The 57671-nt window shown below is 70.5% G+C and carries 48 protein-coding genes, 1 tRNA gene, 3 rRNA genes and 1 pseudogene (2 of these 53 only partly in view); 33 read left to right on the top strand and 20 right to left on the bottom strand.

The window, feature by feature from the left end:
* On the top strand, positions 1-623 hold the 3' portion of the coding sequence (locus ACKUU6_RS10135; RefSeq protein WP_407988161.1) for an RtcB family protein. 571 nt of this gene lie to the left of the window's left edge; only the last 623 of its 1194 coding nucleotides appear in the window; its start codon lies off the left edge, out of view; the stop codon is at positions 621-623.
* Between the two features lie 53 nt (positions 624-676).
* Positions 677-1597, top strand: coding sequence for a glutaminase (locus ACKUU6_RS10130; RefSeq protein ID WP_407988160.1), 921 nt, complete (start codon positions 677-679; stop codon positions 1595-1597).
* A gap of 63 nt (positions 1598-1660) precedes the next feature.
* On the opposite strand, the gene ACKUU6_RS10125 is transcribed toward ACKUU6_RS10130, so the two are convergent.
* Positions 1661-1939 (bottom strand): HPr family phosphocarrier protein, encoded by a 279-nt coding sequence (locus ACKUU6_RS10125; protein ID WP_407988159.1) that lies wholly within the window; start codon positions 1937-1939, stop codon positions 1661-1663.
* 300 nt (positions 1940-2239) lie between these two features.
* Here ACKUU6_RS10125 and ACKUU6_RS10120 point away from each other — a divergent pair, with 300 nt between their 5' ends.
* The 4 genes from ACKUU6_RS10120 (at position 2240) to ACKUU6_RS10105 (ending at position 7567) form a co-directional block, all read left to right on the top strand.
* Positions 2240-5008, top strand: coding sequence for a GNAT family N-acetyltransferase (locus ACKUU6_RS10120; RefSeq protein WP_407988158.1), 2769 nt, complete (start codon positions 2240-2242; stop codon positions 5006-5008).
* A gap of 92 nt (positions 5009-5100) precedes the next feature.
* A complete protein-coding gene (locus ACKUU6_RS10115) occupies positions 5101-5691 on the top strand; it encodes a DUF5998 family protein (protein WP_184913544.1) in 591 nt (196 codons plus the stop codon).
* A gap of 9 nt (positions 5692-5700) precedes the next feature.
* Positions 5701-6870 carry an alkaline phosphatase family protein gene (locus tag ACKUU6_RS10110; RefSeq protein ID WP_407988157.1) on the top strand — a complete coding sequence of 390 codons (1170 nt, stop codon included), beginning with the start codon at positions 5701-5703 and terminating at the stop codon, positions 6868-6870.
* Positions 6871-6904: 34 nt separating this feature from the next.
* Positions 6905-7567, top strand: a complete 663-nt coding sequence (locus tag ACKUU6_RS10105; RefSeq protein ID WP_407988156.1) for a thymidine kinase — start codon at positions 6905-6907, stop codon at positions 7565-7567.
* A 141-nt stretch (positions 7568-7708) separates the two neighbouring features.
* On the opposite strand, the gene ACKUU6_RS10100 is transcribed toward ACKUU6_RS10105, so the two are convergent.
* Positions 7709-8413, bottom strand: coding sequence for a VOC family protein (locus ACKUU6_RS10100; RefSeq protein ID WP_407988154.1), 705 nt, complete (start codon positions 8411-8413; stop codon positions 7709-7711).
* 126 nt (positions 8414-8539) lie between these two features.
* On the opposite strand from ACKUU6_RS10100, the gene ACKUU6_RS10095 reads away from it, so the two are divergent.
* A complete protein-coding gene (locus ACKUU6_RS10095) occupies positions 8540-9376 on the top strand; it encodes a sulfurtransferase (RefSeq protein WP_407988153.1) in 837 nt (278 codons plus the stop codon).
* Between the two features lie 39 nt (positions 9377-9415).
* Here the strand turns inward: ACKUU6_RS10095 and sepH are convergent, their stop codons facing one another.
* Positions 9416-10501 (bottom strand): septation protein SepH, encoded by a 1086-nt coding sequence (gene sepH, locus ACKUU6_RS10090; protein WP_407988152.1) that lies wholly within the window; start codon positions 10499-10501, stop codon positions 9416-9418.
* Positions 10502-10940: 439 nt separating this feature from the next.
* Between sepH and ACKUU6_RS10085 the strand changes: the two genes are divergently transcribed.
* Positions 10941-11705: a hypothetical protein gene (locus ACKUU6_RS10085; RefSeq protein ID WP_407988151.1), complete on the top strand. Its 765-nt coding sequence runs from the start codon at positions 10941-10943 to the stop codon at positions 11703-11705.
* A 7-nt stretch (positions 11706-11712) separates the two neighbouring features.
* On the opposite strand, the gene ACKUU6_RS10080 is transcribed toward ACKUU6_RS10085, so the two are convergent.
* Positions 11713-13026 (bottom strand): D-arabinono-1,4-lactone oxidase, encoded by a 1314-nt coding sequence (locus tag ACKUU6_RS10080; protein WP_407988150.1) that lies wholly within the window; start codon positions 13024-13026, stop codon positions 11713-11715.
* A gap of 138 nt (positions 13027-13164) precedes the next feature.
* Complete coding sequence (locus ACKUU6_RS10075) at positions 13165-14379, bottom strand: MFS transporter (RefSeq protein ID WP_407988149.1); 1215 nt, start codon at positions 14377-14379, stop codon at positions 13165-13167.
* 123 nt (positions 14380-14502) lie between these two features.
* On the opposite strand from ACKUU6_RS10075, the gene ACKUU6_RS10070 reads away from it, so the two are divergent.
* Entirely contained in the window at positions 14503-15657 is a 1155-nt protein-coding gene (locus ACKUU6_RS10070; RefSeq protein ID WP_407988148.1) for a ferrochelatase, read from the top strand.
* A gap of 30 nt (positions 15658-15687) precedes the next feature.
* Entirely contained in the window at positions 15688-16464 is a 777-nt protein-coding gene (locus ACKUU6_RS10065; RefSeq protein WP_407988147.1) for an inositol monophosphatase family protein, read from the top strand.
* A 108-nt stretch (positions 16465-16572) separates the two neighbouring features.
* Here the strand turns inward: ACKUU6_RS10065 and ACKUU6_RS10060 are convergent, their stop codons facing one another.
* Entirely contained in the window at positions 16573-16758 is a 186-nt protein-coding gene (locus ACKUU6_RS10060) for a hypothetical protein (protein WP_057229287.1), read from the bottom strand.
* 402 nt (positions 16759-17160) lie between these two features.
* On the opposite strand from ACKUU6_RS10060, the gene ACKUU6_RS10055 reads away from it, so the two are divergent.
* From ACKUU6_RS10055 to ACKUU6_RS10040, 4 genes are all read left to right on the top strand, one after another.
* Complete coding sequence (locus tag ACKUU6_RS10055; protein WP_350673972.1) at positions 17161-17814, top strand: response regulator transcription factor; 654 nt, start codon at positions 17161-17163, stop codon at positions 17812-17814.
* A 49-nt stretch (positions 17815-17863) separates the two neighbouring features.
* Positions 17864-19162 (top strand): sensor histidine kinase, encoded by a 1299-nt coding sequence (locus ACKUU6_RS10050; RefSeq protein WP_407988146.1) that lies wholly within the window; start codon positions 17864-17866, stop codon positions 19160-19162.
* A gap of 266 nt (positions 19163-19428) precedes the next feature.
* The gene (locus ACKUU6_RS10045; RefSeq protein WP_407988145.1) at positions 19429-20430 is read left to right on the top strand and encodes an acyl-ACP desaturase; all 1002 of its coding nucleotides are present in this window, start codon (positions 19429-19431) and stop codon (positions 20428-20430) included.
* Positions 20431-20876: 446 nt separating this feature from the next.
* Positions 20877-21176, top strand: coding sequence for a DUF4193 domain-containing protein (locus ACKUU6_RS10040; protein ID WP_057229281.1), 300 nt, complete (start codon positions 20877-20879; stop codon positions 21174-21176).
* A gap of 249 nt (positions 21177-21425) precedes the next feature.
* On the opposite strand, the gene ACKUU6_RS10035 is transcribed toward ACKUU6_RS10040, so the two are convergent.
* Positions 21426-21875, bottom strand: coding sequence for a DUF3093 domain-containing protein (locus ACKUU6_RS10035; RefSeq protein ID WP_407988144.1), 450 nt, complete (start codon positions 21873-21875; stop codon positions 21426-21428).
* A 164-nt stretch (positions 21876-22039) separates the two neighbouring features.
* On the opposite strand from ACKUU6_RS10035, the gene ACKUU6_RS10030 reads away from it, so the two are divergent.
* The 6 genes and pseudogenes from ACKUU6_RS10030 to rrf all read left to right on the top strand — a co-directional run bounded on the left by ACKUU6_RS10030 (position 22040) and on the right by rrf (position 29502).
* Positions 22040-22612: a PaaI family thioesterase gene (locus ACKUU6_RS10030; RefSeq protein WP_407992084.1), complete on the top strand. Its 573-nt coding sequence runs from the start codon at positions 22040-22042 to the stop codon at positions 22610-22612.
* Positions 22609-23141 (top strand): annotated as a pseudogene (gene dut, locus ACKUU6_RS10025) (dUTP diphosphatase). Before ACKUU6_RS10030 ends, dut begins: the two are co-directional and overlap by 4 nt.
* 2 nt (positions 23142-23143) lie before the next feature.
* Positions 23144-23947, top strand: coding sequence for a DUF3710 domain-containing protein (locus ACKUU6_RS10020; protein WP_407988142.1), 804 nt, complete (start codon positions 23144-23146; stop codon positions 23945-23947).
* A gap of 424 nt (positions 23948-24371) precedes the next feature.
* Positions 24372-25895: ribosomal RNA gene (locus ACKUU6_RS10015) — 16S ribosomal RNA — on the top strand.
* Positions 25896-26179: 284 nt separating this feature from the next.
* A 23S ribosomal RNA gene (locus tag ACKUU6_RS10010) occupies positions 26180-29301 on the top strand.
* A gap of 84 nt (positions 29302-29385) precedes the next feature.
* Positions 29386-29502 (top strand): 5S ribosomal RNA (gene rrf, locus ACKUU6_RS10005).
* The 16S, 23S and 5S rRNA genes sit together here, the layout of an rRNA operon.
* A 60-nt stretch (positions 29503-29562) precedes the next feature.
* Here rrf and ACKUU6_RS10000 read toward each other — a convergent pair.
* Both ACKUU6_RS10000 and ACKUU6_RS09995 read right to left on the bottom strand, forming a co-directional pair.
* Entirely contained in the window at positions 29563-29970 is a 408-nt protein-coding gene (locus ACKUU6_RS10000; RefSeq protein ID WP_407992083.1) for a DUF664 domain-containing protein, read from the bottom strand.
* Between the two features lie 12 nt (positions 29971-29982).
* Entirely contained in the window at positions 29983-30438 is a 456-nt protein-coding gene (locus tag ACKUU6_RS09995; protein WP_407988141.1) for a GNAT family N-acetyltransferase, read from the bottom strand.
* Between the two features lie 92 nt (positions 30439-30530).
* Here ACKUU6_RS09995 and ACKUU6_RS09990 point away from each other — a divergent pair, with 92 nt between their 5' ends.
* The 3 genes from ACKUU6_RS09990 (at position 30531) to ACKUU6_RS09980 (ending at position 35455) form a co-directional block, all read left to right on the top strand.
* Complete coding sequence (locus ACKUU6_RS09990; protein WP_407988140.1) at positions 30531-32759, top strand: ATP-dependent RecD-like DNA helicase; 2229 nt, start codon at positions 30531-30533, stop codon at positions 32757-32759.
* Between the two features lie 224 nt (positions 32760-32983).
* Positions 32984-34273 carry a citrate synthase gene (locus ACKUU6_RS09985; protein WP_407988139.1) on the top strand — a complete coding sequence of 430 codons (1290 nt, stop codon included), beginning with the start codon at positions 32984-32986 and terminating at the stop codon, positions 34271-34273.
* A gap of 462 nt (positions 34274-34735) precedes the next feature.
* Positions 34736-35455, top strand: a complete 720-nt coding sequence (locus tag ACKUU6_RS09980; RefSeq protein WP_407988138.1) for an SDR family NAD(P)-dependent oxidoreductase — start codon at positions 34736-34738, stop codon at positions 35453-35455.
* A 54-nt stretch (positions 35456-35509) separates the two neighbouring features.
* Here the strand turns inward: ACKUU6_RS09980 and ACKUU6_RS09975 are convergent, their stop codons facing one another.
* Both ACKUU6_RS09975 and ACKUU6_RS09970 read right to left on the bottom strand, forming a co-directional pair.
* On the bottom strand, positions 35510-37768 hold the full coding sequence (locus ACKUU6_RS09975; RefSeq protein ID WP_407988137.1) for a heavy metal translocating P-type ATPase: 2259 nt from the start codon (positions 37766-37768) through the stop codon (positions 35510-35512).
* Between the two features lie 71 nt (positions 37769-37839).
* Positions 37840-38058, bottom strand: coding sequence for a heavy-metal-associated domain-containing protein (locus tag ACKUU6_RS09970; RefSeq protein ID WP_407988136.1), 219 nt, complete (start codon positions 38056-38058; stop codon positions 37840-37842).
* A gap of 307 nt (positions 38059-38365) precedes the next feature.
* Between ACKUU6_RS09970 and ACKUU6_RS09965 the strand changes: the two genes are divergently transcribed.
* Positions 38366-39562, top strand: coding sequence for a PP2C family protein-serine/threonine phosphatase (locus ACKUU6_RS09965; protein ID WP_407988135.1), 1197 nt, complete (start codon positions 38366-38368; stop codon positions 39560-39562).
* Here the strand turns inward: ACKUU6_RS09965 and dhaL are convergent.
* Together dhaL and dhaK are read right to left on the bottom strand one after the other, a co-directional pair.
* The gene (gene dhaL / locus ACKUU6_RS09960) at positions 39559-40146 is read right to left on the bottom strand and encodes a dihydroxyacetone kinase subunit DhaL (protein WP_407988133.1); all 588 of its coding nucleotides are present in this window, start codon (positions 40144-40146) and stop codon (positions 39559-39561) included. The genes ACKUU6_RS09965 and dhaL overlap by 4 nt on opposite strands.
* A 12-nt stretch (positions 40147-40158) precedes the next feature.
* Positions 40159-41154, bottom strand: a complete 996-nt coding sequence (gene dhaK, locus ACKUU6_RS09955) for a dihydroxyacetone kinase subunit DhaK (protein ID WP_407988132.1) — start codon at positions 41152-41154, stop codon at positions 40159-40161.
* A gap of 129 nt (positions 41155-41283) precedes the next feature.
* On the opposite strand from dhaK, the gene dhaM reads away from it, so the two are divergent.
* On the top strand, positions 41284-41676 hold the full coding sequence (dhaM, locus tag ACKUU6_RS09950) for a dihydroxyacetone kinase phosphoryl donor subunit DhaM (protein WP_407988131.1): 393 nt from the start codon (positions 41284-41286) through the stop codon (positions 41674-41676).
* Between the two features lie 12 nt (positions 41677-41688).
* On the opposite strand, the gene ACKUU6_RS09945 is transcribed toward dhaM, so the two are convergent.
* Entirely contained in the window at positions 41689-43371 is a 1683-nt protein-coding gene (locus tag ACKUU6_RS09945; RefSeq protein WP_407988130.1) for a bifunctional 3'-5' exonuclease/DNA polymerase, read from the bottom strand.
* Between the two features lie 255 nt (positions 43372-43626).
* Between ACKUU6_RS09945 and ACKUU6_RS09940 the strand changes: the two genes are divergently transcribed.
* Positions 43627-45657, top strand: coding sequence for a M3 family metallopeptidase (locus ACKUU6_RS09940; protein WP_407988129.1), 2031 nt, complete (start codon positions 43627-43629; stop codon positions 45655-45657).
* 3 nt (positions 45658-45660) lie between these two features.
* On the opposite strand, the gene ACKUU6_RS09935 is transcribed toward ACKUU6_RS09940, so the two are convergent.
* Positions 45661-47139 (bottom strand): cellulase family glycosylhydrolase, encoded by a 1479-nt coding sequence (locus ACKUU6_RS09935; protein ID WP_407988128.1) that lies wholly within the window; start codon positions 47137-47139, stop codon positions 45661-45663.
* A 138-nt stretch (positions 47140-47277) separates the two neighbouring features.
* The gene (locus ACKUU6_RS09930; protein WP_407988127.1) at positions 47278-47907 is read right to left on the bottom strand and encodes a TetR family transcriptional regulator; all 630 of its coding nucleotides are present in this window, start codon (positions 47905-47907) and stop codon (positions 47278-47280) included.
* 128 nt (positions 47908-48035) lie between these two features.
* Here ACKUU6_RS09930 and ACKUU6_RS09925 point away from each other — a divergent pair, with 128 nt between their 5' ends.
* A complete protein-coding gene (locus tag ACKUU6_RS09925) occupies positions 48036-49256 on the top strand; it encodes an acyl-CoA dehydrogenase family protein (protein WP_407988126.1) in 1221 nt (406 codons plus the stop codon).
* 27 nt (positions 49257-49283) lie between these two features.
* On the opposite strand, the gene ACKUU6_RS09920 is transcribed toward ACKUU6_RS09925, so the two are convergent.
* From ACKUU6_RS09920 to ACKUU6_RS09910, 3 genes are read right to left on the bottom strand one after another with little or no spacing between them, the layout of a single operon-like run.
* Complete coding sequence (locus ACKUU6_RS09920) at positions 49284-50060, bottom strand: enoyl-CoA hydratase/isomerase family protein (RefSeq protein WP_407988125.1); 777 nt, start codon at positions 50058-50060, stop codon at positions 49284-49286.
* A gap of 25 nt (positions 50061-50085) precedes the next feature.
* Entirely contained in the window at positions 50086-50505 is a 420-nt protein-coding gene (locus ACKUU6_RS09915; RefSeq protein ID WP_407988124.1) for a RidA family protein, read from the bottom strand.
* 52 nt (positions 50506-50557) lie between these two features.
* Positions 50558-51106, bottom strand: a complete 549-nt coding sequence (locus ACKUU6_RS09910) for a GNAT family N-acetyltransferase (RefSeq protein WP_407988123.1) — start codon at positions 51104-51106, stop codon at positions 50558-50560.
* Positions 51107-51216: 110 nt separating this feature from the next.
* Between ACKUU6_RS09910 and ACKUU6_RS09905 the strand changes: the two genes are divergently transcribed.
* Positions 51217-51816, top strand: a complete 600-nt coding sequence (locus ACKUU6_RS09905; RefSeq protein ID WP_407988122.1) for a TetR/AcrR family transcriptional regulator — start codon at positions 51217-51219, stop codon at positions 51814-51816.
* 63 nt (positions 51817-51879) lie between these two features.
* On the opposite strand, the gene ACKUU6_RS09900 is transcribed toward ACKUU6_RS09905, so the two are convergent.
* Positions 51880-51955, bottom strand: a tRNA-Arg gene (locus tag ACKUU6_RS09900).
* A 555-nt stretch (positions 51956-52510) separates the two neighbouring features.
* On the opposite strand from ACKUU6_RS09900, the gene ssb reads away from it, so the two are divergent.
* The 5 genes from ssb to ACKUU6_RS09875 all read left to right on the top strand — a co-directional run.
* Complete coding sequence (gene ssb, locus ACKUU6_RS09895; protein WP_407988121.1) at positions 52511-53197, top strand: single-stranded DNA-binding protein; 687 nt, start codon at positions 52511-52513, stop codon at positions 53195-53197.
* A gap of 327 nt (positions 53198-53524) precedes the next feature.
* Positions 53525-54850: a Cys-Gln thioester bond-forming surface protein gene (locus ACKUU6_RS09890; protein ID WP_407988120.1), complete on the top strand. Its 1326-nt coding sequence runs from the start codon at positions 53525-53527 to the stop codon at positions 54848-54850.
* Positions 54851-55036: 186 nt separating this feature from the next.
* Positions 55037-56701, top strand: coding sequence for an energy-dependent translational throttle protein EttA (gene ettA, locus ACKUU6_RS09885; protein WP_407988119.1), 1665 nt, complete (start codon positions 55037-55039; stop codon positions 56699-56701).
* 120 nt (positions 56702-56821) lie between these two features.
* A complete protein-coding gene (locus tag ACKUU6_RS09880; protein WP_407988118.1) occupies positions 56822-57274 on the top strand; it encodes an acyl-CoA thioesterase in 453 nt (150 codons plus the stop codon).
* Positions 57275-57346: 72 nt separating this feature from the next.
* On the top strand, positions 57347-57671 hold the 5' end (the start) of the coding sequence (locus tag ACKUU6_RS09875; protein ID WP_407988117.1) for a hypothetical protein. 362 nt of this gene lie beyond the right edge of the window; only the first 325 of its 687 coding nucleotides appear in the window; the start codon lies at positions 57347-57349; its stop codon lies off the right edge, out of view.

Here is a 57671-nt window from a genome sequence, read left to right as displayed (position 1 = left end):
CTGAGCACCACATGGGTGTCGCCCGCTCGCTTCCGCACAACCAGAACCTGGTCGACCGCGACCTCGCGGTCTTCATCTCGGACACCCCGCAGATGGCGGCCTACCGCAGCGACCTGTTCTGGGCGCAGGAGTACGCAAAGAACAACCGCGCGGTGATGATGGCGCTGTTCCAGGACATCGTCCGGCGCGAGTTCCCGAAGGCGAGGGTCGCCTACGACCAGGTGATCAGCTGCCACCACAACTACGTGTCCGAGGAGCGCTACGACGGGGTCGACCTGCTGGTCACCCGGAAGGGCGCGATCCGGGCCGGCTCGGGCGACTACGGCATCATCCCGGGCTCGATGGGCACCGGCTCGTACATCGTCCGTGGTCTCGGCAACGAGGCGGCGTTCAACTCGGCCTCGCACGGCGCCGGCCGGAAGATGAGCCGTACGGCGGCGAAGAAGAAGTTCACCGCGCAGGACCTGGCGGAGCAGACCAAGGGCGTCGAGTGCCGCAAGGACACCGGCGTCGTGGACGAGATCCCGGGCGCCTACAAGTCTATCGAGAAGGTCATGGAGCAGCAGCGTGACCTGGTCGAGGTGGTCGCCCAGCTCAAGCAGGTCGTCTGCGTGAAGGGCTGACCGCCACTCAGGGCCGGGGGTGCTGACGCATCCCCGGCCGTTCCGTGCCCAGAATGGGCGGCGTGGACTACCAGCAACTTCTGCACGACGTGATGGACACCGCCCTGCGCGCCCCCGAGCGCGGCCGCCCCGCCGACTACATCCCGGCGCTCGCCGTCGTCGATCCGACCGCGTTCGGGATGGCGATCGCTACGGTCGGCGGGGAGGTGTACGGGGCGGGGGACTGGGAGACGCCGTTCTCGGTGCAGAGCGTGTCGAAGCTGTTCACCCTCGCGCTGGCGTTGGCGGAGGGTGGGGACGACCTGTGGAAGCGGGTGGGGCGGGAGCCTTCCGGGAATCCGTTCAACTCGCTGGTGCAGTTGGAGACCGAGCACGGGATTCCGCGCAATCCGTTCATCAACGCGGGGGCGCTGGTGGTGACGGACCGGCTGCTGGAGCTGACCGGGGACGCGGTGGGGGCGGTGCGGGACTTCCTGCGGGCGGAGTCGGGGAACCCGACGATCGAGGTGGACGACGCGGTGGCCTCCTCGGAGGCGCGGCACGGGCATCGGAACGCGGCGCTGGCCCACTTCATCGCCAGCTACGGGAACCTCCGCAACCCGGTCGACAGCGTGCTGGCGCACTACTACGCGCACTGCGCGATCGCCGCCAGCTGCCGCGACCTGGCGCTGGTGGGACGGTTCCTGGCCTCGCACGGCGTCCGCGCGGACGGTTCGCGGCTGTTGACCCGCAGCGAGGCGAAGCGGGTGAACGCGGTGCTGCTCACCTGCGGGACGTACGACGCGGCAGGGGAGTTCGCGTTCCGGGTCGGACTGCCGGGCAAGAGCGGTGTGGGCGGCGGGATCCTCGCCGTCCTGCCGGGGCGCGGCGCGGTCTGCGTCTGGGGCCCGGGGCTGGACCAGGCCGGGAACTCGGTCCTGGGGGTGGCGGCACTGGATGCGCTGACCACCGCGACCGGCTGGTCGGTGTTCTGAGTCCGATCCGAGCGCGCTGAAGGGGTGCACCGGAGTTCCCGGTGCACCCCTTCAGCAGGGCGGTCAGGCGGCGGGAAGCTGGTCCAGGCCCTCCTGGACCAGCTTGGCCAGGCGGTCCAGCGCCTGGTCCGCGCCCTCGGCGTCGGAGGCCAGGATCACGGTGTCGCCGCCCTGGGCGCCGAGGGCGAGCAGGGCCAGCATGGAGGCGGCGTTGACCGGGTTGCCGCCCTCCTTGGCGATGGTGACGGGCACGCCGACGGCGGTCGCCGCGCGGACGAAGACCGAGGCGGGACGGGCGTGCAGGCCCTCGGGCCAACCGATGGTGACGCGGCGCTCAGCCATGAGACGTGCCTTTCAGGTGGTGCTGGTGGAGCCATGTTGTCTAGACCAGTGTGCCATGCGAACGTGACCAGCGAACCGGGCCTGCGTACCGGGCCTGCGAACCGGGTGGTCGCGCCGCCCCGGGCCGCTTCGGCGGCCGAGCTCCCACCCTGACCCGCCGACCGGCCCCGCGCCACGCGGCTCGCCGCCCCACCGCCGCCCCACCGCCGCCCCACCGCTGCCCGACCGCCGGGGTGACGGCCGACGCGACGACCGCGCGCGACCGGTCCGCCTGAGCGCTCGAACGTCTAACCTGACGCTGTGGAAGACCCCGCGCCGCACCGCGACGAGCACAGCTACCCCCAGCACTGGGAGGCCGACGTCCTGCTGCGTGACGGCGGCACGGCCCGGATCAGGCCGATCACCGAGGCCGACGCCGACCGGCTGGTCGAGTTCTACGAACGGGTCTCCGACCAGTCCAAGTACTTCCGCTTCTTCGCGCCCTACCCCCGGCTCTCCGACCGGGACGTCCGCCGCTTCACCCACCACGACTACGTGAACCGGGTCGGCCTGGCGGTGGTGGTCAGGGACAGGTTCATCGCGACCGTCCGGTACGACCGGATCGACCCGGACGGGCGGCCGTCGACCACCGGCACCGACGCCGAGGTGGCCTTCCTGGTGCAGGACGCGCACCAGGGCCGGGGCGTGGCCTCCGCGCTGCTGGAGCACATCGCCGCCGTCGCCCAGGAGCGCGGCATCCGCCGGTTCACCGCCGAGGTGCTGCCGGAGAACCGCAAGATGGTGAAGGTCTTCACCGACGCGGGCTACACCCAGCAGCGCTCCTACGCCGACGGCGTCGTGCACCTGGAGTTCGACCTGGAGCCCACCGACTCTTCGCTGGCCGTCATGCGGGCCCGCGAGCACCGCGCCGAGGCCCGCTCGGTGCAACGGCTGCTGACGCCCCGTTCGGTCGCGGTGATCGGGGTGTCCCGGAACCCGCAGTCGGTCGGCCGGGCGCTGCTGCGCAACCTCCGGGGCTTCGACGGCGAGCTGTACGCGGTGAACCGCAACGCCCCGCCCGGCACCGACATCGACGGCGTGCCGACCCACCGCTCGGTGCTGGAGATCCCCGGCCCGGTCGACCTGGCGGTGATCGCGGTGCCCGCCACCGCCGTGCCGGGCACCGTCGCGGACTGCGGCGCGCACGGCGTGCAGGGCCTGGTGGTGGTCACCGCCGGTTACGCCGAGACGGGCCCCGAGGGGCGGGACCGCCAGCGCGCGCTGGTCCGGCAGGCCAGGGCGGCCGGGATGCGGGTGATCGGCCCGAACGCGTTCGGCCTGCTGAACACCGACCCCGAGCACCCGCTGAACGCCTCGCTCGCCCCGGTTCTGCCCGCGCGCGGCCCGTTCGGCCTGTTCTGCCAGTCCGGCGCGATCGGCGTCGCCCTGCTGGAGGCCGCCCACCGCCGGGGTCTCGGCGTCTCCTCGTTCGCCTCGGTCGGCAACCGGGCCGACGTCTCCGGCAACGACTGGCTGCAGTACTGGGAGGAGGACCCGGCCACCGAGGTGGTGCTGCTCTACCTGGAGTCCTTCGGCAACCCGCGCAAGTTCACCCGCATCGCCCGCAGGCTGGCCGCCACCAAGCCGGTCGTGGTGATCAAGGGCGCCAGGCACACCGGCAGCCTGCCGCCCGGCCACGCCGTCCAGCCCGCCGCCAGCCGGCTCCGCGACGCCACCGTGGACGCGCTGTTCCAGCAGGCCGGCGTGGTGCGGGTGGAGACCATCACCGAGCTGTACGACGTGGGCGAGCTGCTGGCCCACCAGCCGCTGCCGTCCGGCGACCGGGTGGCCGTGGTCGGCAACTCCGACTCGCTCGGGCTGCTCACCCACGACGCGCTGCTCAGCGCCGGGCTGCACCCGCGCTCCCCGGTCGACCTGACCACCGGCGCCACCGGCGAGAACTTCCGGATCGCGCTGGACACCGCGCTCACCGACCCCGCGATCGATGCGGTGATCGCGGTGGCCATCCCGCCGATCGCGGCCCAGGGCCCGACCCCCGACCTGGGCGCGGACGAGCCCGAGTTCGCCGACGCGCTGCTCGAATCCTCCGGCCGGGCGCGGGAGTTGGGCAAGCCGCTGCTGCTCGCCCACCTGGCGCTGACCGAGCTGCCCGAGCGGCTCCGGGCCGGCGGCATCCCCGCCTACCCGGCCCCCGAACGGGCGGTGCACGCGCTGGCCCACGCGGTCAGGTACGCCGACTGGCGCCGCCGTACCGCCGCGGCGGAGCAGACCGCCCGGGTGCCCGAGCTGGGCCGGATCGCCGAGGCCGAGGCCCGCGCCCTGGTGGAGGCCGCCCTGCAGCCCCGTACCGCCGTCGCCGCCAGGACCCAGCCCGGGGGCGCCCGCATCACCCTCCCCGACGCGGAGGCCGCCGCGCTGCTCGGCCACTACGGCATCGACGTGCACCCCGCGCTGCCCGCTCCCGACGAGGAGAGCGCGCTGCGGGCCGCCGCCACGCTCGGCTACCCCGTGGTGCTCAAGGCCACCGCCGAGCACCTGCGGCACCGCCCCGACCTGGGCAGCGTCCGGCTCGACCTGACCGGCGAGCCCGGGCTGCGACGGGCCTTCCGGGAGCTGGACGCGCTGCTGGGCGGCGCGGCCAGGGCGGCCCTGGTGGTGCAGCGGCTCGCCCCGCGCGGGGTGGACACTGTGATCGGCGCCACCGTGGACCCGGCGGTCGGCGCGATCCTCTCCTTCGGCCTGGCCGGCGCCCCGGCCGAGCTGCTCGGCGACGTCGCGCACCGGCTGATCCCGGCCACCGACCAGGACGTGGCCGCGCTGATCCGGGAGGTGCGGGCCGCCCCGCTGCTGTTCGGCTGGCGCGGCGCGGAGCCGGTCGACACCGCCGCGCTGGAGGAGCTGCTGCTCCGGGTGTCCCGGCTGGTGGACGACCTGCCCGAGGTCGCCTCGGTGGACCTGGAACCGGTGGTGGTGGCCCCGAACGGCCTTGCGGTGCTGGCGGCCAGGGTGCGGATCGCGCCCCTCCCGGTACGAAGCGATCTGGGGCCGCGTGCCATGAGCACCCTGTAACCTTCCTTGGTTGCGTCCGACAGCGGACGCCCTCGGCAGAAGCTCGGCGCAGTGCCGCCCGCTTCGTCCGCGGGACATGCCAGGATGGAGCTATGGCGAAGACCGGTACCACGACCACGCAGGACCTGCGCTCGGCGATCGAGCGCAGTGGCTACTACCCGGCGCTGGTCTCCGAGGCTGTGGAGTCCGCGGTGGGCTCCGAGCCGATCGTCTCCTACCTGGTCCACCAGGAGACCACCTTCGACGCCAACGAGGTCCGCCGGCACGTCACGGTGCTGGTGCTGACCTCCTCCCGGTTCGTGGTCAGCCACACCGACGAGCAGAACGGCGACGCCGCGACCCCGGTGCCGTACGCGACCACCTCGACGGAGTGCGTCCGGCTCGACCGGATCGGTTCGGTGGTGCTCAGCCGGATGGTGGCCAACCCGGAGACGTACACCCCCGGCACGCTGCCGCGCGAGGTGGTGCTCACCATCGGGTGGGGTGCCGTGCAGCGGATCGACCTGGAGCCGGCCGGCTGCTCGGACCCGAACTGCGAGGCCGACCACGGCTACACCGGTTCGGCCACCGCCGACGACCTGTCGCTGCGGGTCAGCGAAGCGGGTGACGGTCCCGAGACGGTCGCCCAGTCCCTGGTCTTCGCCCGGGCGCTGTCCGAGGCCACCATCGCCAACCGGGGCTGACGCGCTCTCATGACCACGCATCTCGGGTACGAGGCCTTCGAGATCCTCGACCCCTCCGACGCGCCTGCCCCGCACTACGGCACCGGTTCGCTGGCCGACCTGCTGCCCGCCGTGGCGGCCGGTCTCGGCGTGCCCGGGTTCGAGAGCGGGCTGTCGCTCGCCCCGGCGGACCGGGTCTGCGTCTTCCTGGTGGACGGTCTCGGCTGGGAGCTGATCAAGCGCCACCCGGAGTACGCGCCCTTCCTCAACTCGCTGATCAACGGCGGCGGCCGCTCGATCACGGCCGGTTTCCCGTCCACCACGGCGACCTCGCTGGCCTCGGTCGGCACCGGCCTGCCGCCCGGTCTGCACGGCCTGGCCGGGTACACCGTCGCGGTGCCGGGCAGCAACCAGCTGATGAACCAGCTGCGCTGGCAGCCGCCGCTCCCGCCGAAGGTCTGGCAGCCGTACCCGACCGTCTTCCAGCGGGTGCACGAGGCCGGGGTGGCCACCGCGCAGGTCTCCTCACCGCTGTTCGCGCAGACCCCGCTCACCCAGGTGGCGCTCTCCGGCGGCACCTTCCTCGGCCGCACCACCGGCGAGGAGCGGATGGACCTGGCCGCCCAGTGGCTGGCCGATCACGACCGGGCGCTGGTCTACACGTACGTCAGCGAACTCGACGGTGCGGGCCACCGGTTCGGGGTCGACTCGGACGAGTGGCGGATGATGCTGGACAAGGTGGACCGGCTGGCCAAGCGCCTCGCCGAGCAGCTCCCGCCGCGTTCGGCGCTGTACGTCACCGCCGACCACGGCATGATCGACATCACCCCCGAGGACCGGATCGACTTCGACGAGGACTGGGAGCTGAGCGCGGGCGTCGCCCTGCTCGGCGGCGAGGGCCGGGCCAGGCACGTGTACGCGGTGCCCGGGGCGGCCTCCGACGTCTTCACGGTCTGGAGCGAGGTGCTCGGGGACCGGATGTGGGTCGCCACTCGGGACCAGGCGATAGCCGCGGGCTGGTTCGGCCCGACGGTGGACGAGCGGGTGTACCAGCGGATCGGCGACGTGGTCGCGGCCGCCCGCGACGACATCGCGGTGATCGCCTCCCGCAGCGAGCCCGGTGAGTCCTCGATGATCGGCCTGCACGGCTCGATGACCCCGGTCGAGCAGATCGTGCCGCTGCTCGAAGTCCGTGCCTGAACCGCTCCACGACCGAAAGGCCCCTGCCCCACCCATGGCTGAACTGGTGTTCTTCTCGGGCACGATGGACTGCGGCAAGTCGACGCTCGCGCTCCAACTCGACCACAACCACGCCGCCCGCGGCCGCCGGGGCATCATCTTCTCCCGGCACGACCGGGCCGGGGCCTCCACCATCTCCAGCCGCCTCGGCCTGCGGGCCGAAGCGGTGGAGGTGACCGACGGCTTCGACTTCCACGCGCACGTGGTGCAGCTGCTCTCGTCCGGCGGCCGGGTGGACTACCTGATCTGCGACGAGGCCAACTTCTACACCTCCGAGCAGGTGGACCAGCTGGCCCGGGTGGTCGACGAACTCTCCATCGACGCCTTCACGTTCGGTATCACCACCGACTTCCGCACCAAGCTCTTCCCCGGCTCGCAGCGGCTGGTCGAGCTGGCCGACCGGGTCGAGGTGCTCCAGGTCGAGGCCCTCTGCTGGTGCGGCGCCCGGGCCACCCACAACGCCCGCACGGTGGGCGGCGTCATGGTGGTCGAGGGCGCCCAGGTGGTGGTCGGGGACATCGCCAAGAACGAGGGCGAGGTCGGCTACGAGGTCCTCTGCCGCCGCCACCACCGCCGCCGGCTCACCGCCGCCACCGCCCGCGCCTCGGTCCTCTCCCCGGACGTCCTGCCCTTCGGTGACGGCAACCACCGGACCTGAGCCGTCGGCCCACGGTGCACCGGCAGGGGCTCGGGGCGCTGCTGAGGTGCGGCTCCGCCGCGCGGGCGACGCCGACCTCGCGCACGATGACGCGCCTGTCAGCTCCCCGCCCGAGCGCCCGGCAGGGTCCGTACCGCCCGGCTAGAGCGCAGCCCCGACCACCGAGAAGCGCCCGCCCTGCGGGTCGGCCAGCCGGGCCACCCGGCCCCGCTCGGTGTCGTGCGGGGCCACCAGCACCCGGCCACCCAGCCGCTCCGCCTGAGTCGCCGTCAGATCCGGGTCCGCGACGGTGAAGTGCACCCGCCAGCGCGGCGGCCCGTCCCGCAGGTCGCCCGGGCGGACGGTGCGCTCGACCCCGGGGCCGAAGACCGTGTCGTAGAAGGCGTCGGCCTCGCGGTCCGGGGTGAGCAGTTCGGCCCAGGCCGGTGCGCCCGGCACGTTCCGCACGTCCCAGCCGTGGTGCTGCTCGCCCTGCCAGAGGCCGAAGACCGCGCCCGCGATGTCCGAGGCGATCGCCAGCCGGCCGGCGTCCGCGGCCTGCAGCGGTCCGACCGCCACGGTGCCGCCGCACTCGCGGATCCGCTGCGCCACGTCGTCCGCCTGGTCCACCGCGAAGTACGTGGTCCACTCGACCGGGTGGCCGGTGCCCAGCGGCTGGTCCCCCAGACCGGCCACCTTCGCCCCGTTCAGGGTAGCCCGGACGTAGACCCCGAGCTGGCTCGGTCCGGGCCCGAACTCCCAACCGAGCAGAGCGCGGTAGAACGTCTTGGCACCCTCCAGGTCGTCCGTCATCAGGCTTACCCAGCAGGGCGTGCCCTGGGCCACTCGGGCCTTCACCGCGGTCATGCGGACCTCCTCGGGAGCGCGTCGCAGAGGAATGGTTCCACTGCCGACGGCGTGCCTACCTGACATACCCCGGCGAGCCGTGCAAAGACCAGACAAAGAGCGGAGTTGTGCGGGAACAATAGGGGTATGACCACTTCCCCCCTGATCACGGTCGCCGAGCTGGCCGCCGAACTCGCCACCGATCGGCCGCCGGTCCTGCTGGACATCCGCTGGCAGCTGGGCGGTCCGGCGGGCGCCGAGGAGTACGCGGCCGGGCACCTGCCGGGCGCTCACTTCCTGGCTCTGGACGAGGAGTTGGCCGCCCCGCCCGGCGCCGGGGGACGGCACCCGCTGCCGGACGTCGAGGTGTTCGGCGCGGCGCTGCGCCGCGCGGGCGTCCGGGGCGACCGTGCGGTGGTGGTGTACGACGCGGGTCCGGCCACCGCGGCGGCCCGGGCCTGGTGGCTGCTGTGCTGGGCCGGGCACACCGACGTCCGGGTGCTGGACGGGGGCCTGGCGGCCTGGCTGGCGGCCGGGCAGCCCCAGTCGGTGGAGCAACCGGCGGTCGAGCCGGGGGACTTCAAGCCGCAGCCTGGCGCATTGCCGACGGTGGACGCCGCCGGGGCGGCCGAACTGGCCCGTACCGGGCTGCTGTTGGACGCCCGGGCGGGCGAGCGCTACCGGGGCGAGGTCGAGCCGATCGACCCGAGGGCCGGTCACATCCCCGGTGCGGTGAGCGCGCCCACCACGGAGAACGTGGCCGCAGACGGGCGCTTCCTGCCGTCGGCCGTGCTGGCCGAGCGGTTCCGCGCGCTGGGCGTGGACGGGGCGACGGAGGTCGGGGTCTACTGCGGCTCCGGCGTCACGGCGGCGCACCAGCTGCTGGCCTTGACCGTCGCGGGGTACCCGGGGTTCACGCTCTACCCGGGCTCGTGGAGCGAGTGGTGCGCCGACCCGGCGAACCCGGTGGCGACCGGCGCGTGAACAGGTGACGGTGGGTCGGGCGGTGCCCGACCCACCGGCTCATTCCTGCTTCTTGCGGCGGCTGCCGAAGACGATCTCGTCCCAGCTGGGCACCGTGGCGCGCCGGCCGGGCCGGACCCCGTCCGCCTCGGCCTGCCGGTCGGTGGTGCCGACCAGCCGCTCCCGGTGCGGGGCGACCGCCCGCGGCATCAGGATGTCCGCGTACGCCGATCCGGCACCGACACTGGCCGCCGGGGCGACCTGCTCCTCGGTCTCCTCCGGCTCCTCGGCGATCACCGGCTCCGCCACGGGGACGGAGAGGTCGCCGCGGTAGGCGGGCACCACGTCGAGGAGGCTGGTGAGCGAGTCCCGGTTCTCGGCCGTCGCCTCCCGGACCTCCCTGACCTCGCGGGCCTCCCTGGCCTCGCGCGCCATGATCCGGTCGGGCAGGGCGGGCCGCTCGATCATCGGGCGGGCCGGCCGGTCCTGGGGGAGCCGGGCGATCCGCGGGATGAACGGGAAGACCTGCTCCTCCTCGCGCTCGACGTTCTCGCCGATCAGCGCGCGGGCCTCGTCGTCGTTCGGCTGCACCAGGCGGCGCGGTGGGTCGTACGTCCAGCTCGCGCTGCGGCTCTCGCCGTCGGCGCGGTAGGAGAGGAAGACCTCCCAGGTGCCGTCGTCCCGGCGCCAGGAGTCCCAGGCCTCGGCGTCCTTCTCGGCACCTCGCAGGGCCAGCCGCTCCGCGACCGCCTCGCCGAGCTGGGGGCCGGTGGACTCGCCGTGCCGACGGATCGCGGTCTTCCGTGCCCGCTCGGCCATGAAGGCGCGCTCGGCCAGCACCGGACCCTCGAAGCGCCGGACCCGGTCCACCGAGATGCCCGCCGCCTGCGCGACCTCCTCAGCGGAGGCACCGGCTCGTATCCGGGCCTGGATGTCACGGGGGCGGAGGTGGCTCTCGACCTCGATCTCGATCTGGCCGAGGCGCGGACGGTCCCCGCGGATGGCGGCGCGCAGCCGCTCGTCGATGGGGAGGGTGTACTCCGTGCTGTCGGCAGCCTTGAGCACCAGCCGTGTGCCGTCGTTGCTGACGGCCACGACGCGCAGTTCGGGCACGGTTACCTCCCGGGTGGTGCCTGCCGACGTCACCTGCGTCGCTGCTCCCGTACTGAGTGTGGCCTGCCCACTCGCGACTGGCCACAACCTTGCAGAGTTACTCGGCGTGTCGGGCTTTCGCCCGGCCCTGCCGTTGTGGCACGGTTGCCTGTTTGCCACGTCGTCGGTCGACGCTGCGCCCGGGATGCCCCGGCCGCCGTCTGATGGACAGTCGGCACTGATGACCGAAGGCTCAGGCTTCACGAACAGTACTCCATTCGTGGCATCCAGAGGGGCGGCTCGCCGCTCAAGTCTCCCGCGATTCACGGGAATCTCAAGGGTGGGCACTCCAATGGCCGACCGTCGATCAGTGCGCGGTGATCATCTTCACATATATCGACCGCCGAGAACCAGATTTTCGACCGTTGTGTCCTTCTTTGTGCAACATAGAGGGACTTTTCCTGATCCGAGCCGTACCGACCGAGGGATGTTGATGCCCCAGCAGCGCGCACCGCAGGACCTCGCCGAACGGTCCGAGAGCGAGCGGAAGCAGATCGACCTGAGTGTGGCTCAGGTGGCGGCGAGCGCCCTGGCGACCATCGTCGGCGCGCTGCTCGCCTCCGAGCTCGGCGTCTACGGCACCATCATCGGCGCGGCGGTGGTCAGCATCGGCGCCACCACCGGCAGCGCCGTCCTCCAGCACCTGTTCCGGCGCGGGGGCGAGCACCTGCGTCTGGCCGTCGACCGCACGGACCGGCAGCCGCTTCCGGCGGAGAGCGTCGGACTCTCCTCCGAATGGAACGCGCCCCGGACCGTCCGGGCCAGGCGGCGGTGGACCTGGAAGTCCCGGCTGGCCGTCTCGGGACTGGTCTTCGCGCTGGCGATGGCGCCGATCCTGGCCTTCGAGCTGATGACGGGTCAGCCGGTGGCCGCCACCGTGAAGGGGGACACCGGGGCCGGGACCTCGCTCGGCGGTTCGGTGGAGCAGAAGCCGGCCGTGCCACCGCCCTCCGCGCCCAGCCCCTCAGACCCGTCGAGCCCGTCCCCGTCGCCCGGCAGGCCGAGCCCGACGCCGTCCACCACACCCTCCGGCACTCCCTCGGGTACGCCGTCCGGATCTCCGTCCCCGACGCCCTCCGGTACGCCTTCGGGTTCACCCTCCGCCACGCCGTCGGGCACGCCGTCCAGCACGCCGACCGCTTCGGCCGCCACCCCCTCGGGCGCCGCCGCGACCCCCGGCGGTACGCCCTCGCCCTGACGGCGGGTCAGTCGCCCAGCACCCGGCGCAGGTAGTCGTTGGCGAACAGCCGGTCCGGGTCCACCTTGTCGCGCAGCGCGGTGAAGTCCTCGAAGCGCGGGTACACCGAGGCCAGGTACTCCGCGTCCCTGGTGTGCAGCTTCCCCCAGTGCGGGCGGCCCTGGTGAGCGGTCATCAGCTTCTCCACCTCGGTGAAGTAGCCCTGCTCGGCGGTGCCCCGGTAGAGGTGCACGGCGATGTAGACGCTGTCCCGGCCGTTGGCGGTGGAGAGCCACAGGTCGTCGGCGGGAGCCACCCTGACCTCCACCGGGAAGCTGATCCGCCAGTCCGAGCGCTCGACCAGCGCCTTGAGCTCGCGGAGCACCGTGGTGGCCGCCGCGCGCGGGACGGCGTACTCCATCTCGATGAACCGCACCTTGCGCGGGCTGGTGAACACCTTGTACGCGGTGTCGGTGTACGTCCGCTCCGACCAGGCCCGGCTGGCCAGCTGGGCGATCGTCGGAATGGCGGCGGGGAACCGTCGGCCGACCTGGCAGGCGCCCTCCCAGACCGTGTTGGAGAGGAAGTCGTCGTCCAGCCAGGACTTGAACCTGGGCAGCGGCGCGGCCGGGCCCTGGCTCCGGTTGTTCCGCTTCACCGAGCAGCGGTCGGTGTGCGGGAACCAGTAGAACTCGAAGTGCTCGTTCACCGCCGTGAGGTCGTCGAAGGCGGACAGCACCTCCTCGAAGCCCATCGGCCGCTCGTGCGCCGTCAGCAGGAACGCGGGCTCCACGCCGAAGGTCAGTGCGGTGACCACGCCGAGCGCGCCGAGCCCGAGCCGAGCGCCCTGGAACAACTCGGCGTTCTCGGTCGGTGAGCACTGCCGGACGCTGCCGTCCGCGAGCACGATCTCGACCGCCCGGATCTGCGCGGCCAGCGAACCGGACTCCCGGCCGGTGCCGTGCGTACCGGTGCTGGTGGCCCCGGCGACGGTCTGCACCTCGATGTCGCCCATGTTGGTCAGCGACAGCCCGGCGCTCTCCAGCAACCGGTTCAGCTTCCACAGCGGCAGTCCTGACTCGACCGTCACCGTGCCGGCCGCGCGGTCCAGCTCTCGCACGGCGGTCAGCCCGTCGGGCCGGAGCAGCACGCCGTCACCGGCCGACGCGATGGAGGTGAACGAGTGTCCTGAGCCGACCGCCTTGACCGTCCGGCCCTGCTCGGCCGCCTGCCTGAGCACCTCGCCGACCTGCTCGACCGAGGCGGGCGCAACCGCCCGGCTGGGCCGGGCGCTCTGGTTCCCGGCCCAGTTCCGCCAGCCGTCCGATGTGCCCTGAGCCATGGCGCCGCCTCCTGCTCCGGGGCCAACGGCACCCGTACGTACCGGTGAGTAGGGGGAGCGTAGCCACTCGACCCCCGTAGGTCTACGGGGTGCTCAGTCGTTCACGGTCAGGGGCTTCCGGCGGTGCGGCGTCGCGTCTCAGGCAGCCGTGGCCAACCCGCCGCGCAGGCGCGACAGCCCGGCGAACGACACCGCCATACCGAACGTCGCGGCGGTGAGCGGCACCCAGTACCCCACCGCGGCCCCCTCGGCGTCGACCACCACCCCCGCCAGCGAGGAACCGAGCGCCACCCCGAGCGCCAGCCCGGTGGTGGTCCAGGTCATGCCCTCGGTGAGCTTGGCGGCCGGGATCAGCCGCTCGACCAGCGCCATCGCGGTGATCAGCATCGGCGAGATGGCGAACCCGGCCACGAACAGTGCGGCGCTGATCGCGAACAGCGCGCCCACGCCGTGCACCAGCTGTCCCACCAGCAGCAGCGGCACCATGCTGGCCGCCATCACCGCCGCCCCGGCCGGGAAGCGGGTGGCCATCGAACCCTTCAGCTTGAGCGTCCCGAAGATCACCCCGGCCAGGCAGGAGCCCAGCGCGTACACCGCGAGGATCAGCCCGGTCACGCTCTCGTGCCCCTGCTCCTTGGCGAACGCCAGCGTGACCACCTCGACCGAGCTGAACACCGCGCCGGTCGCCACGAAGGTCACCACCAGCACCTGCAGCCCACCCGAGAGGATCGCCGAGCCGCCGGCGTGGTGCTCGGCCGCGTGGACCGGCGGCTCGGTCCGCCGCTGGGCGGTGAACAGCAGGACGCCCACGGTCAGGAAGACGCCCGCCATCATGACCCCGGCCTCCGGGAAGACGCTGGTGGCCAGGGTGATGGAGAGAATCGGGCCGATGATGAAGCAGATCTCGTCCACCACCGCCTCGAATGAGTACGCGGTGTGCAGCTTGGGCGACCCGTTGTAGAGATACGCCCAGCGGGCCCGGACCATCGAGCCGGTGCTCGGCATCACGCCCATGCCGAACGCGCAGACGAACAGCGTCCAGGTCGGCGCGCCGGACCGGGCGCAGAGCAGCAGCCCGACCGCCGCCAGCACGGTGATCGCGGTCGCGGGCAGTGTCACCCGGCGCTGCCCGTGCCGGTCCACCAGCCAGGAGACCGCCGGACCGAGCACCGCCGCCGCACCCGCCATGGTGCCCGACACCCCGGCGGCCAGACCGTACGAGCCGCGCAGCTCGGACAGCATGGTCAGGATGCCGATGCCGGTCATCGAGATCGGCATCCGGGCGATGAAGCCGGAGAGGGAGAAGGCCAGGCTGCCGGGGGCGGCGAAGATCTGGCGGTAGCTGGACAGCAAGGGGGCTCCGCAGGTTACGCGTAAGGAACATGGGTGGCAGACACAGCTTACGTATTCGGGCAACGGAATTTCCGGTCCGGACTTCACCCGGAGTGCGGTGCTGTTGGTGGCAGGATCGGAACCATGCCCGACTCGCACTCCCTCACCCACCCTGCCGCCACTGCGGACCCGGCGCCCTTCGACGCCCTCCTGCTGCTCTCCTTCGGCGGGCCCGAGGCCCCCGAGGACGTGGTGCCGTTCCTGGAGAACGTCACCCGGGGCCGGGGCATCCCGAAGGAACGGCTGGCCGAGGTCGGCAAGCACTACTTCCTGTTCTGCGGGGTCAGCCCGATCAACGAGCAGAACCGCGAACTGCTCGCCGCGCTCCGCAAGGACTTCGCCGGGCACGGCCTCGACCTGCCGGTCTACTGGGGTAACCGGAACTGGGCGCCGTACCTGACCGACACCCTGCGCGAGATGGCCACCGACGGCCACCGCCGGATCCTGGTGCTGGCCACCAGCGCCTACGCCGGGTACTCGGGCTGCCGCCAGTACCGGGAGAACCTGGCCGACGCGCTGGCCACGCTGGCCGAGGAGGGGCTGCCGGCCCTGGAGGTCGCCAAGCTCCGGCACTTCTACAACCACCCCGGCTTCGTCGGCCCGATGGTCGACGCCACCCTGGCCGCACTCGCCGAGCTTCCCGCCGGGGTGCGCGACGGCGCGCAGCTCGCCTTCACCACCCACTCGATCCCGGACGCCATGGCCGAGACCTCGGGCGCCCCCGACGACCCGGCCCGTGGCACCCCTGGCGGCGCGTACGTCGCCCAGCACCTGGAGGTGGCCCGGCTGGTCGCGGCGGCGGTGGCCGAGGCCACCGGGGTGACCGACCGCCCCTGGGAGCTGGTCTTCCAGAGCCGCAGCGGCGCCCCGCACATCCCCTGGCTCGAACCGGACATCTGCGAGCACCTGGAGTCGCTGAAGGAGTCCGGGGCGCAGGCCGCGGTGATGGTGCCGATCGGCTTCGTCTCCGACCACATGGAGGTCAAGTACGACCTCGACACCGAGGCGACCGCCAAGGCGGCCGAGCTCGGCCTGCCGGTCAGCCGGGCCGCCACCGTCGGCGCGGATCCCCGGTTCACCGCGGCGGTCCGGGAGCTGGTGCTGGAGAGGGCGGCCACCGAACGCGGAGCGACCGTGGAGCGCTGCGCGCTGGGGGCCCTCGGTCCGAGCCACGACGTGTGCGCGGTGGCCTGCTGCCCCAACCCGCGCGCCCCGCGCCCCGCCGCCGCCCAGCTCTGACGCCCCGTCACCCCTCCGGAAGGAAACCCCGTGCCCGACCCCGCGCTGCTCGACGAACTACTCGACGTCGCCCTGGAGGCCGCCGGACGGGCCGGCACCCTGCTCCGCGACGGCCGCCCCGCCGACCTCGGCGTGGCCGCCACCAAGAGCAGCCCGGTCGACGTGGTCACCGAGATGGACCTCGCGTCCGAGAAGCTGATCCTGGAACTGATCAACACCCGCCGCCCCGAGGACGGCTACCTCGGCGAGGAGGGCGCCGACCAGGCGGGCACCAGCGGCGTCCGCTGGGTGGTCGATCCGCTCGACGGCACCGTCAACTACCTGTACGGACTGCCCTCCTGGGGCGTCAGCGTGGCCGCCGAACTGGACGGACGGGCGGTGGTCGGCGTGGTTGCCGTCCCCGCCCGGGACGAACTGTTCCAGGCGGTGATCGGCCGGGGCGCCCACCTGAACGGGGCACCGATCCGCTGCCGTCCGGCCCCGCCCTGGGGCCAGGCCCTGGTGGGCACCGGCTTCAACTACGTCCAGTCCGTCCGGGTCCGCCAGGCCGAGGTGCTGCTCGCCCTGATGCCCGAGGTCCGCGACATCCGCCGGGGCGGCGCCGCCGCGGTCGACCTCTGCGACGTGGCCGCGGGCCGCCTCGACGCCTTCTACGAACGCGGCCTGCACCCCTGGGACCGCGCCGCCGGCGCCCTGATCGCCGCCGAGGCGGGCGCTCCCACCAGTGGCCCCGAGGGCCTCACCTGCACCGCCCCGCCCGGCACCCACGAGCGCCTGCTGGAGCGCCTCACGGCTCTCGGCGCCTGAGCCACTTCCACGGGCGACGTCCAGCCCTCGGCGCGTACCGCCGGGAGAACGTGCAGAAGCCCTGGCACGGGGGAGTGCCAGGGCTTGGTGGTGCGACTGCAAGTTCGTTCAGGCGGCGGCGCGGTGCATCTCGCGGACCGGGTCGATGCCGTGTTCGGCGGCGAGCCTCCGCAGGTCGTCCAGTTCGGACTGTTCGACCTCGGCGAGGAACTCGTCACCGGACTCGAGAGCGCGGTGCAGATCTGCTTCGGCGTTCCTTATGCGCTGAATGATGCCGGCGGTGAAGGCGTCCATTCTGGCCCCCTTGCTTGGTCGGTCGGGCACGGTCCGGCGTTCCCCGGTCCAGGCTTCGGTGCCAACGGAAATGCCCCAGCCGGTGGTGCTGCCCGACTGGTGCGGTGACGGCGTGAACCGTCCGGTGGACTTCGAGACCCGGGCCGGTGCGGATGAACGCACGGCGGGTGGTGACTGCGATCGGCGCTGCGGCACGATCGCCGGTGTGAACCTGTCCTCCCCACCCCCGGCGGCGGGAAACCTCACTCACCGAGAAAGTTGCCCGTGTCACAGTCCGTTCGCGGAACCGATTCCGGTCGGCCACACCGCTTACCGGTGCTTTACCGGTCCACCAGGCAGGATGTAGTTACCGTCGGACTGGGGTGCCCGACCTCGGCCACTGCTGGAGAAGGGACAACCACCTTGCGGGTTCTCGTTGTGGAGGACGAGCAACTGCTCGCCGAAGCCGTCGCCACCGGCCTGCGCCGCGAGGCGATGGCCGTCGACGTGGTCTACGACGGCGAGGCCGCGCTGCAGCGGATCTCGGTCAACGACTACGACGTGGTGGTGCTGGACCGCGACCTCCCGCTGGTCCACGGCGACGACGTCTGCCGCAGCATCGTGGAGCAGGGCCTCGCCACCCGCGTCATCATGCTGACCGCCTCCGGCGACATCAGCGACCGGGTCGAGGGCCTGGAGATCGGCGCCGATGACTACCTGCCGAAGCCCTTCGCGTTCAGCGAGCTGGTGGCCCGGGTCCGGGCGCTCGGCCGCCGCGCGACCGTCCCGCTGCCGCCGGTGCTGGAGCGGGCCGGGATCTCGCTGGACCCGGGCCGCCGCGAGGTGCTCCGGGACGAGAAGCCGGTCCAGCTGGCGCCCAAGGAGTTCGCGGTGCTGGAGGTCCTGATGCGGGCCGGCGGCGCGGTGGTCTCGGCCGAGCAGCTGCTGGAGAAGGCCTGGGACGAGCACACCGACCCGTTCACCAACGTGGTCCGGGTCACCGTGATGACCCTGCGCCGCAAGCTCGGCGACCCCGCCGTGATCGTCACCGTGCCGGGCTCCGGCTACCGGATCTGAGCCCCCGGCGCCCCCACCCGCGCCCCGTACCGCACCCGAGAGGACAGCCATGAACACCCCGCCCCCCACCGGCGGGGCCCCCGGCGCGCCCGCCGGCGCCCCGGTGCCGCCGCGCCCGCACCAGCCCCCGACCGTCGCGACCGGTCAGCCGACGCCCCAGGTGGTGCACGGCGAGGGCCTGTTCAGCTGGCTACCGTTGCGCCCGACCATCCGGATCAGGCTCACCCTGCTGTACGGCGGGATGTTCCTGATGGCCGGGGTGGTGCTGCTGATGCTGATGTACTTCTTCGTCCGGGAGGCGTTCTACGACGCCGCGCTGCCGCCGCTGCGGCTCGGCGACGGCGTGCAGATCCGCACCGAGGACGGCACGGTGATCACCGCCGGCAACTTCGAGCAGTGGCTGCGGCACTTCCAGAGCGTCCAGGCCGAGGCCGCGCTGACCACCCTGCTGCGCAAGTCGCTCACCGTGCTGGTCTGCCTCGCGGTGATCGCCTTCATCCTCGGGTACGCGCTGGCCGGCCGGGTGCTGCGGCCGCTGAACCGGATCACCCGCACCGCGCGTGAGGTGGCCGGTTCCGACCTGCACCGCCGGATCGACATGGACGGTCCCGACGACGAGCTCAAGGAACTGGCCGACACCTTCGACGAGATGCTGGAGCGGCTGCACCGGGCCTTCGACTCGCAGCGCCGGTTCGTCGCCAACGCCTCGCACGAGCTGCGCACCCCGCTGGCGATCAACCGGACGCTGCTGGAGGTCCAGCTCTCCGACCCGGACGCCTCGGCCGACCTGCAGCAGCTCGGCAAGACCCTGCTGGCCACCAACGAGCGCAGCGAGCAGCTGGTCGAGGGCCTGCTGCTGCTCGCCCGCAGCGATAACGAGCTCACCGACCGCCGTCCCATCGAGCTCTCCGAGGTGGCGGTCCGGGCACTGGAGCAGATCCGGCCGGAGGCGGCCACCCGGGAGGTCGAGCTGCGGTCGGTGCTGGAGCCGGTCCAGGTGAGCGGCAACGGCGTCCTGCTGGAGCGGATCGCGCTCAACCTGCTGCAGAACGCCACCCGGTACAACACCCCCGGCGGCTGGGTGGAGATCACCACCTCGCCGGCACCCGGGGGTGCGGGGGAGCTGGTGGTGAGCAACACCGGTCCGGTGGTGCCCGGGTACGAGCTGGAGCACATCTTCGAGCCGTTCCGCCGGGTGAAGGGCGCCGACCGGACCCGCAGCGACAAGGGGGTGGGCCTGGGGCTCTCGATCGTCCGCTCGGTGGTCCGGGCGCACGGCGGCGCCATCGAGGCCACCCCGCGCCCCGGAGGCGGCCTGACCATCCGGGTCCGGATCCCGGGGGCCTGATCCCCCTACCGCCCCTACCTGGCGTGGCACCCACCCCAGTGTCCTGTCCCACCGGATCCCGTTCCGTGTGCGGAGTAACCAGCCGGTTCCCGATCGCCGTCCCCGCCAGGCCAGTTGTCATGACATAAGCCCTGGCGGGGGCGGCTTGTCATTTCCGGTCGGGACAACTTACGGTGTCGTAACCTACGGAGCCGTAAGGTTGGTAGTAGCCACCCGGCCAGACGCGACCCCCGTCGTCCCTGCCCCGCCCTCTCAGGAGCACCGTCGTGACCATCGCACCCGAGCAGCGCACCGCCGCCGCCCCTTCCGCCGCCTCGCTCAGCACTGCGGGCTGGACCGACGCGCGACTGATCATGGCGCTCGAGGAGGTCGTGGAGGTCGAGCTGAACCGGCACCTCAAGGTCGCCAAGGAGTGGATGCCGCACGAGTACGTGCCCTGGAGCCTGGGGCGCGACTTCGACGGTGTGCTCGGTGGCGAGGCGTGGTCGCTGGAGCAGTCCAAGGTGACCCCGCTCGGCCGGATCGCGCTGGTGGTCAACCTGCTGACCGAGGACAACCTCCCCAGCTACCACCACGAGATCGCCACCATGTTCGGCCGTGAGGGCGCGTGGGGCACCTGGGTCCACCGCTGGACGGCCGAGGAGGGCCGGCATGGCATAGCGATTCGCGACTACCTGCTGGCCACCCGGGCCGTCGACCCGGTGGAGCTGGAGCGGGCCCGGATGACGCACATGGCCGAGGGCTTCGAGTCGGACAACGCGCACAGCATGCTGCACTCGGTCGCGTACGTGGCCTTCCAGGAGCTGGCCACCCGGATCTCGCACCGCAACACGGGCCACTTCTCGGGCGACCCGATCTGCGACCAGCTGCTGGCGAAGATCGCCAACGACGAGAACCTGCACATGGTCTTCTACCGGAACCTGCTCAAGGCCGCCCTGGAGATCGCCCCGGACCAGGCCATGCGGGCCGTCGCCGACGTGGTGATCGACTTCCGGATGCCCGGCCACGGCATGCCCGGCTTCGAGCGCTCCGCGGCCCAGCTCGCCATCGGCGGGGTCTACAACCTCCGGATCCACCACGACGACGTGCTGCAGCCGGTGCTGCGCCACCTCAAGGTGATGGAGATCGGCGGCCTCGGGCCGGCCGGTCTGCAGGCCCAGCAGGAGCTCGGCGTCTTCCTCGACGCCCTCGACGCCCAGGCCACCAAGTTCGACGAGCGGCAGGCCGCGCTGCTCGCCAGGCGGGCCGCGAACGCCGCCAAGAAGTAGCGTCGACTGGGTGGATTTCCGGGATTTGCCCGAAAAGTTCATACTGTGATGAAGATCACAGGAAGTCGCCCGACACGTTCGGATGATCTCTCTCAGTGATCACCGGTTCGGGCTACTCCGTTGCCGAGGGTGATCGCACATCGGCCGGAGCGACTTGTCGACACATCATCAATTCGCCCGTTTTGAAGGTGAGTTGGTGGACGATCGAGTCGGCTCCGGCTACCGGGCGTAGTGGTCCGAACGGTCGGTCGGCCGGGTGACGGACGCTTTCCGTGAGGCCGTTCGGACGGCCCCGGAGGGCCCTGAAGAGGCCGTTCGAGGATGTCGATTGAGTAACAGGGCTTGAAGTAAGGCAAAATCTCCGCCTCGGGTCGGGCACAAGACCGGCCCCCCATGCGTTACGTGCGCTGGAGATACCGCACACACCCAAAGGGGGAGAGCGAACAATGGCAACGGACTACGACACCCCGCGCAAGACCGACGACGATGTCAACGAGGACAGCATCGAGGAGCTCAAGGCTCGTCGGAACGAGAAGAGCACGAGCTCCGTCGACGTCGACGAGTTCGACGCTGCCGAAGGCCTGGAGCTTCCCGGCGCTGACCTGTCCAACGAGGAACTCTCCGTCCGGGTGCTGCCGCGCCAGGCCGACGAGTTCACCTGCATGAGCTGCTTCCTGGTGCACCACCGGAGCCAGCTCTTCGGCGAGAAGAACGGGCAGCCCATCTGCCAGGACTGCGGCGCCTGAGCGCCGGGCGGGAAGGCCCGGCCCGACGACCCGTCGGTCCGACACACCGCCCCGCCCGGCCTTGGGCAGCAAGGCCGGAGGCAGCAACTGCGGTCACCCCGGCGGCCGCTCCAGCACCACCGCGCGACCGGTCCCACCGGCCGTGTCGTAGTACGGAACACAGGGACGGTCCCGCGTGCATGTGCGCGGAGCCGTCCCTCCGTCGTTCCCCAACGTGCGCGGAGCCGTCCCCTGGCGGGACCGGCCCGGTCAGCTGACCCGGCCCCGGCGGGCCTCGGCCAGCGCGTCGGCCAGCCGCTGCGGCGAGCGGGTCGAGAGGTAGACGTACGGGGTCGGGTCGGCCGGATCGGTGATCTCCACCCGGAGCGCCGTCGGCACGTAGCTGCGCAGCAGCATGAAGGCGCGCGGATCCGCCTTCACGGACCGCCAGGCCACCGTCTCGGCGGGGTTCAGCACCTGGGCGGCGCCGAGCACGTCGGCGGGGATCCGGGCCTGCCCAGCCACCAGGGAGCCCTGCACCACGCGGATCCGGGCCGAGCCGTAGCTGCTGAGCGCGGCGGCCCCCGCGACGATGCCGACCACCAGGCCGACCAGCGCGCCGACCGCGCTGAACCGCAGCATGATCAGCGCCAGCGAGAAGCCGAGCGCAACGGGAAGCAGCCACCAGCTGCGGGGGACGGTGAGGCGTTCGTCGTACATGCCCCCATTGTGTGTGCCGCCGGGGCGCACCGGACCCCCGCCTCCCCGGCGGACGGCCGGTGCGGCCCGGGCTACCCGCGGGTAAGGTCGCCGCTGTGAACGGACCCGCCGCCTCCCCGCCTGCGCCGCAGGGCTCCGAAGAGCCCGCCGCCCGCACCACCGTCCTGTCGTCGACCACGCCCCCGGCCGACGCGGAGCTGCCGCCCAGGGCGCCCGAGGCCCCCGCGCCCGGCACCCTGCTGGGCTCGCACTACGACCACTGCTTCGGCTGCGGCCCGCAGCACCCGCAGGGCCTCCAGTTGACCGCCGTGGCGGGCGAGGGGTTGAACGTCACCGCGGAGTTCACCGTCCGCCCCGGCCACCAGGGCGGCCCCGGACTGGCCCACGGCGGCGTGCTGATGACCGCCATGGACGAGACCCTCGGCACGCTCAACTGGCTGCTGCACATGGCCGCCGTGACCGGTCGGCTGGAGAGCGACTTCGTCCGTCCGGTCCCGGTCGACTCCACACTGCACATCCACGCCTGGGTCACCGGCGTGAAGGGCCGCAAGATCTACAGCGCGGCGGAGGGCCGGATCGGCGGACCCGACGGGCCGGTCGCGATCCGGGCACAGGCACTCTTCATCCAGGTGAAACTGGAACACTTCACCACGCACGGGCGTCCCGAGGACATCAAGAGAGCCCTGGACGACCCGGACCTGTTCAAGCGTGCCCGAGCCTTCGAGGTGAACCCGTGAGTACCACCGCCCGCCCGCCGGTCGACGTCCTGATCACCCGTTTCGATCCGGACCTCCCACTGCCGGCGTACGAGCACCCCGGCGACGCCGGAGCCGACCTGCGCACCACGGTCGACGCCGAGCTCGCCCCCGGCGAACGCGCCGTGCTGCCGACCGGGGTGGGAATCGCCCTGCCGGACGGCTACGCCGCCTTCGTGCACCCGCGTTCGGGCCTGGCGGCCCGATGCGGAGTTGCACTGGTGAACGCCCCGGGGACGGTCGATGCCGGGTACCGTGGTGAGATCAAGGTGATTCTGGTAAACCTCGACCCGCGCGAGGGAGTCAGCTTCCGCCGTGGGGACCGAATCGCCCAGCTGGTGATCCAGCAGGTCGAGAAGGCGAGTTTCCACGAGGTGGCCGAACTTCCCGGCTCGGCACGTGCCGAGGGCGGGTTCGGGTCGACCGGAGGTCACGAGAGGGTTACCATGCCCGCGCCAGCGCAGTAGCCGAGCAGGTATTCGCATCGGTCTTGGACCGGGAAGGACAGTGACCGTGTTCCGTCGCCGCCAGAAGAGCGAGGACGCTGTCGAGCAGCTCGCCGACGACGCCATCAGCGCCGACGAGACGGCCGATGACGTCGAAGGCTCCGCCGACTCCGAGAACGAGAACGCCGCCGACACCGACCCCGCGGACCGGGTCGGTCTTCCGCCGGCCCCGCGTCCGGACGGTCCGTGGGACATCTCCGAGCTGGAGAACCCCGAGGAGGGCCGAGTCGACCTCGGCGGCCTCCTGATCCCCGGTGTCGAAGGCATGGAACTGCGGGTCGAGGTGGCCGGCGACGCGATCGTGGCCGCCACCCTGGTCCTCGGCAACAGCGCCATCCAGCTCCAGGCCTTCGCCGCCCCCAAGTCCGAGGGCATCTGGGGCGAGGTCCGCGAGGAGATCGCCACAGGCATCACCCAGCAGGGCGGCCAGGTCGAGGAGGAGGAAGGCCCGCTGGGCTGGCACCTCCGGGCGCAGGTACCCGTACAGTTGCCGGACGGCACCCAGGGTGTGCAGCTGGTGCGCTTCGTCGGCTGTGACGGACCGCGCTGGTTCCTCCGCGGCGTGATCTCCGGCCAGGCCGCGGTCCAGCCCGAGATGGCCGGGATCCTCGAGCAGGTCTTCCTGCAGACCGTGGTGGTCCGCGGCGAGACCCCGATGGCCCCGCGCGACCCGATCGTGCTCAAGCTCCCCGAGGACGCGCAGATGGTCGCCGACGGCGGCGCGAGCGTCGTGGACGCCGGCGGCTCCCGCTTCGGGGAGGCCTCGCTGGACCCGTTCGCCCGGGGCCCGGAGATCACCGAGGTGCGCTGATCCGCTGCGGATCGCCCGCCGATCGCCTCCGTCCGGTACGCCGGGCGGAGGCGATTTGCTTGTGGGGCGGCGATGCCCGTACAGTTCCGGAGTCGCACCGCGAGGGGCGAAGAAAAGCGAGTCGGGTGAATGAAACTCCGGAAAACGGAGCGGAAAACGTCTGATAAGCTCGGAACACGAAAGAACGAACGAAGCGCCCGGAGGGTCCGCCTGATAAGCGGCTCGAAGGAAGTGTCCGTTCCTTGAGAACTCAACAGCGTGCCAAAAGTCAACGCCAGATATGTTGACATCCCCGGCCTCACTTTGTGGGGTTGGAGATTCCTTTATGAAGTAAAACACTAGCGAGGACGCAGTGCGCGGGGCCGCCTATTCCGGTGGTTGCCGTGCCGCTCAACGCGAGTGGTTGCAGGATTACCTGCAGACATTCACGGAGAGTTTGATCCTGGCTCAGGACGAACGCTGGCGGCGTGCTTAACACATGCAAGTCGAACGATGAAGCTCTTCGGAGTGGATTAGTGGCGAACGGGTGAGTAACACGTGGGAAATCTGCCCTGCACTCTGGGACAAGCCTTGGAAACGAGGTCTAATACCGGATATGACCTTCCTCTGCATGGGGGTTGGTGGAAAGCTCCGGCGGTGCAGGATGATCCCGCGGCCTATCAGCTTGTTGGTGGGGTAATGGCCTACCAAGGCGACGACGGGTAGCCGGCCTGAGAGGGCGACCGGCCACACTGGGACTGAGACACGGCCCAGACTCCTACGGGAGGCAGCAGTGGGGAATATTGCACAATGGGCGAAAGCCTGATGCAGCGACGCCGCGTGAGGGATGACGGCCTTCGGGTTGTAAACCTCTTTCAGCAGGGAAGAAGCGCAAGTGACGGTACCTGCAGAAGAAGCACCGGCTAACTACGTGCCAGCAGCCGCGGTAATACGTAGGGTGCGAGCGTTGTCCGGAATTATTGGGCGTAAAGAGCTCGTAGGCGGCTTGTCGCGTCGGTTGTGAAAGCCCGGGGCTTAACCCCGGGTCTGCATTCGATACGGGCAGGCTTGAGTGTGGTAGGGGAGATCGGAATTCCTGGTGTAGCGGTGAAATGCGCAGATATCAGGAGGAACACCGGTGGCGAAGGCGGATCTCTGGGCCATTACTGACGCTGAGGAGCGAAAGCGTGGGGAGCGAACAGGATTAGATACCCTGGTAGTCCACGCCGTAAACGTTGGGAACTAGGTGTTGGCGACATTCCACGTCGTCGGTGCCGCAGCTAACGCATTAAGTTCCCCGCCTGGGGAGTACGGCCGCAAGGCTAAAACTCAAAGGAATTGACGGGGGCCCGCACAAGCAGCGGAGCATGTGGCTTAATTCGACGCAACGCGAAGAACCTTACCAAGGCTTGACATATACCGGAAACGGCTAGAGATAGTCGCCCCCTTGTGGTCGGTATACAGGTGGTGCATGGTTGTCGTCAGCTCGTGTCGTGAGATGTTGGGTTAAGTCCCGCAACGAGCGCAACCCTTGTTCTGTGTTGCCAGCATGCCTTTCGGGGTGATGGGGACTCACAGGAGACTGCCGGGGTCAACTCGGAGGAAGGTGGGGACGACGTCAAATCATCATGCCCCTTATGTCTTGGGCTGCACACGTGCTACAATGGTCGGTACAAAGGGCTGCGATGCCGCGAGGCGGAGCGAATCCCAAAAAGCCGGCCTCAGTTCGGATTGGGGTCTGCAACTCGACCCCATGAAGTTGGAGTTGCTAGTAATCGCAGATCAGCATGCTGCGGTGAATACGTTCCCGGGCCTTGTACACACCGCCCGTCACGTCACGAAAGTCGGTAACACCCGAAGCCGGTGGCCTAACCCGTAAGGGGAGGAGCCGTCGAAGGTGGGACCAGCGATTGGGACGAAGTCGTAACAAGGTAGCCGTACCGGAAGGTGCGGCTGGATCACCTCCTTTCTAAGGAGCACATAGCCAGACCGGGACGAATGCTCTCGGTTGGTTGCTCATGGGTGGAACGTTGACTATTCGGCACACACGGTCTGTTGGCCTCACAAGTACTGCTTCGGCGTGGAAAGTGGGTCGGTGAGGGCGGGTGTGTCGGGCACGTTGTTGGGTCCTGAGGGAACGGCCGTGAGGCTGTTGCTTCAGTGCCGGTCCTACTTGAGGACATCCTGTCAGGGGTGCCGAGGGTGGGTGTCTGGTCGTTGTTTGAGAACTGCACAGTGGACGCGAGCATCTGTGGCCAAGTTTTTAAGGGCGCACGGTGGATGCCTTGGCACTAGGAACCGATGAAGGACGTGGGAGGCCACGATAGTCCCCGGGGAGCCGTCAACCAGGCTTTGATCCGGGGGTTTCCGAATGGGGAAACCCGGCAGTCGTCATGGGCTGTCACCCGCACCTGAACACATAGGGTGTGTGGAGGGAACGAGGGGAAGTGAAACATCTCAGTACCCTCAGGAAGAGAAAACAACCGTGATTCCGGGAGTAGTGGCGAGCGAAACCGGATGAGGCTAAACCGTTTTGGTGTGAGACCCGGCAGGGGTTGCCAGAGCGGGGTCGTGGGAAAGTTCTTGATTGGTCTGCCGGCCGGTCGGTGAGTCAGAAACCGTATGGATAGTCGAAGGACATGCGAAAGGTCCGGCGTAGAGGGTAAGACCCCCGTAGACGAAATCTGTGCGGCTCACTTGAGCTTCTCCCAAGTAGCACGGAGCCCGAGAAATTCCGTGTGAATCTGGCGGGACCACCCGCTAAGCCTAAATATTCCCTAGTGACCGATAGCGGATAGTACCGTGAGGGAATGGTGAAAAGTACCGCGGGAGCGGAGTGAAATAGTACCTGAAACCGTGTGCCTACAAGCCGTGGGAGCGTCGGACATGCAGCTTGCTGTGTGTCTCGTGACTGCGTGCCTTTTGAAGAATGAGCCTGCGAGTTTGCGGTGTGTAGCGAGGTTAACCCGTGTGGGGTAGCCGTAGCGAAAGCGAGTCCGAATAGGGCGGTACAGTTGCATGCCCAAGACCCGAAGCGGAGTGATCTAGCCATGGGCAGGTTGAAGCGGAGGTAAGACTTCGTGGAGGACCGAACCCACCAGGGTTGAAAACCTGGGGGATGACCTGTGGTTAGGGGTGAAAGGCCAATCAAACTCCGTGATAGCTGGTTCTCCCCGAAATGCATTTAGGTGCAGCGTCACGTGTTTCTTGCCGGAGGTAGAGCACTGGATAGGCGATGGGCCTCACCGGGTTACTGACCTTAGCCAAACTCCGAATGCCGGTAAGTGAGAGCGTGGCAGTGAGACTGTGGGGGATAAGCTCCATGGTCGAGAGGGAAACAGCCCAGAACACCGACTAAGGTCCCTAAGCGTGTGCTAAGTGGGAAAGGATGTGGAGTCGCAGAGACAACCAGGAGGTTGGCTTAGAAGCAGCCACCCTTGAAAGAGTGCGTAATAGCTCACTGGTCAAGTGATTCCGCGCCGACAATGTAGCGGGGCTCAAGTACACCACCGAAGTCGTGTCATTGCAGCAATACCCCCAACGGGGGCTGTGATGGGTAGGGGAGCGTCGTGTGCCGGGTGAAGCAGCGGAGGAATCCAGTTGTGGACGGTTCACGAGTGAGAATGCAGGCATGAGTAGCGATACAAGAGTGGGAAACTCTTGCGCCGATTGACCAAGGGTTCCTGGGTCAAGCTGATCTGCCCAGGGTAAGTCGGGACCTAAGGCGAGGCCGACAGGCGTAGTCGATGGACAACGGGTTGATATTCCCGTACCCGCTTTGAAGCGCCAACGTCGAACCTCTGAATGCTAAGCCCGTGAAGCCGGCCCGGAGTCTTCGGACAAAGGGACGTGGTGGAGCCGGTGACCCAACAGGGTAGTAGGTGAGCGATGGGGTGACGCAGGAAGGTAGTCCAGCCCGGGCGGTGGTTGTCCCGGGGTAAGGGTGTAGGCCGAGTGATAGGCAAATCCGTCACTCATTAAGGCTGAGACCTGATGCCGAGCCGATTGTGGTGAAGTGGATGATCCTATGCTGTCGAGAAAAGCCTCTAGCGAGTTTCATGGCGGCCCGTACCCCAAACCGACTCAGGTGGTCAGGTAGAGAATACCGAGGCGTTCGGGTGAACTATGGTTAAGGAACTCGGCAAAATGCCCCCGTAACTTCGGGAGAAGGGGGGCCGGAACTGGTGATGAGTCTTGCACTCTGAGCTGGGGCCGGCCGCAGAGACCAGCGAGAAGCGACTGTTTACTAAAAACACAGGTCCGTGCGAAGCCGTAAGGCGATGTATACGGACTGACGCCTGCCCGGTGCTGGAACGTTAAGGGGACCGGTTAGTCAATCTTCGGGTTGGCGAAGCTGAGAACTTAAGCGCCAGTAAACGGCGGTGGTAACTATAACCATCCTAAGGTAGCGAAATTCCTTGTCGGGTAAGTTCCGACCTGCACGAATGGCGTAACGACTTCTCGACTGTCTCAACCATAGGCCCGGTGAAATTGCATTACGAGTAAAGATGCTCGTTTCGCGCAGCAGGACGGAAAGACCCCGGGACCTTTACTATAGCTTGATATTGGTGTTCGGTTCGGCTTGTGTAGGATAGGTGGGAGACTTTGAAGCGGCAACGCCAGTTGTCGTGGAGTCGTCGTTGAAATACCACTCTGGTCGTGCTGGATGTCTAACCTGGGTCCGTGATCCGGATCAGGGACAGTGTCTGGTGGGTAGTTTAACTGGGGCGGTTGCCTCCTAAAGAGTAACGGAGGCGCCCAAAGGTTCCCTCAGCCTGGTTGGCAATCAGGTGTTGAGTGTAAGTGCACAAGGGAGCTTGACTGTGAGACCGACGGGTCGAGCAGGGACGAAAGTCGGGACTAGTGATCCGGCGGTGGCTTGTGGAAGCGCCGTCGCTCAACGGATAAAAGGTACCCCGGGGATAACAGGCTGATCTTCCCCAAGAGTCCATATCGACGGGATGGTTTGGCACCTCGATGTCGGCTCGTCGCATCCTGGGGCTGGAGTAGGTCCCAAGGGTTGGGCTGTTCGCCCATTAAAGCGGTACGCGAGCTGGGTTTAGAACGTCGTGAGACAGTTCGGTCCCTATCCGCTGTGCGCGTAGGAATATTGAGAAGGGCTGTCCCTAGTACGAGAGGACCGGGACGGACGAACCTCTGGTGTGCCAGTTGTTCTGCCAAGGGCATGGCTGGTTGGCTACGTTCGGGAGGGATAACCGCTGAAAGCATCTAAGCGGGAAGCCTGCTTCGAGATGAATATTCCCACCTCCTTGAGAGGGTAAGGCTCCCAGTAGACGACTGGGTTGATAGGCCGGATGTGGAAGCCCTGTAAGGGGTGGAGCTGACCGGTACTAATAGGCCGAGGGCTTGTCCTCAGTTGCTCGCGTCCACTGTGTTGTTCTGAAACAACGACCCCCTGCCATGGTCACGGTGGGGTGCGGTTGACAGTTTCATAGTGTTTCGGTGGTCATAGCGTGAGGGAAACGCCCGGTTACATTCCGAACCCGGAAGCTAAGCCTCATAGCGCCGATGGTACTGCAGGGGGGACCCTGTGGGAGAGTAGGACGCCGCCGAACAATCATTCAAGAAAGCCCCGCCGGGTCTCCCGGCGGGGCTTTCTGCATTTCAGATCCCGGTCAGCGCCCGTCCAGGGTTTCCCGGATGATGTCCGCGTGGCCGGCGTGCCGGGCGGTCTCCTCGATCATGTGCAGGAGCACCCAGCGCAGATTCCGATGTGCGAGCTTCGTCCACGCGCAGTGGGTGTCCAGGGGGATACCTTCGACGAGCTCGCGGTTGAACGTGATCTGGGCTTCGTAGAAGGCACGCCACTGCGCGACGGTGTCATCCTCGCCGAGCGCGAAGTCGGCACCGTCCTCCTCGTCCACGGCGGGCCACTCGTCGGGGTGTTCGTGGCCGGCCAGGATGATCTGGAACCAGCGGCGTTCCCATACCCCGGAGTGCTTCAACAGGCCGAGCAGGGAGAGCGAACTCGCGGTGGGCGTCTTCCGGGCGTCCTGGTCGCTCAGGCCGTCGACTTTGCGCAGCAGCGCGGGCGGTCATCGGAGATCCAGTTTGAAGCCGAGGTGGGAGCCGGTGAAGCCTAGGCGTTCGTAGAAGCGGTGGGCGTCGCTGCGGGTGGCGTCGGAGGTGAGCTGGATGAGCTCGGCGCCGAGGGTGCGGGACTGGTCGATGGCCCACTCGATGAGGACGGTGCCCAGGCCGGTGCTGCGGGCGGAGGCGTCGATCCGGACGGCCTCGATCAGGGTGCGGGTGGCGCCGCGGCGGGAGAGGCCGGGGATGACGGTGAGCTGGAGGGTGCCGACGGTGCGGCCGGCCGATTCGGCGACCACCAGGTGTTGGTGGGGGTCGGCGGCGATCCGGGCGAAGGCGTCCTGGTAGGGCGTCAGGTCGTCGGGGGATTCGCGAGTGGCGCCGAGTGGATCGTCGGCGAGCATGGCCACGATGGCGGGGAGGTCGGTGGCCTCGGCCGGGCGGATGATCAGGTCGGTCATGATCAGGACGATAGGGCACGCTCGCCGCCCGCACTGTCGGTGCGGGAGGGTACGGTGCGTAGCGCACCGTCACCGAACCGAGGGGGCGCCCTGTGAGTGCGCAGACCACACAGCCGCCGCAGCGTCAGCTTGCCCAGGTGGAGGGCGTGTTGGAGCGGATCACGTACGCCAACGAGGAGACGGGGTACACGGTCGCCCGGGTCGACACCGGTCGGGGTGCGAACGACCTGCTGACGGTGGTCGGGGCGCTGCTGGGTGCGCAGCCCGGAGAGTCGCTGCGACTGTTCGGCCGCTGGGGCTCGCACCCGCAGTACGGGCGGCAGTTCATGGTGGAGAACTACACCACGGTGCTGCCGGCCACGGTGCAGGGCATCCAGCGCTACCTCGGCTCGGGCCTGATCAAGGGCATCGGCCCGCGCTTCGCGGAGCGGATCGTGGAGGCCTTCGGGGTGGACACCCTGGAGGTGATCGAGAACGAGCCGAAGCGTCTGATCGAGGTCCCCGGGCTCGGGCCGAAGCGCACCAAGATGATCGCCGCGGCCTGGGAGGAGCAGAAGTCCATCAAGGAGGTGATGGTCTTCCTGCAGACGGTCGGGGTCTCCACCTCCCTGGCGGTGCGGATCTTCAAGAAGTACGGCGACGCCTCCATCGGCGTGGTGAAGAACGAGCCGTACCGGCTGGCCTCCGACGTCTGGGGCATCGGCTTCCTGACGGCGGACCGGATCGCCCAGGCCGTCGGCATCCCGCACGACAGCCCGGAGCGGGTCAAGGCGGGCCTGCAGTACGCGCTTTCGCAGAGCAGCGACCAGGGGCACTGCTACCTCCCGGAGGAGCGGCTGATCGCCGACGGGGTGAAGCTGCTCCAGGTCGACGTGGGCCTGGTGATCGACTGCCTGGCCGAGCTGGTGGCCGCCGAGGGGGTGGTGCGCGAGCAGGTGCCGGGGGAGGGCGGGCAGCCGGTCACGGCGGTGTACCTGGTGCCGTTCCACCGGGCCGAGGTCTCGCTGTCGAACCAGCTGTTGCGGCTGCTGACCGCCGACGTCGACCGGATGCCGGGCTTCGCGGGGGTGGACTGGGAGGCCGCGCTCGGCTGGCTTGCGACGCGTACGGGAACCGAACTCGCCCCGGAGCAGCGGGAGTCGGTGAGGCTTGCGCTGACCGAGAAGGTCGCGGTGCTGACCGGCGGTCCGGGCTGCGGCAAGTCGTTCACGGTGAAGTCGATCGTCACATTGGCGCTGGCGAAGCGGGCCAAGGTGGTGCTGGCGGCGCCGACGGGGCGGGCGGCCAAGCGGCTGGCGGAGCTGACGGGGGCTGAGGCGTCTACGGTGCACCGGCTGTTGGAGCTGCGGCCCGGCGGCGAGGCGGCGTACGACCGGGACCGGCCGTTGGACGCGGATCTGGTGGTGGTGGACGAGGCGTCCATGCTGGATCTGATCCTGGCGAACAAGCTGGTGAAGGCGGTCGCTCCGGGCGCTCATCTGCTCTTCGTAGGGGACGTGGACCAGCTGCCCTCGGTCGGCGCGGGCGAGGTGCTGCGGGACATGCTGTCGGCCGGTAGTCCGGTCCCCTCGGTCCGGCTGACCAGGATCTTCCGGCAGGCCCAGCAGTCCGGTGTGGTCACCAACGCACACCGGATCAACGAGGGTCTGCCGCCGATCACCGACGGTCTGCCGGACTTCTTCCTGTTCGCCGAGGAGGACGCCGAGGCGGCCGCCGGTCTGACGGTGGACGTGGTGGCCCGGCGGATCCCGCAGCGGTTCGGCCTCGACGCCCGCCGGGACGTCCAGGTGCTGGCCCCGATGCACCGGGGCCCGGCCGGTGCGGGCGCGCTGAACACGCTGCTCCAGGCGGCGGTGACACCGGCCAGGGATGGTCTGCCGGAGCGCCGTTTCGGCGGCCGGACGTTCCGGGTGGGGGACAAGGTCACCCAGATCCGCAACAACTACGAGAAGGGGCGGAACGGGGTCTTCAACGGCACGGTCGGCGTGGTGACCGATCTCAACGTCGACGAGCAGCGGCTGACCGTCCGGACGGACGAGGACGAGGAGGTGCCGTACGACTTCGACGAGCTGGACGAGCTGGCTCATGCGTACGCCGTCACGATCCACCGTTCGCAGGGCAGCGAGTACCCGGCGGTGGTGATTCCGGTCACCACCTCGGCGTGGACGATGCTGCAACGGAACCTGCTCTACACCGCCGTGACGAGGGCGAAGAGACTGGTCGTGCTGGTCGGGTCACGGAGAGCGATCGGTCAGGCGGTTCGGGCCGTCAGTGCTGGTCGCAGGCACTCCGCGCTGGATCATCGGCTCGCAACTGGATGATCGTCCAAGTGCTCTGCTCGCCGGGGGTTGTCTTGACGTGAAGAGATTTACGGCGGAACCTGGTCTGTGCCGATCTTGTCCGGTTCATACCGGCTGCGGCGACAGCTTTTGTAGGGGAAGGGCCTTCTCGGCCCACCCCAGGTGCACGGCGGTCCTGCGGATGGGGGATCGTAGAGACAGTCAGGGCACCTTGGAAGAGGATTCATTTCGTCGGTGAGGAAGACGTGAGCGACAACTCGGTAGTACTGCGGTACCAGGACGGCGAGTACGAGTACCCCGTCGTCGAGAGCACTGCGGGCAACGCCGGCTTCGACATCTCGAAGCTGCTTCCGCAGACCGGCCTGGTCACCCTGGACAACGGCTTCGGCAACACCGCCGCCTACAAGTCCGCGATCACTTTCGTGGACGGTGACAACGGCATCCTGCGCTACCGCGGTTACCCGATCGAGCAGCTGGCCGAGCAGGCCAGCTTCATCGAGACCGCGTACCTGCTGATCAACGGCGAGCTCCCGAACGCCGACCAGCTGGCGGTGTTCAGCAACGAGATCACTCAGCACACCCTGCTGCACGAGGACGTCAAGCGCTTCTTCCAGGGCTTCCCGCGGGACGCCCACCCGATGGCGATGCTCTCCTCGGTGGTCGGTGCGCTCTCGACGTTCTACCAGGACAGCCACAACCCGTTCGACGCCGGCCAGCGCCACCTGTCGACCGTCCGGCTGCTCGCCAAGCTCCCGACCATCGCCGCTTACGCGTACAAGAAGTCGGTCGGCCAGCCGTTCGTCTACCCGCGCAACGACCTGAGCTACGTCGAGAACTTCCTCCGGATGACCTTCGCGGTCCCCGCCGAGGACTACGAGATCAACCCGGTCATCGTGAACGCGCTGGACAAGCTGCTGATCCTCCACGCGGACCACGAGCAGAACTGCTCGACCTCCACGGTCCGCCTGGTGGGCTCCAGCCACGCCAACCAGTTCGCCTCGATCTCGGCCGGTATCTCGGCGCTCTGGGGCCCGCTGCACGGCGGCGCCAACCAGGCCGTGCTGGAGATGCTGGAGGAGATCCAGAAGTCCGGCGGTGACGTCGACACCTTCATCCGCAAGGTGAAGAACCGCGAGGACGGCGTGAAGCTCATGGGCTTCGGGCACCGCGTCTACAAGGCCTTCGACCCGCGTGCCGCGCAGGTCAAGATCCTCGCGCACGAGGTGCTCGGCCAGCTCGGCAAGTCCGACGAGCTGCTGGACATCGCGCTCAAGCTGGAGGAGCACGCGCTCAAGGACGACTTCTTCGTCTCGCGCAAGCTCTACCCGAACGTGGACTTCTACACCGGCCTGATCTACCGCGCCATGGGCTTCCCGACCAGCATGTTCACCGTGCTGTTCGCGCTCGGCCGGCTGCCGGGTTGGATCGCCCACTGGCACGAGATGATCAACGACCCGGGCAGCCGCATCGGCCGTCCGCGCCAGATCTACACCGGCGTCGAGATCCGCGACTACGTCGAGCTCGACGCGCGCTGATCCGTCGGCAGACAGCAGGGCCCGGCCACCAGACGGTGGCCGGGCCCTGCTGCGTTCTGCCTGGACGAGCGGCGCACGACGCCCGGGGGCGGCCCTGGTTGCCGGGAACGGCCGCTCAAAGCGCCCCTGGCGGCTGCCGCTCCCCGGCGTCGTGCGCGAGACCGCCGAGGGACTCGGCAGTCGTACCGGGGCCCGCCGGAGCCCCGTCCACGGCGGTCATGGACCGTCGTACTACAAAGGTAAGACGTATCCGGGGGCGCAAAGTTACGTTCGGGCGGTGTGAGTTGGCTCTCTCCACGCTCCGTGTCCGCCCGGTGCCGGGCGCATACCACACGGTCTCCGCCGGGCGACGTCACCCTCCCCACAGTCACCGCAACCCAGCGTGATAGGAATCGTCTCATTCCGGTACGGACCGCCCGCGCATCCTCAGCCACGGCGGCATGCCAGGGAGGGAGTGCGCAGATGGCCAGGAACGTCGTAGTCACCGGTGGCGGCACCGGCATCGGGTACGAGGTGGCACGCCGCTTCGCGGAGGCGGGCGAGCGGGTGGTGATCGTCGGCCGTCGGCGGGCGGTCCTGGAGAGAGCCGCCGCCGACCTCGGTCCTAACGTCACCCCGCTGGCCTGCGACCTGGCCGACCCCGACGCGGTCGAGGACGTGCTGAGCGCGCTGCCCGCCGAGATCGACGTCCTGGTCAACAACGCCGGCAGCCGGGAGACCGTGATCGGTGCCGGGCCGCACGCGGTGCTGGCCCGCTGGCGCGGGGACTTCGAACGCAACGTGCTGACCGTGGTGCTGCTCACCGAGTCGCTCCGGGACCGGCTCACCCAGGGCAGCGGCCGGGTGGTGACGGTCAGTTCGATCGCGGCCCTGCGCGGCGCCGGCTCGTACGGGGCCGCCAAGGCCTCGCTGCACGCCTGGAACCACTTCCTGGCCGCCCAGCTCGGCCCCTCCGGGATCACCGCCAACATCGTGGCCCCCGGCACCGTCTCGGGCACCGAGTTCTTCGGGCCCCGGCTGGACGAGGCGGAGGTCTCCCGCCGCGCCGCCCGCACCCTGCTCGGCCGGATCGGCGAGTCGGGCGAGGTGGCGGCGGCGGTCTACTTCCTGGCCTCGGCGGAAGCCGGCTTCATCACCGGCGAGATCCTGCACTGCAACGGCGGGGAGCTGCTGGGACGCTGACCGCTCTCTGCGGCCCGAGCCCTGACCGTAGGTGCTCGATCACCTGCCGAAGGCTCAGCCGGCGGCGTCGAAGCGCCGGAGGCGGAGGCTGTTGGTGACCACGAAGACGGACGAGAACGCCATCGTGGCCCCCGCGACGACCGGGTTGAGCAGACCCGCCGCGGCCAGCGGGACGGCGGCGACGTTGTAGGCGAAGGCCCAGAAGAGGTTGCCCTTGATGGTGGCCAGGGTGCGGCGGGAGAGCCGGATCGCGTCGGCGGCCGAGCGCAGGTCGCCGCGGACCAGGGTGAGGTCGCCCGCCTCGATGGCGGCGTCGGTGCCGGTGCCCATCGCGAGACCGAGATCGGCCTGGGCCAGGGCGGCGGCGTCGTTGACCCCGTCGCCGACCATGGCGACCGAGCGGCCCTCGGCCTGGAGCCTGCGGACGGTGGCGACCTTGTCCTCGGGCAGCACCTCGGCGATCACGTCGGCACTGTCGATGCCGACCTCCGCGGCGACCGCCTCGGCGGCGCTCCGGTTGTCGCCGGTGAGCAGGAGCGGCCGCAGGCCGAGCGCCCTGAGTTCGGCGACCGCGGCGGCCGAGCTGGGCTTGACGGTGTCGGAGACGACCAGGACGGCCCGGGCGGCGCCGTCCCAGCCGACCGAGACGGCGGTGCCTCCGGCGGCTTCGGCCTCGGCCTTCGCCGCTGCCAGGGCGGGCGGCAGGTGCTGGGCCCAGTCGGCGAGCAGCAGTTCGCGTCCGGCGATCACCGCGTGGCCGTCGACCACGCCCTGGACGCCCCGGCCGGGGATGTTCTCGAAGCCCTCGACCGGTGGGAGGTCGCCGAGCCGTTCGGCGGCGGCCGTGGCGATGGCGGCCGCGATCGGGTGCTCGGAGGCGTGTTCGAGGGCGCCGGCCAGCCGGAGCACCTCGGTCTCGGAGACGCCGTCGGCGGTGTGCACGGCCGTCAGGGACATCCGTCCGGTGGTGACGGTGCCGGTCTTGTCGAGCACGATGGTGTCGACCTTGCGGGTGGTCTCCAGGACCTCCGGGCCCTTGATCAGGATGCCGAGCTGGGCGCCGCGCCCGGTGCCGACCATCAGGGCGGTCGGGGTGGCCAGGCCGAGGGCGCACGGGCAGGCGATGATCAGCACCGCGACGGCGGCGGTGAACGCCTGGGTGGGGCTGTCGCTGATCAGCAGCCAGCTGACCAGGGTGCCGAGCGCGATCAGGATGACCACGGGGACGAAGACGGCGGAGATCCGGTCGGCCAGGCGCTGGGCGGCGGCCTTGCCGTTCTGCGCCTCCTCGACCAGCTTGGCCATCCGGGACAGCTGGGTGTCGGCGCCGACCCGGGTGGCCTCGACGACCAGGCGGCCGCCCGCGTTGACGGTGGCGCCGGTGACGGCGTCGCCGACGGTCACCTCGACCGGGACGGCCTCGCCCGTGAGCATCGAGGCGTCCACGGCGGAGTTGCCCTCGACCACGGTGCCGTCGGTGGCGATCTTCTCGCCGGGCCGGACCACGAAGCGCATGCCGACGGCGAGCTGCGCCACCGGCAGCCGCACCTCGCGGCCGCCCTGGAGGACGGCGACGTCCTTGGCGCCGAGGTCGAGCAGCGCGTGCAGCGCGGCGCCCGCGCGGCGCCTGGAGCGGGCCTCCAGCCAGCGGCCGAGCAGGATCAGGGTGGTGACGGCGGCGGCGGTCTCCAGGTACAGGGTTGACGAGGCGTCACCGGCGCCGACCCCGAGGGTGAAGGCGTGCCGCATGCCGGGCATACCGGCGTGGCCGAAGAACAGGGCCCAGACCGACCAGCCGAAGGCGGCCAGGGTGCCGAGCGAGACCAGCGTGTCCATGGTGGCCGCGCCGTGCCGCAGGTTGGTCCAGGCGGCGCGGTGGAAGGGCAGCCCGCCGTACACGACGACCGGGCCGGTGAGCGCGAAGGCGAGCCACTGCCAGTTGTCGAACTGCAGCGCCGGGACCATCGAGAGCAGCACGACGGGCACCGAGAGCGCGGCGCTGGTCAGCAGCCGCTCGCGCAGCGGGTCCGGCTGCTCGGCCGGGGTGTCGTCGGCGACGGCCGGAGGGGCGGGCAGCTCGGCGGTGTAGCCGGTGCGCTCCACGGTGGCGATCAGGTCGGCCACGCTGACCTCGGGCGCGAAGTCGACCTGCGCCTTCTCGGTCGCGTAGTTGACGGTGGCTTCGACGCCGTCCATCCGGTTGAGCTTCTTCTCGATCCGCGCCGCGCAGGAGGCGCAGGTCATCCCGCCGATCGCGAGTTCCACCCGGTCGCGGACGGCGCCGGGCTCTATGCCTGGGGTGGTGGTGCTCATGGGCTCACTTGCTCCTTGGGGAGAGCGTACGGGGCCGCGCTGCACGCCGGGCGGCCCCGTACGGAGGGTGCTCAGGCCGAGCGGCCGACCAGCTCGTAGCCGGCCTCGTCGACGGCGGCGCGGATCTGCTCGTCGTCGAGCGGAGCCTGGGAGGAGATGGTCACGGTGCCGGCCTTGGCGTCCGCGGCGACGTCGGTCACGCCGGGCAGTTCTGCCACCTCGGCACTGACCGACTTCTCGCAGTGGCCGCAGCTCATTCCGCTGACGGAGTAGGTGACGGTGCTCGACATCGGGGCCTCCGGAGTTCGTTGCCCCTCACTGGGGCTGACTATGAGAACACCATACCCCCTGGGGGTATTCCATGCGCCAGGGGTGGCGGTGGTGATCTGCGCGATCGCCAGCAGAGAGTAGCCGTAATGGGACACAGAGTGCGGACACGGAACATCTGGCGTGTCCCGGGGTACGTGCAGCAGGATGCGCCGACGTACCTCCGGATCGAGGGCCTCTCCGAGCGGCAGGAGAGAAGGGGCAATTCGGATCGGACGGCGCCGGATCATGCGCGGATGCGTAGTCCGATTCCTCCGCTATGTTCGGTATGTGTCTCGGTTCACCCGCCCCCAGTCGCCCACGGCACCCAGGGCCGCAGGGCTCTCGCCCGCCCGGCGGGAGCGGGCCCTGCTCGCCGCCGACCTGCAGGACCTGTCCTGGCGGCGCCGGGCCATGCCGTCCCTGGTGGCGCTGCTGGTGGTGGTGGTCACGGACCTGGCGACGGGACGGGAGAGTTATCTGTCCCCGCTGATGGTGGTGGTCCCCTCGCTGGCGGCGCTCACCCTGCGGCCGCTGGAACTGCTGCTGGTCTGCCTGATCGGCCTGGTCACCTTGGTCGGGCTGAGCCACTACGACCAGGTGACCAATCTGAACAACGGTCAGTTCCTGTTCGGCGCGGTGGTCAGCTATGTCGTGCTCTCGGTGTTCAGCGCCTGGGTGGCCGGGATCAGGATGCGAAGAGCCGCGGCCTTCGCTGCCGTCTCCTCGGTGGCGGAGGCCGCCCAGCGCGCCCTGCTCCGACCGCCGGGCCCGGTCGTCGGACCGCTCCGGCTGGCCGTCCGGTACGCCTCGGCGGCCGACGCGGCCCGGATCGGCGGCGACCTGTACTCGGTGCTGGAGACCCCGCACGGCACCCGGGTGCTGGTCGGCGACGTCCGGGGCAAGGGGCTGGGCGCGGTGCAGACCGCGGCCGTGGTGCTCGGCGCCTTCCGGGAGGCGGCGTACGACGAGAGCGGGCTGCTGGCGGTGGCGGCCCGGATCGAGGCCAGCGTGGAGCGGCACGTGCCGGACGGGGAGTTCACCACCGCGCTGTTCGCCGACGTCCACCGCCCGGGTACCGTGGAACTGCTGCACTTCGGGCACGTCCCGCCGATCATGGTGGCATCCGACGGGGCGGTGACCGTGCTGGAGGCCGAGGACCCCTGGGTACCGCTCGGCCTCGGGCGGCTGGCGGCCGGGGAGCCGCAGAGCATGGAGACGGCGTTCGGTCCCGGGGACGTGCTGGTGCTCTGCACTGACGGGGTGGTCGAGGCCAGGCACCACCGCAGCGGTGAGTTCTACCCGCTGGCCGAGCGGGTCGGACCGATGGTCCGGGAGGCCGCCCGGACGGCGGCGGAACTGGAGGCGGCGGTGGGACGGCTCTACGCCGACCTGCTGGAGCACACCGGCGGCGAGCTGGGGGACGACGCGCTGCTCCTGCTGATCAGCCGGACCGACCTCGATCGGCCCCAGGGCCCCAGGGTCTAGGGAGTGTCCGGGGCGCATTCGGCCAGGGCGCGCAGGATCAGGGCGGTCGAGGTGGCGCCCGGGTCCTGGTGGCCGATGCTGCGCGGGCCCAGGTAGGAGGCCCGGCCCTTGCGGGCCTGGAGCGGGACGGTGTCCAGGGCGCCCTGTTCGGCGGCGGCCGCCGCGTCGGCGTACGAGCCGGTCCGTTCGAAGGCGGCCACCGCCGGGGCCCAGGCGTCCACGATGGTCTTGTCACCGGGGGCTGCGCCGCCCAGTCGTCGGATCGCGGCCAGGCCGGCGGCCAGGGCCGAGCCGAAGTCGTCGCCCTCGGTGAGCGCGCCGCCCATCGCCCGGAACGCCTTCCCGTAGAGCGGTCCCGAGGCGCCGCCGACCTTGGAGATCAGGGTGCTGCCCGCCTTGCTCAGCACCGCGCCGGCCGAATCCAGGTCCTCGATCGCGGGCAGGACGGCGGTGAAGCCCCGGTGCAGGTTGGAGCCGTGGTCGCCGTCGCCGATCGCCGAGTCCAGCTCGGTCAGCTCCTGCTGCCGCTGGTCGACGGCGGACGCGACGGCCCGCAGCCAGGTCTGCGCGAGGGTGGTGTCCATGGCGGTGTCCTCTCAGGACCAGCGCAGGGCGGGGGTGGTCACCGGGGCGTCCCAGAGTTCGAGCAGCTCGGGGTCGGCCTTGGTGAGGGTCAGGGAGAAGCCGGCCATGTCGAGGCTGGTGACGTAGTTGCCGACCAGGTTGCGGGCGATCCGGATGCCTCGTTCGGCCAGCCGTTCGGCGACCGCGCCGTACAGCACGTACAGCTCGATCAGCGGGGTGCCGCCGAGCCCGTTCAGCAGGGCGATCACCTCGTCCCCCTCGGTGAGGTGGTGGTCGGCCAGGATGGTGTCGACCACCTCGGCGGCCAGCTCGGCGGCCGGGCGCAGCGGCTCCCGGCGGCGCCCGGGTTCGCCGTGGATGCCCACGCCGACCTCGATCTGGTCCTCCGGCAGGTCGAAGCCCGGTTTCCCGGCGGCCGGGACGGTGGCGGCGGTGAGCGCGATGGCGAAGGAGCGGGAGGCGGCGTTCACCCGGTCGCCGAGGGCGGCGACCCGGTCGAGGTCGGCGCCGCGTTCGGCGAGCGCCCCGGCGGTCTTCTCGACCAGGACGGTGGCGCCGGTGCCCCGGCGGCCGGCCGTCCAGGTGGAGTCCTCCACCGCGACGTCGTCGTTCACCAGGACGGTGCGGACCTCGATGCCCTCCTCGGCGGCCAGTTCGGCGGCGAGTTCGAAGTTCATCACGTCGCCGGTGTAGTTCTTCACCACGAAGAGCACGCCCGCGCCGCTGTGCACCGCCTGCGCCGCGGCCAGCATCTGATCGGGTACGGGGGAGGTGAAGACCTCGCCCGGGCACGCCGCGTCGAGCATGCCGGGGCCGACGAAGCCACCGTGCAGAGGCTCGTGGCCTGAGCCGCCGCCGGAGATCAGGGCGACCTTCGGGGTGGCCGGACGGCCGGCCCTGGCAATCACCCGGTTCTCCTGATCGACGCTCAACTCCTGGTGCGCGGCCGCAAATCCGGCCAGCGCGTCGGCCAGCAACGTCTCCGGGGCGTTGATCAGCTTCTTCAAGACCGGCTCTCCTCCGACGGTTCGTGCGGCCGACGTTACGTCAACCGCGGGCACCCGGCATGCGCTACGACACGCCAGAGCCGAACTGTTGGAGGGTGGACGGGCGGTAGGGCTGGGTATGGTCGGGCCATGGGCGCGTACGTGGGCATCGTTCTGGTCTCGCACAGTCCCGGTCTGGCGGCCGGGCTCCGTGACCTGCTCGCCGAACTCGGGCCCGGGGAAGCCCGGGTGCTGCTCGCGGCGGGCACCGAGGACGGTTCGCTCGGCACCAGCTACGACCTGGTCGTGGCGGCCGTCGCGGCGGCCGACACCGGGGCCGGGGTGGTGGTGCTGGCTGATCTGGGCAGTTCGGTGCTGACCACGCTGGCCGTGCTGGAGGACCACCCGGCGGAGCGGGTCAGGCTGGTGGACGCACCGTTCGTGGAGGGTGCGGTGGCGGCGCTGGTCACCGCCTCGACCGGGGCCGCGCTGGCCGAGGTGGTGGCGGCGGCCGAGGACGCCAGGGGCTACCGGAAGTTCTGAGTTGCCGTCAGCTCACTTGGCATCCGCGTAGCAGTCGACCACGGCGGTGCTGAGCGGGAAGCGCACCGGAGTGTCGCCGAACACCAGCCGCCTGGCCTCCTCGCCGGCGGCGGTGACCGCCTCGACCACCTGGTCGGCCAGGTTGACGGGGGTGTGCACGATCACCTCGTCGTGCTGGAAGAAGACCAGGTGCGGGCGGTCCGTACCGCTGCTCAGCGCCGTCAGCCGACGGCGCAGCGATGCCAGCAGGGCGAGCGCCCAGTCCGCCCCGCTGGCCTGGATCACGAAGTTGCGGGTGAACCGGCCGCGTGCCCGGGCCGACCGGCCGCCCGCCTCCCCGGCGGTCTCCGGAGCCTCCGTCAGATCCAGCCAGTCGGCCGACGGCGGCGGGCACGTCCGGCCCAGCCGGGAGCGGACGATGCCACCCTCCTCGCCCGTCCTGGCCGCCGACTCGACGTAGCCCATCGCGGTGGGGTAGCGGCGGCGCAGGGTGGCGAGCAGTGGACCGATGTCCCCGCTGGTCTGGCCGTACATCGCGCCGAGCAGGCCGAGTTTGGCCTTCTCCCGGTCGCCCTGGAAGGCGGTGGCGGCCAGCGCCGCGTACAGGTCGCCCTCGGCCGCCGATCTGGCCAGACCGGCGTCGCCGGAGAGCGCGGCCAGCACCCGGGGCTCCAGCTGCGCCGCGTCCGCCACCACCAGGGCCCAGCCGGGATCGGCCACCACGGCCCCGCGCAGGATGCGCGGGATCTGCAGCGCTCCGCCGCCCCGGCTGGCCCACCGGCCGGAGACCACCCCGCCTACCACGTACTCGGGGCGGAACCGGCCGCCGCGCGCCCAGGCGTCCTGCCAGGCCCAGCCGTGCGCGGCGTGGATCCGCGACAGCTCCTTGTAACGGATCATCAGCCGGGCCGCCGGGTGGTCGATCCCGCGCAGCTCCCACACCCGGGTGGAGCTCAGCCTGATGCCCTGGTCGGCGAACGCCTTCAGCACCTGGGCGTGCGAATCGGGGTTGAACGGGCGGCCACCGAGCGCCTGTTGCAGCTCGACGGACAGCTCGGAGAGCAGCTTCGGCTGGGCACCGGGGACGTGCGGGCGGGGGCCGAGCAGGTCGGTCAGCAGCCGGTCGTGCCGGTCGGTCCGCCAGGGCAGGCCGTCGTACGTGATCTCGGTGGCCAGCAGCGCACCGGCCGACTCGGCGGCCGCCAGCAGCCGGAACAGCCCGGGCTGCCCGACCAGCTCGATCCGGCGCAGCTGCTCGGCGTGCACCGCCACCACCGCTGCCAACTGATCAGTGCCCGGCGGCAGTTGCAGCCGGTCCGGTGCGAACAGGCTGTCCTGGTCCTCACCGCCACCGGCCTCCGGCAGGTCGGCGGGCACCGGCAGCCCGCGCAGCCGCGCCCACGCGGCGCCGAGCGAACGGGGCTCGCCCCACGCCCCCTCGTACCCCAGCAGCAGCGCCTCCACCAGCCGCAGGTCGTGGCAGCGGGCCACCCGCAGCGGCAGCAGCGGCGCGTACGCGCTGTCGGCCGCCGCCCAGACCCAGCGGGGAGGACCTGCCGCCTCACGCTGCGCCACCGCGGCGGCCAGATCGGCGACCTGCTCGGGTGGCCCGAGGGGCACGCCGTCCTCGCCGAGCGGCTGGAGGCGGCCGCCGGGGCCGTGCGGAGCGGGCACGACGGCGATCCGGGGTGCCACGGGGACTCCTCACACATCGGACAGGGGTTCGCCCCGACCGTACCTGGCGGTGCCGACACTTCCCCGCAGGCGCTCGCCCGGAAGTCGGGCAGCGGCTCGGGGTGCCTGCGAGGAGATGCCGCGTTCGGGTCCTGCCCGCCTGCGCACCGATCACCTGAAGAGGGACGGCTCCACCCACGTGGTGGAGCCGTGCATGAGCAGTGCCCCGAGCCCCGGCCTTTCGGAGCGTGTGCCTGAGTCCCTAGGGTCTGGCATATGAGCGACAATCCTTTCTTCGCGCCCAGCACCCTGGTGTTCGAACTCCCGCCCTTCGCCGCGATCCGGGAAGAGCACTACCTGCCCGCCTTCGAGCGCGGCATGGCCGACCAGCTCGCCGAGGTCGCCGCCATCGCCGCCGACCCCGAGCCGCCGACCTTCGACAACACGGTGGTGGCGCTCGAGCGTTCGGGTGCGCTGTTGCGCCGGGTCCGGCTGGTCTTCGACAACCAGAGCTCCTCCGACACCACCCCCGCGCTGCAGGCGTTGGACGCCGAGCTGAGCCCGCGGCTGGCCGCGCACCTGGACACCATCCTGCTCGACCAGGCGCTGTTCGCCCGGTTCGAGACGCTGTACCGGGCGCGGGGCGAACTCGGCCTGGACGCCGAGAGCCTGCGGCTGCTGGAGCGGCACCACACCCGTTTCGTCCGGGCCGGGGTCCGGTTGCCGGTTGAGGGGCAGCAGCGGCTGCGGGAGATCAACGGCCGGCAGGCGTCCGCCCAGGCGGCGTTCCGGCAGAACGTGTTCGCCGACACCCGGGCCCGGGCCGTGGTGGTGGACCGCGCCGAGCAGTTGGACGGCCTGTCGGCCGACGCGGTGGCGGCGGCCGCCGCGAACGGCCGGGCGCTCGGCCGGGACGGCTCGTACGTGCTCAGCCTGAAGAACTTCACCAACCAGTCCGAACTGGCCGCGCTCACCGACCGCGAGCTGCGGGCCGCGCTCCTGGCGGCCTCGGCGGAGCGGGCGGTGGAGAGCAACGGCCCGCTGGCGATCGAGCTGGCCGGGCTGCGGGCCGAGCGGGCCGAGCTGCTCGGATACCCGAGTCACGCCGCGTACGTGGTGGCCGACGAGACGGCCGGGACGGTCGACGCGGTCGAGGAGCTGTTCGCGCGGCTGATCCCGCCGGCCGTGGCGAACGCCAGGGCCGAGGGTCGGAAGCTGGCGGAGTTCGCCGAACGGGTCGACGGGGTCCAGAACTTCGGCGCGCACGACTGGCAGTACTACTCCGAGCGGGTCAGGCAGGCGGAGTACAGCCTCGACGCGGCGGAGCTGCGCCCGTACTTCGAGCTGGAGCGAGTGCTGCATGACGGGGTGTTCTTCGCCGCCGGGCTGGCCTACGGGCTGACCTTCACCGAGCGCGCCGACCTGACGGGGTATCACCCGGACGCCCGGGTCTTCGAGGTGTTCGAGGCGGACGGCTCGTCGCTCGGGCTGTTCCTCGGCGACTTCCACGCCCGGGAGTCGAAGGGCGGCGGCGCCTGGATGAACGAACTGGTCCAGCAGTCCGAGCTGTTGGGGCAGCGGCCGGTGGTGGTGAACAACCTGAACATCGCCCACCCGGCGGCCGGTGAGCCCGCGCTGCTGACCTGGGACGAGGTGCGGACGCTGTTCCACGAGTTCGGCCACGCCCTGCACGGGCTGTTCTCGGCGGTGCGCTACCCGCTCTTCTCGGGGACCGAAGTGCCGCGCGACTTTGTCGAGTTCCCGTCCCAGGTGAACGAGATGTGGATGACCAGGCCCGAGGTGCTGGCCAACTACGCGAGGCACCACCTGACCGGCGAGCCGCTGCCCGCCGAGCTGGTCGAGCGGATGGCGGCGGCCGAGCGGTTCGGGCAGGGCTTCCGGACCGTGGAGTACCTGGCCGCCGCGCTGCTGGACTGGGCCTGGCACACCGTCCCGGTCGGTGAAACGATCCAGGACGCCCAAGAGTTCGAGGCGGCCGCGCTGGCCAAGGCGGGGCTGGCCGACCCGCTGGTGCCGCCGCGTTACCGGAGCACCTACTTCAGCCACGTGTTCTCCAACGAGTACAGCGCCGGGTATTACGCGTACATCTGGTCCGAGGTGCTGGACGCCGACACGGTGCGCTGGTTCGAGACCAACGGCCGCAGCGTCCGGGAGAGCGGCGAGACCTTCCGGGCCGAGCTGCTCTCGCGGGGCGGCAGCGTGGACGCGCTGGACTGCTTCCGTGCCGTGGTCGGCCGGGACCCGGAGATCGGCCCGCTGCTGACCCGGCGCGGCCTGGACGGCTGAGGCTCAGCTGCCGCTGACCCGTACCGTCACCGTGGTGCCGGAGCGGGTCAGCGGCAGCAGGACCCGGGCCACCCCGGCCCGGTCGCCCCTGGGCTGGTCGACGTCCAGCACGGAGGTGCGGACGCCGCTGACGGTGACCTTCGCGCCGTTCGGGTAGGCGGTGCCGGGCAGGCTGATCTCGGTCCAGCCGCCGCGCCCGGTCAGGTAGGTCAGGGTGTACGTGCCGTCGCGGTAGGTCTCGGTGCCGGGGGTGCCCGCCAGGGCCCGGGCGTACGGGCCGAAGACCGGTTCGTCACCGGGGGCCGGGCGGCCGTCCGGGCCGAGGGCGCAGTAGCCACCGGCGCCCTTGCACCAGTACCACATGGCCCAGCCCGAGGCGAAGCCGTTCATCGCGGCGACCTGACGCTTCACCAGCTCGGTGTTGCCGGGGGTGCGGGAGTTCGGCGGACCCCATTCGCCGACCAGCACCGGCAGATGGTGGGCGCCCGGGTACGCCGTGATTGCAGCGAGGTAGTTCTCCACGAAGCCGCCGGACGGGTCCCAGTCCCGGCCGGCCTCGACGGCGGTGTCGTAGAAGTGCGGTGCGTAGCCCAGCCGGTCGGCCCCGGAGCGCGGGTCGGCGAAGCCGGGCAGTTGGGTCGGCACGCCCTGTCCGACCAGCACGGTCGGCTCGACGAACAGCCAGGAGCGGCTGTCGGCCTGGCGGACGGCCCGGATCAGCCGGCCGTACATCTCGGCCAGCCGGCCCCGCTCCAGCTCGGCGGAGGCGGCCACCAGTACCGCCGGGTCGGTCGGGTCACCGGGGATCGGGCCGGACGGCTCGTTGAACAGGTCATAGCCCAACAGTGATCGGTGGCCCCGGAGTTCGCGGGCCAGCCGGGTGTAGAAGTCGGCCTGCCAGCGGCGCAGGTCCGGGTCGTCGTACAGGTGGGTGAAGGCGGCCTGCACGGCGGGCTGGAAGTACCCCGCGAACCAGTCGTCCGGGTCCTCCTCGAACGGCAGGCCGTCGTCCCGGGTGGCCCAGAGCGGGATGCCCCGGTCGCCGCCGCCGAACTTCGGCCCGTAGACGTCCTGGTGGAAGTCGACGAGGGCCAACAGGCCGTACTTCTCAGCCCAGTCGAGCACCCGGTGCAGCCGGTCCAGCTCGGTCCGGTCCAGTCGGCCCCGAGTCGGCTCCAGCCGGTTCCAGGAGATCGCCACCCGGACCAGGGTGAAGCCGTGGTCGGCGGCGGACCGCAGGTCGGTCTCGGTGGCCTCGGCGTACTTGTCGACGTTGAAGCCGCGAAGTTGGAGCACCCGCCCTGCGGCGTCGGCCAGGTGGGTCCGGCCGTCGGCGGTGGTGACCGTGCCGGTCGGGAAGTCGGCCCGTCCGCCCTGATGGCGGGAGGCCGGCTGCGCGGCTGCCTGGGACGGCAGCGCGGCGCCGGACAGCACGGCGGCGGTGGCCAGGGACAGGGCGACGGCGGTACGGAGGACGCGCACGGGCACCTCGCGGAGGACAGGGGGGTGGGGGCGCCGATCCTGCCGCACGTGGGGGGCGTGCACAAGAGGTGAGTACTGCTCATGTTATGGGGCGTCCCTCGGGTCCCTCGGGTCCTGGTGCCGCCCTGTGCCGGGGTGTCAGCCGGGTGCTCCCGGCCGTGGTGCCGCCGCCGCGAGCCGGCCCCAGAGCAGATCGGCCAGCGCCTGCACCATCCGGGCCCGAGGGCAGGGCCGCTGGTCCAGCCACCAGTCGCCGGCCGCCAGCACCATGCCGGTGATCGACCGGCCCCAGGTCTCGGCCAACAGCGGCGCGTCGGGGCCGAGGTCGACCTGCTCCCGGACCGCCCTGGTGATCTCCTCGGCGATCTGCCGCAGCGCGGGGGCCAGCGCCTGGCCCGCCCCGGTCGGGTCGCCGGACTCGGGGTGGGTCAGCAGCCGGTACACCTGCGGCCGGGACTCGATGCCCGCCAGGTAGACGTCCAGTACGTGCTCGACCCGGTCGCGGCGCTCCAGCGGCTCGTTCAGAGCCGCCCGGACGGCGGCCAGCAGGCCGCTGGTGTGACGTTCCGTCAGGGCCCGGATCAGGCCGGTCCGGTCGCCGAAGTGCCGGTACAGGATCGGCTTGGTGATGCCCGCCTCGGCGGCGATCGCGTTCATGCTCGCGCCGGGGCCCTCGCGCTGGACGACCCGGTCGGCGGCGTTCAGCAGCTGCTCGCGGCGCGGCTCCGAGGTCTTCGGCGACTCGTCGTGGCGGGGCTCTGTGGACACGGTGCGGCTCCTCGCTCGGCCGTTGACACGGATTACCAATCAGTAGCAGACTCGCGGCATGTTACCCGGGGTAACACCCCGATGGCGTGGGCTTCTCCGCCCGCACTCCCGTCCCGGAGGCACACCGTATGAGCACCTTCTCCCTCGACCCAGGCCCGGACCAGCTCGCCGTCCGGGACTGGCTGCACGGCTTCGCCGCCGACGTGATGCGCCCGGCCGCCGCCGAGTGGGACGAGCGCGAGGAGACCCCCTGGCCGATCATCCAGGAGGCCGCCAAGATCGGCATCTACTCGCTGGACTTCTACGCCCAGCAGTACTTCGACCCCTCCGGCGTCGGCATCCCGATCGCCATGGAGGAGCTCTTCTGGGGTGACGCGGGCCTCGGCCTGGCGATCGTCGGCACCACGCTGGCCGCCGTCGCCGTGCTGGCCAACGGCACCGACGAGCAGATCGGCACCTGGGCGCCGCAGATGTTCGGCACCCCGGACGACGTCAAGGTGGCCGCGTTCTGCTCCTCCGAGCCGGACGCGGGGTCGGACGTCTCGGCGCTGCGCACCCGCGCGGTCTACGACGAGGCCAAGGACGAGTGGGTGCTGAACGGCACCAAGACCTGGGCCACCAACGGCGGGATCGCCGCCGTGCACGTGGTGGTGGCCACCGTCGACCCGGCGCTCGGGGCGCGCGGGCAGGCGTCCTTCGTGGTGCCGCCGGGCACGCCGGGGCTGAGCCAGGGTCAGAAGTTCAAGAAGCACGGCATCCGCGCCTCGCACACCGCCGAGGTGGTGCTGGACGACGTACGGATCCCCGGCAGCTGCCTGCTCGGCGGCAAGGAGAAGCTCGACGAGCGGCTGGCCAGGGCGAGGGAGGGCGCCAAGCGCTCCGGCGGCAAGAACGCCGCGATGGCCACCTTCGAGGCGTCCCGACCCGCCGTCGGAGCCCAGGCGATCGGCATCGCCCGGGCCGCGTACGAGGTGGCGCTGGACTACGCGAAGACCCGGGTCCAGTTCGGCCGCCCGATCATCGACAACCAGGGCGTGGCCTTCCAGTTGGCCGACATGAAGACCCGGATCGACGCGGCCCGGCTGCTGGTCTGGCGGGCCTCCTGGATGGCGGCCAACAACCAGCTGTTCACTTCGGCCGAGGGCTCGATGTCCAAGCTGTACGCGGGCGAGACCGCCAAGTACGTGACGGCGCAGGCGATGCAGATCCTCGGCGGCAACGGCTTCACCCGGGAGTACCCGGTGGAGCGGATGCACCGGGACAGCGCGATCTACACCATCTTCGAGGGCACCAGCGAGATCCAGCGGCTGGTGATCGCCCGGGCCATCTCGGGGCTGCCGATCCGGTAGGAAGGCGGGCGGCCGGTGCGAAAGGGACTAGAAGGCGGGTGGCCGCCGTTCCAGGAACGCCGCCAGGCCCTCGCGGACGTCCGGCGAGTGGCGGGACTTGCGCTCCCACGGGGCCAGCGCCGCCGCCGGGTCGTCCGCGGCCAGGGCGGCCTTGGCGGCGCCGATGGTCTGTGGTGAGCGCACCGCCAGCAGCTCGGCGAACTCCCGGGCGCGGGCGTCCAGTCGGTCGGCCGACAGCACCTCGTCGGCCAGACCGAACAGCTCGGCCCGTCCGGCGTCCACCAACTCGCCGGAGAACAGTAGGTACTTGGCCCGGGCCGGACCGACCAGCCGGGCCAGCCGGACGGTCGGCACGGCCGGGTAGACCACCCCGAGCTTGGCCGGGGTGATGCCCAGTAGGGCGTCCTCGGCGACGAACCGAAGGTCGCAGGCGACCGCCAACTGGCAGCCGCCGCCCACGCAGTGGCCGTGCACCACGGCGATGGTGGGATGCGGGAAGGCGGCCAGCGCCTCCTCGGCCGCGACGTTCTCGGCGTGGTAGGCGTCGGCCAGGTCGGGGTCGGCGTAGACCCGGGTCAGCTCGGTGATGTCGGCCCCGGCGCTGAACGTGCCGTTCGCGCCGGTCAGCAGCAGGACCCGGACGCCAGGGGCGCCGGCCAGCCGGTCCAGTACGCCGGGCAGCGCCCGCCACATCGCCCCGGTGACGGCGTTCCGCCGCTCCGGGCGGTCCAGCACCAGGGTGGCGACGGGGCCGTCGACGGAGGCTCGCAGGCCGGGCGTACCGGTGTCGAACTGCTGGGGCACGGACGCCTCCTCGTGGGGTGTCCGGTCACCCTTCCACAGCGGACCGGTCCGGGACCACGGCGGTGACTGTGATCTCCACCAACTGGCCGGTGTAGCCGAGGGTGGTGACGCCGAGCAGGGTCGAGCTGTGCGGACCGGCGCTCAGGGCGGAGGCGTTCACGACGTCCCACACCTCGGAGAGCGGTTCGGGACGGTCGGCCACCACGTAGACGATGCTGGCCACCACCCGGTCCAGGCCGCTGCCGACCGAGGCCAGCGCGGTCTCCAGGTTGTCGAGCACCTGCCGGGTCTGGGCCGGGAAGTCGCCCGGGCCGACCAGCTTGCCGTCGGCGTCCAGCGGCACCCCGCCGGCCAGGAAGGCGAGGCGCTCACCGGCCTCGACCACGACGGTGTGCGCGTAGCCCGGCGGCGGGAACAGGGCGGGGACGGTGCGGTGCTCGGCCATGGCGCTCCGTAGGTGGTCGGGCTGGCCATCCTCAACCGGCCGAGCCCGGCTGTCACCTGGTTTTCTGCCACTCGTGGGCGAGCACCGACCAGATCTCGTAGTCCTGCCGGGCGCCCTGGAACTCGCACCACTCGCGCATGGTCCCGTCCAGGTGCATGCCGAGCTTCCGGGCCACCGCCCGGCTGCGGGTGTTGACCGTGCTGTTCCACCACTCGGCCCGGTGCAGACCGCGCACCGTGAAGGCGTGGTCCAGCAGCCGCCGGACGGCGGCCGTGATCAGTCCACGGCCCTGGGCCGCCGGTTCGCACCAGGCGCCGATCTCGCACCGGCCGGCCTTCACGTCGAAGGACACGAACATCACGCCGCCCACCAGCGTCCCGTCCAGCCAGATGCCGAACAGCTCCCCGCTGTCGGTGGCCTGCCGGTCGGCGTAGCGCTGCAGGGTCGCTCGGGCGGAGTCCAGGTCCGTGCTGAAGGTCGCCCACGGGATCCACGGGTCGACGTTGGCCCTGGCCCGGTCCATGTGGGCCAGGAACTCGGCGGCCTGCCAGGGCTGGAGGGGGCGCAGCTCGGCGTCGTCGGTGAGCGGTACGGCGTACATGGGGCCCTCCTCGGGCGGACGTGCTGTTCTCGGGGCGCGCTGTTCGGCGTGGTGCGCGGCGTGCTGTTCGGATCATGCATAACAAACGTTTGGTAGGTACCCTAGCGCCCATGACGCCAGCTCGTGGAGACCATGACGCCCGACGGTCCGAGGTCTCCGCAGCGGTCTGGCGGGTGCTCGCCGACCGCGGCTTCGGCGGCCTGACGCTCCGTGCGGTCGCGGCCGAGATGGACGCCAGCACCGGGCTGCTCACGCACTACTTCCCGAACAAGCGGGCCCTGCTGGCGTACGCGCTGGACCTGCTCGACCGGCACACGGTGGACCGGCCGCGCCCGGCGACCGGGCGCACCTCACCGGCTGACGGCGGGCGGGCACTGCTGCGGGCCGTGCTGCTGGACATCCTGCCGCTCACCCCGGAGGGGGTGGCCGGCAACCGGATCTGGGTCGGCTCCTGGGACGCTGCGCTGACCGACCCGGAACTGGCGGCGGACCACGCCGCCCGCTATCGCCGGGCCAGGGAACGGATCACCGAGCTGGTCGCCCAGGCCAGGGAGCAGGGCGAACTGGCAGGGGAGGCGAGCGCCGAGGAGGTGGCGGCGGGGGTCCAGAGCTTCGTGCTGGGGCTGGTGGTGCAGGCACTGTTCGCTCCGGCCGAGTTCCCGCCGGAGCGGCAGGTCGAGCTGCTGGACCGGTACCTGGACGGGCTCTGAGGCTGCGGGGCCGGACATCTCCGCCAGGAGCGGTCTCGGCGGGCCGGCCGGACGGGTCGGCGCTGGTGCCCCCAGCAGGATTCGAACCTGCGACCTACCGCTTAGAAGGCGGGTGCTCTATCCGCTGAGCTATGGGGGCGTGACGACACCGGCCCGGAGGGCTTCGGCCGGCCTGCGGGGTCCGGGACAGGATAAGGGTGCCCAGATACTCAGCCGGGTCTTCACGCACCCTACGTGGTGTGTCGGCCCCGGTTGAGCGGTCCGATAATCGCAGGTGGCGGCCGGGCGTGCAGCGCCCTGACGGCTTCTGGCGCCGGACGTTGTGCAGTCGTTACGGGGCTGTCGCCCCACCTGTTATGGATTCGGTGCGGAGAATGGGGCGGACGGAGGGACGGGTGGGGGAAGTTTTCGGCTTCCACCGGTCGGATGACGTGCGCCGATGCGCCGACCGGCCACCCCTTCGGGGAGCGGCGCCCCGGGGCGGGCTCGGCGAGTAGTTGTCATGGACTCGAAAAGATGACGTCCGCTCGGTTGGAAATCGGAGCCGATTCACTCCGGAGAGTGAGGTCCGTTATCCACATGTGCGAGTTATCCCCAGAATTTCGAAACACCTCGGCTCGTATTCCGTGGCCGGACATCCTCTCCTCGGCGGGTGATTTCATCCGGTGATTCCCGACGGACGGAGCGTGTTCCGATGAACGACACGATGGTGACCATGATCGGCAATGTCGGCACGGTGGTGAGCTACACGCAAACCGCGGCCGGTGTCCCGGTGGCGAACTTCCGGATGGCCGCCACCGAGCGCCGCTACGACCGGGAGAAGGGTGTCTGGGTGGACGGCGAGACGAGCTGGGTCACCGTCACCGCCTGGCGCTGGCTGGCGGCCAACGTGGTGAGTTCGCTCAGCAAGGGCGATCCGGTGGTGGTGAGCGGGCGGCTGCGGGTTCGGGAGTGGGGCGAGGAGGAGAGGCGACGCTGTGTGGTCGAGATCGACGCCCGGGTGGTCGGCCACGACCTCGGCCGGGGCACGACCGCGTTCCGCTGGGCGGTCCAGGCCAAACCCGATCTGGTCCTGGGTCGTTCGGGTCGGGAGGAGTCCGCGGCCATGTCCGCAGCGGCGCCCGGCCCGCTCACCGGTCCCCTGTCCGGCCAGGCGACGGCCGGGCAGGCGGTGCCGGACTGGATCGTCGCCGCGGTCGAGTCCCGGCAGGCGGCCGTCGCGGGGTCGCCGATCCGGGCGGCCGGCGCGGGCGGTCCGTCGGAGAGCGGCGTCGGCGAGGTGACCCAGGTGGCGGCCGAGGTCGAGGTGGCCGCTGGTGTGCGCGAGGTGGAACCGGGAGGTGGCGAAATTGCAAGCAGTGATCGGGTAGCTGTCGGCTGAGACCGAAGCTGCTCACTGTTCGGCACTTCGGGTCGGTCGGAGTGCCTGGAGGGAAAAGCTCCTGATTGGGAGTGAGAAACTGGCGGGTCGTCAGTACACCGCCGCGGTGAGCCCCTTGATAACAATATAGATACGGAATCGTCCGCGTTCGGCACGGAGGTTTGCCAGCGGCCTCCGGTCAATAGGATGCGTCTGGTTCACACAAGTGCGGCGGTGTCACAGGGTGCGTCGCGTTGCAAGGCGGGCTGCCATCGGCGGGGCCCAGCCCGGAGGGGTCACTAGATGTTGCACAAGCAGGGGCGGGCTTTCGCCCGCATAGCCAGTGTCATGCTCGCGTCGAGCGTGCTGCTGGGCAGCGGGATGATGCTGGCCGGTTCGGCCGGCGCCGCAGGGGCGGGGGCGACCGGAGCCAAGGCGAAGCTGAAGCCCGGTGTCCGGTTCAGCGAGACCATCAGCTACGAGCGGGATGGCAAGAAGCACCAGGTCCAGGGCGGGATCCTCCAGCTGGAGACCGAGGACGAGAAGATCCTCGACACGTACTGCATCGACCTGCTCAACCCGACTCAGCCCAGCGCCGACTACACCGAGACCGGCTGGGACTCGAGCTCGCTGGCCGGCAAGCCGGAGGAGGCCGGGAAGATCCTCTGGATCCTCCGCAACTCCTTCCCGCAGCTGAGCATCGAGAAGCTGCGTGAGAGCAGCAAGATCGCGGATCTCAGCGAGGACGACGCCGCGGCCGGCACGCAGGCCGCGATCTGGCACTTCTCCGACGGTGCCGACGCGATCCCGGACGACCCGCAGGCCAAGCAGCTGACCGACTACCTGCGCCAGAAGGCGGTCAAGCTGGAGGAGCCGAAGCCGACGCTCAGCCTCAACCCGGCCGCGGTCTCCGGTAAGAGCGGTGACCTGCTCGGCCCGATCACCGTCACCACCAACGGCAGCGCCGTCGCACTGGCGCTGGACGAGGCGGGCACCAAGGCCAACCTGAGCATCACGGACAAGACCGGCAAGCCGGTCAAGAGCGCCAAGAACGGCGACCAGATCTACGCCAAGTCCCCGGCCGGAGCGGAGCCGGGCAACGCCAGCATCAAGGCCAGCACCTCCGCCGAGGTCTCGGTCGGCCGCGCCTTCACTGGCGTCAACGCGCAGGGCAAGCACAGCCAGACGCTGATCCTGGCGGGCTCGCAGCCCGTCCCGGTCACCGCTGCCGTGACCATGAACTGGGCTCCCACCGGCCCGATCCCGGCCGTCTCCGCCAAGGTTGACTGCGTGCAGGGCGCCGTGGTGGTCACCGCCACCAACAACGGTGACCGCGACTTCACCTTCACGCTGGCCGGTCAGACCGTGACCGTCCCGCCGGCCGGCACCAAGAGCGTGCCGGTCAAGGTCGCCGAGGACACCGCGTACGACATCGTCGTCACCGGGCCGAACGGCTTCAAGGAGGAGTTCAAGGGCGTCCTGAACTGCAAGACCGACACGGCCGCCTCGCCCACCCCGAAGGCCCCGTCGGCCAGCCCGACCGGCCCGGTCCTGGCCAACACCGGTGGCGGCGGCCAGACCCCGCTCGTCGCCGGTATCGCCGGTGCCCTGGTGATCGCCGGTGCCGCCGCGGTCTTCACCCTGCGCCGCCGCGGCCGTCACAGCCGCGCCTGACCGGCTGAGCCGGTCCGCGTGACCGGCTGGTCCGCAGCCCGGAGTTGATCCGGCCCCGTTCCCTCCGCAGTCGAGGGGGCGGGGCCGGTCCCGTTCCCCGGCATCGCGTTCGGGAGGATCCGTCGCGTGCGGCACAATGGAAGGCTGTAACCCGAATACTCACCGACGACGCCGGAGCGATCTCACGTGGCGGAATACATCTACACCATGCGCAAGGTGCGCAAGGCCATCGGCGACAAGGTCATCCTTGACGACGTGACGCTGAGCTTCCTCCCTGGGGCGAAGATCGGTGTCGTCGGCCCCAACGGTGCTGGTAAGTCCACGGTGCTGAAGATGATGGCCGGTCTGCAGCAGCCCTCGAACGGCGATGCCTTCCTCTCGCCGGGCTACACCGTCGGGATGCTTCTGCAGGAGCCCCCGCTCGACGAGTCCAAGACCGTCCTGGAGAACGTCGAGGACGGCGTCAAGGAGATCAAGGGGAAGCTCAACCGCTTCAACGAGATCGCCGAGCTGATGGCGACGGACTACTCCGACGCGCTGCTCGAGGAGATGGGCACCCTCCAGGAGGACCTGGACCACGCCGAGGCGTGGGACCTGGACGCCCAGCTGGAGCAGGCCATGGACGCGCTGGGCTGCCCGCCCGGCGACTGGCCGGTCACCAAGCTCTCCGGTGGTGAGCGACGCCGCGTGGCGCTCTGCAAGCTGCTGCTCGAGGCGCCCGACCTGCTGCTGCTCGACGAGCCCACCAACCACCTCGACGCCGAGTCGGTGAACTGGCTGGAGCAGCACCTGGAGAAGTACAAGGGCACCGTGGTCGCGGTCACCCACGACCGGTACTTCCTGGACAACGTCGCCCAGTGGATCCTGGAGCTCGACCGCGGTCGCGCCTACCCCTACGAGGGCAACTACTCCACCTACCTGGAGACCAAGCAGACCCGTCTCAAGGTCGAGGGCCAGAAGGACGCCAAGCGCGCCAAGCGGCTCAAGGAGGAGCTGGACTGGGTCCGCTCCAACGCCAAGGGCCGTCAGGTCAAGTCCAAGGCCCGCCTCGCCCGGTACGAGGAGATGGCGGCCGAGGCCGACAAGATGCGGAAGCTGGACTTCGAGGAGATCCAGATCCCCCCGGGCCCGCGCCTGGGCAACATCGTGATCGAGACCAACAACCTCTCGAAGTCCTTCGGCGAGAAGCTGCTGATCGACGACCTGAGCTTCACCCTGCCGCGCAACGGCATCGTCGGCGTGATCGGCCCCAACGGCGCCGGCAAGACCACGCTGTTCAAGATGCTGCTCGACATGGAGAAGCCGGACTCCGGCACCGTCAAGGTCGGCGACACGGTCAAGATCAGCTACGTCGACCAGTCGCGTGCCAACATCGACCCGAAGAAGACGCTCTGGGAGGTCGTCTCCGACGGCCTTGACTGGATCAACGTCGGTCAGGTCGAGATGCCGTCCCGCGCCTACGTCTCGGCGTTCGGCTTCAAGGGTCCGGACCAGCAGAAGCCGGCCGGGGTGCTCTCCGGTGGTGAGCGCAACCGGCTCAACCTGGCGCTGACCCTCAAGCAGGGCGGCAACCTGCTGCTCCTCGACGAGCCCACCAACGACCTGGACGTCGAGACCCTGTCCTCGCTGGAGAACGCGCTGCTGGAGTTCCCCGGCTGCGCCGTGGTGATCTCCCACGACCGGTGGTTCCTGGATCGGGTGACCACGCACATCCTCGCGTACGAGGGTGACAGCAAGTGGTTCTGGTTCGAGGGCAACTTCGAGTCGTACGAGAAGAACAAGATCGAGCGGCTCGGCGCCGACGCCGCCCGCCCGCACCGGGCCACCTACCGGAAGCTGACCCGGAGCTGACACGTCGGTGCAACACCGGCCCGGCAGGCTGCCCCTGGGGTGGTCTGCCGGGCCGCCGCCCGTGAGCCACCGGCGGACAACCGGTCCTGACGGGCAATCGGATTCTTGAGGAGATCGACCGTGGCACGCCACATCTACGCCTGCCCCCTGCGGTGGTCCGACATGGACGCCTTCGGCCACGTGAACAACGTGGTCTTCCTGCGCTACCTGGAGGAGGCCCGGATCGACTTCATGTTCACCCAGGCCGCCGCCGCCGGTGCGGGGGAGTTCGCGGGCGGCTCGGTGGTGGCCCGCCACGAGATCGACTACAAGCGCCCGCTGGTGCACCGGCCCGAGCCGGTGACCATCGAGACCTGGGTGACCAAGATCGGCGGTGCCTCGCTGACCGTCTCGTACGAGATCAAGGACACCGCCGCGGACGGCACCGAGACGGTCTACGTCCGGGCCTCCACCGTCGTGGTCCCGTACGACCTGGCGGCCGGCCGTCCGCGTCGGATCAGTGCGGTGGAGCGGGAGTTCCTCAGCCGGTTCATGGACGGCGCGGAGCACACCCAGGCCGTCGCGGCCGCCTGATCCCCGCAGGGCGCCCTCCCGTGCCCGGCACTGCACCTCGCCACCGTCCTCGTACCCGAGTGAGCTGATCCGTTGACCGCGCCCCGCCTCCCGCTCGCCGACAGCACGGAGGCCGCCGACCTGGCGGCGTTCCTGGAGCGGCTGCTGCGCTTCGACCGGGCCGCCGCCGTACGTCTGCAGGCCGTCCGGGCCGGACAGGGGCCGGTGCTGGCGGTCTTCGGACGGTTGCCGCTGGGCAGCGCCGGAGTGCTGGCGGTGCGCAGCGCCCGCCTCGGCGAGGAGGCCGCGGAGGCCGATCTGACCGTCTCCGCCGGGCAGTTGCTGGAGGGCGTCGACGAGTCGGCCGCCACCCTCGGCCTGCCCACCCCCGTCACCGGCCCCGCCTGGGCCGGCCTGC

It is taken from the genome of Kitasatospora sp. CMC57, from assembly GCF_045866025.2.
Classification (GTDB): Bacteria; Actinomycetota; Actinomycetes; order Streptomycetales; family Streptomycetaceae; genus Kitasatospora.
This window is presented reverse-complemented; position numbering and strand designations above follow the sequence as displayed.

Coding starts and splice junctions, on each gene's coding strand:
- ACKUU6_RS10130 (WP_407988160.1), top strand. CDS start 677: ATGGGCGGCGTGGACTACCAGCAACTTCTGCACGACGTGATGGACACC.
- ACKUU6_RS10125 (WP_407988159.1), bottom strand. CDS start 1,939: ATGGCTGAGCGCCGCGTCACCATCGGTTGGCCCGAGGGCCTGCACGCC.
- ACKUU6_RS10115 (WP_184913544.1), top strand. CDS start 5,101: ATGGCGAAGACCGGTACCACGACCACGCAGGACCTGCGCTCGGCGATC.
- ACKUU6_RS10110 (WP_407988157.1), top strand. CDS start 5,701: ATGACCACGCATCTCGGGTACGAGGCCTTCGAGATCCTCGACCCCTCC.
- ACKUU6_RS10105 (WP_407988156.1), top strand. CDS start 6,905: ATGGCTGAACTGGTGTTCTTCTCGGGCACGATGGACTGCGGCAAGTCG.
- ACKUU6_RS10100 (WP_407988154.1), bottom strand. CDS start 8,413: ATGACCGCGGTGAAGGCCCGAGTGGCCCAGGGCACGCCCTGCTGGGTA.
- ACKUU6_RS10095 (WP_407988153.1), top strand. CDS start 8,540: ATGACCACTTCCCCCCTGATCACGGTCGCCGAGCTGGCCGCCGAACTC.
- ACKUU6_RS10085 (WP_407988151.1), top strand. CDS start 10,941: ATGCCCCAGCAGCGCGCACCGCAGGACCTCGCCGAACGGTCCGAGAGC.
- ACKUU6_RS10080 (WP_407988150.1), bottom strand. CDS start 13,026: ATGGCTCAGGGCACATCGGACGGCTGGCGGAACTGGGCCGGGAACCAG.
- ACKUU6_RS10070 (WP_407988148.1), top strand. CDS start 14,503: ATGCCCGACTCGCACTCCCTCACCCACCCTGCCGCCACTGCGGACCCG.
- ACKUU6_RS10060 (WP_057229287.1), bottom strand. CDS start 16,758: ATGGACGCCTTCACCGCCGGCATCATTCAGCGCATAAGGAACGCCGAA.
- ACKUU6_RS10050 (WP_407988146.1), top strand. CDS start 17,864: ATGAACACCCCGCCCCCCACCGGCGGGGCCCCCGGCGCGCCCGCCGGC.
- ACKUU6_RS10040 (WP_057229281.1), top strand. CDS start 20,877: ATGGCAACGGACTACGACACCCCGCGCAAGACCGACGACGATGTCAAC.
- ACKUU6_RS10035 (WP_407988144.1), bottom strand. CDS start 21,875: ATGTACGACGAACGCCTCACCGTCCCCCGCAGCTGGTGGCTGCTTCCC.
- ACKUU6_RS09995 (WP_407988141.1), bottom strand. CDS start 30,438: ATGACCGACCTGATCATCCGCCCGGCCGAGGCCACCGACCTCCCCGCC.
- ACKUU6_RS09980 (WP_407988138.1), top strand. CDS start 34,736: ATGGCCAGGAACGTCGTAGTCACCGGTGGCGGCACCGGCATCGGGTAC.
- ACKUU6_RS09975 (WP_407988137.1), bottom strand. CDS start 37,768: ATGAGCACCACCACCCCAGGCATAGAGCCCGGCGCCGTCCGCGACCGG.
- ACKUU6_RS09970 (WP_407988136.1), bottom strand. CDS start 38,058: ATGTCGAGCACCGTCACCTACTCCGTCAGCGGAATGAGCTGCGGCCAC.
- dhaL (WP_407988133.1), bottom strand. CDS start 40,146: ATGGACACCACCCTCGCGCAGACCTGGCTGCGGGCCGTCGCGTCCGCC.
- dhaM (WP_407988131.1), top strand. CDS start 41,284: ATGGGCGCGTACGTGGGCATCGTTCTGGTCTCGCACAGTCCCGGTCTG.
- ACKUU6_RS09940 (WP_407988129.1), top strand. CDS start 43,627: ATGAGCGACAATCCTTTCTTCGCGCCCAGCACCCTGGTGTTCGAACTC.
- ACKUU6_RS09925 (WP_407988126.1), top strand. CDS start 48,036: ATGAGCACCTTCTCCCTCGACCCAGGCCCGGACCAGCTCGCCGTCCGG.
- ACKUU6_RS09915 (WP_407988124.1), bottom strand. CDS start 50,505: ATGGCCGAGCACCGCACCGTCCCCGCCCTGTTCCCGCCGCCGGGCTAC.
- ACKUU6_RS09910 (WP_407988123.1), bottom strand. CDS start 51,106: ATGTACGCCGTACCGCTCACCGACGACGCCGAGCTGCGCCCCCTCCAG.
- ACKUU6_RS09905 (WP_407988122.1), top strand. CDS start 51,217: ATGACGCCAGCTCGTGGAGACCATGACGCCCGACGGTCCGAGGTCTCC.
- ssb (WP_407988121.1), top strand. CDS start 52,511: ATGAACGACACGATGGTGACCATGATCGGCAATGTCGGCACGGTGGTG.
- ACKUU6_RS09890 (WP_407988120.1), top strand. CDS start 53,525: ATGCTCGCGTCGAGCGTGCTGCTGGGCAGCGGGATGATGCTGGCCGGT.